This window comes from Pseudomonas sp. 14P_5.3_Bac1, from assembly GCF_025466135.1.
GTDB lineage: Bacteria > Pseudomonadota > Gammaproteobacteria > Pseudomonadales > Pseudomonadaceae > Aquipseudomonas.
The window spans coordinates 1-57,671 of record NZ_JANLOF010000070.1 but is presented as its reverse complement, the minus strand read 5'-3'; the positions used below and the strand labels follow the sequence as shown (position 1 = coordinate 57,671).

Genomic DNA, 57,671 nt, shown 5'->3' with positions numbered 1-57,671 from the left:
GTCTTCGATCAGGGGTTCAATGCGTTTAGGAGTCTTCATCAGCTTTTATTGTGGGTCCTTTATTACCAAACACGCGTATGGCACTCGTTATACGGCAATCGGCTCGCCTCGGGGAGAGGCTAGCGACCTTTGACACTTAAGAATGCATCCAATATGCCAATTTTTCTGCGCAATTCAGCGCTCGATAATCGCGGTCACGCCCTGCCCGCCCGCGGCGCAGATCGAAATCAGCCCACGGCCCTTGCCCGCCGCGTCCAGCAGCTTGGCCAGGTTGGCGACAATGCGCCCGCCAGTGGCCGCAAACGGGTGCCCGGCAGCCAATGAACTGCCCTTGACGTTGAGCCGGCTGCGGTCGATGGCACCCAGCGGCGCGTCCAGCCCCAGGCGGGTTTTGCAATATTCCGGGTCTTCCCAGGCTTTGAGCGTGCACAACACTTGGGCAGCGAACGCTTCGTGAATCTCGTAGTAGTCAAAGTCCTGCAGCGTCAGGCCATTTCTCGCCAGCAAACGGGGCACGGCGTACACCGGCGCCATCAGCAGGCCTTCGGCGCCGTTGACGAAATCCACGGCCGCCGCTTCGCCATCGCGCAGGTACGCCAGGATCGGCAAGCCGCGCTCCTTGGCCCAGGCTTCACTGCCCAGCAGCACCAACGAGGCGCCATCGGTCAGCGGCGTGGAATTGCCGGCCGTGAGCGTGCCCTTCTCGCTGCGCTCGAACACCGGTTTGAGGCTGGCGAGTTTTTCCAGGGTCAGGTCCGGGCGCAGGTTGTTGTCGCGGGTCAGGCCGAGAAAGGGCGTGAGCAAATCGTTGTGCCAGCCTTCGGCGTAGGACGCGGCCATTTTCTGATGGCTTTCAAGGGCCAACTGGTCTTGTTCGGCGCGGGGAATCTGCCAGGTCTGCGCCATCAACTCGCAGTGTTGGCCCATGGACAGCCCCGTGCGCGGTTCGCCGTTGCGCGGCAGTTCCGGCTTGAGGTGATGGGGACGAAGTTGTAACAAGACTTTTAATTTGTCCGCCATGGATTTGCTGCGGTTGGCCTGCAGCAGGATCTTGCGCAGGCCTTCATTGACACCGATCGGCGCGTCGGACGTGGTGTCGACGCCACCAGCGATCCCGCACTCTATCTGCCCCAGGGCGATCTTGTTGGCTACCAGCAACGCCGCCTCAAGCCCGGTGCCGCAGGCCTGTTGAATATCGTAGGCCGGGGTTTGCGGCGAGAGGCGCGAACCCAGTACGCATTCGCGCGTGAGGTTGAAGTCGCGGGAATGCTTGAGCACCGCACCCGCGGCCACTTCGCCAATGCGCAGGCCGTGCAGGTTGTAGCGTTCGATCAGGCCTTCCAGGGCTGCGGTCAACATCGCCTGGTTACTCGCCGTGGCATACGGGCCGTTGGACCGGGCGAAGGGGATGCGATTACCGCCAATGATCGCTACACGGCGCAATTGAGTCATGGAAAGCTCCCTGAAGGTTGTGGGTGGAATCATCCAGCCTAGCCTAGGCTGATCGAACGACTGCCGCACCGGGGTGGTCAACCCTTTGAACCCCAGTCTTCGGAGAGCGTTCCATGTCTGACCGTTATATCGACTTCGCCAACTCAAGCCTCGGCCATCGCCTGGTCGCCGCCATTGGCCTGCCGTCACCGGTACGCCTGGAACGCTGGCAGGCCGGGCGCCTGCGTCCGGTGGAAGGCGCACTGCTGCTGGGCGGCGGCGCACTGGCGGCCAAGGTGCTGCCGTTTGCCAATAAACTCACGGACGCTATTTACAGTTACGGTGCCGCACCGCTGTCCGCGCCAGCCTGGATTCCCGGACACGGCCCCAAGCTCAAGGCCGTGGTGTTCGACGCCAGCGACCTGCAGCACACCGATCAGCTCAAGCAGCTGCGCGAATTCTTTCAGCCGCTGCTGAAAAATCTCGACCACAGCGCGCACCTGGTGATTCTTGGCCGAGCGCCGGAAAGCCTCAGCGATCCGTTTGCCGCCAGTGCACAGCGTGCCCTGGAGGGTTTCAGCCGTTCGCTGGCCAAGGAGCTGCGCAGCGGCGGCGTGTTGCAATTGTTGTATGTGGGCGAAGGTGCAGAGGACCAGTTGGAAGGCGCGTTGCGGTTTTTCCTGTCGCCTAAAAGCGCCTACATCTCTGGCCAGGTGATCCGCCTGCAAGCCTGCGCCACACCGGTCGAGGATTGGACTCGCCCGTTGGCCGGGCGCAAGGCGCTGGTCACCGGTGCCGCGCGTGGGATTGGCGCCTCGATCGCCGAAACCCTGGCGCGCGACGGCGCCGAGGTGATCGTGCTTGATGTGCCGCAGGCCAAGGCCGATCTCGACGCCCTCGCTGCACGCCTGGGCGCCCGCACCGTGGTGCTGGATATTTGCGCCGAAGACGCGGCAACGCAATTGATCGAACACCTGCCGGACGGCATCGACATCGTGGTGCACAACGCCGGCATCACCCGCGACAAAACCCTGGCCAATATGACCCCGGAATACTGGGACGCGGTGCTGGCGGTCAACCTCAACGCGCCGCAGGTGCTGACCAAGGCCCTGCTCGACAGCGGCACCCTGCACGACAACGGGCGCGTGGTGCTGCTGGCGTCCATCAGCGGCATCGCCGGCAACCGCGGGCAAACCAACTACGCCGCGAGCAAGGCCGGGCTGATCGGCCTGGCCCAGGCCTGGGCACCCTTGTTGAGCGAACGCGGGATCAGCATCAATGCCGTGGCGCCTGGCTTCATCGAAACCCAGATGACCGCGCACATTCCCTTCGCCCTGCGCGAAGCCGGGCGGCGCATGAGTTCACTGGGCCAGGGCGGCTTGCCGCAGGACGTGGCCGAGGCAGTGGCCTGGCTCGGCCAACCGGGTTCCGGAGCGGTCAGCGGCCAAGCGCTGCGGGTGTGTGGGCAAAGCCTGTTGGGAGCATAAGCATGGACTGGCAGACCTTAGGCACCACCCCGTTTCTGCCGCCGCTGTACTGGCGTGCAGCGCTCAAGCGCAAGATCACCGGCAGCACCTTGCCCGAACAGGGGCTGCGCTGCCGGGTAAGCGTCAATCCCAAGGCCGTGGCGGCCTATCGCAAGGTCTGCGGCTTTGCCGACAGCCCCATTCTGCCGGCCACTTACCCGCACATCCTGGCGTTCGGTTTGCAGATGCAATTGCTCACCGCAAACAACTTTCCGTTCCCTTTGCTGGGGTTGATTCACCTGAGCAACCGTATTCGCATCCATCGCCCATTGGGCGCGGTCAGCGAGTTGACGGTGGCCGTGCACGCGCAAAACCTCAAGCCGCACGCCAAGGGTGCCACCTTTGAAGTGGTCACCACCGTCGAGGACGCCCTTGGCCTGCTGTGGGAAGCCGAAAGCCAGATGCTCTGCCGGGGCGTGAAGCTCGAAGGCGAGTCGGTGAATGACGTGTTGCCCAGCCCCACGCAGGTCACCGAACTGACTCGCTGGAAAGCTCCCGCCGATATCGGCCGCCGCTATGCCCGGGTGTCAGGCGATTACAACCCGATCCACTTGAGCGCCCTGACCGCCAAGTTATTCGGCTTTCCCCAGGCTATCGCGCATGGGCTATGGAACACGGCATGCACCCTCGCGGCGCTGGGTGAACACTTGCCTGCGGCCAATATTGAAATCGTGGTCGAGTTCAAGAAACCGGTCCGCCTGCCCAGTGAAGTAACGTTGCTGGCCAGTGCGCCAGGTTCCAGCGGTGAGTTGCTGTTAACCGGCGCGGGTAACATTGAACACATGATAGGAAAGTGGCAACCGATTGCCTGAATAACGCTGATTAATTGTATATATACACCTTAAGTTATAGCGGACCTTTAAAGGTCCGCTTTTTTATTCAATCCCTTGATTTATAAAAGATATACCTCCCTTCTCTATACCTTTGGCATTAGTCGCTAAGCACTGTCGGGCGACCCGTATATAAATCGTTAATACCAAGTTGAGCGTTGCGAGAAAGAGTGCCCGGGTCTGTGATAACACCACGGACAAACGTATCGCTATCCCTAGAAGTAACGAGCGTTTGAAACAACCACGGTTGTACAGGTGCAAGGGAACTCAATCATGAAAACTCAAACTCAAGTAGTGCTATGGAAAGCAAGTACCGCGCTGGCCCTGATCATGGCGATGAGCCTCGGTGGCTGCAGCAGCGGTGGCGGTGGACATCACAGCAGCGTGGCCGCGTCGTCGCCTGACGCAGGCGCCGGCACAGGTACCGGAGGCGGTACAGGCGGTGGCTCCGGTGGCGGCACTGGCGGCGGTACTGATGGTGGCACTGGTGGAGGCACCGGCGGCGGTACTGGTGGCGGCACAGATGGCGGCACCGGCGGTGGCACGGGTGGAGGCACCGGCGGCGGAACTGGCGGTGGCACTGATGGCGGAACCGGCGGTGGCACGGGTGGCGGCACCGGCGGTGGCACGGGTGGTGGTACTGGCGGCGGCACTGGAGGCGGCACTGGAGGCGGAACCGGCGGTGGTACTGGCGGCGGCACTGGAGGCGGCACCGGCGGTGGCACTGGTGGTGGCACCGGCTCGATTACAACCCCACTGGTAACAGGCCAGATTGCTGGCACCTTGGGCACCACGGTGGGCAATGTCGGTTCAGCAGTCGGTGAAATTGGCTCGACCCTGAACGGCGTTCCTATCGTCGGCGTCACCGCCGGCGGCCTGGTGACCTCCGCCGGTACTGCGGTGACCAGCATCGGCAGCGGTGTAACGACCGGTCTGGGCTCACTGGGCACTGACAGCAACTCCCTGGGCAAAACGGTTGCCGGTGTGGCCAACGGCGTTGCCGACCTGGGCACCGGTGTTTCAGGCGCTGGCAAATCCCTGGGCACCACACTGGGTGGCATCCCTGTTGTCGGCGGCCTGACCGGTGGTGTGGGCACTGCGGCGGGGGGTCTGGTGAATAACGTCGGTCAAGCGGTCACGATGCTCGGCGACACCCTCAGCACGTCCAGTACCACGGGCCCATTGGGTTCGCTGACTAACACCGTTGGCGGCAAAGTACTGGTGCCGGTGGTGTCCCTGGTGGAAAACACCACCGGCAACCTCGGCAAGGCAACGGGCCTGGGCAACCCGGTCAATGGTGTGCTGGATAAAGTTGGCGCCACGGTCACCGGCCTGGGCGGCCAGGTTGCCAGCGCCGGCGGCACCGGCAACCCGGTCACCACGATCGTCGGCGGTGCGCTGACCGGCGTCGGTGGCGTGCTCGACAAGTCGGGTGGTTATGTCGCCCCAGCCAGTGGCGCTGCGGCGCCTGGCTTGCCGGAGCTGGTGGGTGGCCTGGTGGCCAACGTGGGTAATGGTCTGAATGCCGGCAACACCAACGGCACTGTGAGTGCAGCGGGTGTAACCGGTGGCGCAGTGGGCAACACGGTCGCCTCGCTCGGCACCGTACTGGGCGGCACCGGCGTCGCCAACACCGCCGCCACCGCACCGGTGGCTGGCTTGGCCACTAACGTCGGCGCGGCGCTCAATCCTGTAACGACCGGGGTTAGCACCTTGACGCAAAACATCGGCACCACCACAGGTGTCGGCGCTCCCGTCAACGGCCTGGTGACTCAAGTCGGCGGCGCAGTCAGCGGTATCGGCACCAACCTGACCGCCGCCAATGCCAACCCGATCACTAACGCTGTAGGCACCACCGTCACGGCCGTCGGCAACACCGTAGGCGCAGTGGGCGGCCTGGTCACCGGCGGCACCAGTGGCGCAAGTGGCAGTGGTGGTCTGCTCGGTGGGCTGACCGTAGGCGCTGGCGCCAGCACTTCGGCCAATGGCAGTGCAAGCACTGGCACAAGCGGCGGTCTGGGAGGTTTGCTCAACGGCCTGACCGGCAAAAAATAGAATTGCACCTGGCCGATTAGACGGCCTCCCCTACAGCGCCTACGCTTGGTTGAGACGAGAGACCCTTATAAGTCTCTCGTCTTTTTTATGGGCTGGCGTTAACGACTGCCGCGCCCTCCCGCACCGCGTCCAAGAAACCGGCGGGCCCGAAACGCTGCTGCAGTTTGACCATGGAGTGTCCTATGCGCGTGTTGACGCCGTTGTTATTGCTAACCCTCAGTGCCTACGTCCAGGCCGAGACCCTTCCCAGCTTTCTTAACAGCAACGACACCATTCGCACCCTGCCGGTGCCCAACCTTCCCGCCGATGCCTATCGACCGGTCACACCACAAACCCAGGTGCCGCAAGCGCCTGCGACCCAGAATCAGCCGCTGCAGATGGACACCAAAGTCACCATCCGCAAGCTGCAGATCGAGGGCGGTACGATCTACCCGCTGACGGACACGGCCAAGGCCTACGCATCGCTGATTGGCCATGAGACCAACCTTGCGCAACTGATCGAAGCCACCCGCAGCATCACCCGTCGCTATCAGGACGACGGCTACCTGTTGTCCTACGCGTTCCTGCCGCAACAGTCCTTCGAAAACGGCCTGGTGCGCGTGGTATTGGTGGAGGGTTACATCAAGGATTATCAGCAAAGCGGCGACATCGGCTCGGTGTCGGCCTACGTCGATAAACTGGCAGAAAAACTGTTGGCTGAACGGCCGCTCACGCGCAAGACGTTCGAGCGCTATACCACCCTGATGGGCCGTATCCCCGGCGTAACCCTGCAAGCGCAAGTGCCACCGCCGGGCACCACGGATGGCGCCACGCACATGAAAATCGAAGCCACACGCAAGCCGTTTACTACCAGCATGAGCCTGGTCGACGAAAACCGTGGCGGCACTCAAGCCCTGCTCACCGCCACCAGCAATTCCCAGACGTCCATGGGCGAGCAGCTCAACGTCAGCGGCCTGTTCCCGCCGGGCGACGATAAAGAACACTACTACCGTGTGGGCTACAGCCAGTTCATCAATGCTGAGGGCAGCCAGCTGGTATTGGGCGCCGAGCGCTACCGCGCCGACCCCAATAGCAACATACAGCTGGACGGTGGCTTCGAACTCAAGCCGCATCAGGAGATCGATCGCTACACCATCGGCCTCAGCCACCCGCTGATTGCCTCACCCGCCGAATCCTTGACCCTGGGTACACGCCTGTATGCCGTTGACCAGACCACGCGCTATCAACTGGTGGGCTACCCCAACCGATTCGACATCGAAACCAATCTGCGCGCGCTGGCGTTCGAGGCCGACTGGCGCAAAGCCGACACTCGCCAATTACGCATCCTCAGCGCCGGCCTGTACCAAGGCATCAATGGTCTGGGGGCCACTACCCGCAGCGACCTGGAAGTCACCAAGCCTGACCTGGACTTCTTCCGCCTGCGCCTGTCCGGCGTGCAAAGCGACAAGTTTTTCGATAACTGGCAAGGCGTGCTGTCGGGGGCGTTCTACTGGAGCGACGACACTTTGCCCGACAGTGAACGCGCCACCTTCGGCGGGCAGAATTTCGGCCGCGGCTATCCCGACGACCAAGCCTCGGGCGACAAGGGTTGGGGCGTGGCCTATGAGGTCAACTACAGCTTCAACCGTGCCGGCGATTGGGTAAAGGTCCTGCAACCCTACGTGGTGCTCGACCGCGCCAAAACCTGGTTCAACGAGCTGCCGGTCAAAGGTAACGACATGTCGTCGGCGGCTGTGGGACTGCGCTTTGGCGACAACAAGTACTACAACATCGCCCTTGAAGCCGCCAAGCCGATGTCGGACATCGCCCTGGACAGCTTCAACCGGCGGCCGCGGTATACGCTGAGTTTCAGCTATCAACTTTGAGTGTTTGCGGTAGCCCGCCTGCGTGGCCAGTAGGCGTGTTCGTGGCCAATAGACTTGTCCTTGGCCAGGGGCTTATCTGTGGCGAGCGGGCTTGCCCCGCGTTGGGTCGCGAAGCGGCCCTGACCCAGACGCCGCATTTTCCCAGTCAAAACCGCGTTGGCAGGTTTTGGCGCTGCTTCGCAGCGCAACGCGGGGCAAGCCCGCTCGCCACAGACAAGCACGCTCGCCACAGGCAGGCCTCTGGCCGCAGCAAGCCCGCGCCTACAGTTTGTGTTTGATCAGCGGAAACAGGCTGTTGAGGGTATCGATCAACCGCACCAGATAGATGGGTTTGCGAAACAGGTCCAGCACCTGCAGGCGCAGCATGTCGCTGACGTCATCCATCTCGGCATGGCCCGACATCACGATGACCGGCAGGTGTTGGCGATCGGTATGTTCGCGCAGGCGCCTGATCAGCGAGATCCCGCTTTCTTCAGGCATGCGCAGGTCGGTGATGACCAGCGCGATGTCAGGGTTGAGGGTCAGCTCCTGCAGCGCGAAGGTCACGGAGGTGGCGGTAAAACAAACGAAGCCCTCGTTCTCCAGCGACTCCGCCAGTTCTACGAGGGCATCTTCTTCGTCATCCACCAACAGGATCTGTTGGCGTAAAGGTGCAGATGCAGCATTCATGGGCACTACCTGGCATAGCCGATCAATAACGAGCGTACTCACAAGATGCTGCCTGCGACTTACGTCGTGGTAATGGCGCTCTGAATTTTACCGAAGAAGGTCGTGATCTGAGGCCCCAGTGTCGTGCCTGCGGCGAGTACCACCAGCGCCACAATGGCCACGAGGATGAGGTATTCAATCGCCGTCGCCCCCTCTTTATTGCGCAAGAGCAACTGAAGCTGAACATGCAGTTTCATCAACAGATCAAGGACCATCGTACTTCTCCTCTGGCGACTTAACGCCCTATCAAGGGTTTGCACAATCATTATTTACGTTGTGGTAATGGCGGTCTGGATTTTGCCAAAGAACGTCGTGATCTTCGGTCCTAGCGTAGTACCGGCTGCCAGTATCACCAACGCCACAATTGCCACGAGAATGAGGTATTCAATCGCCGTGGCGCCTTCCTTGCGATGAAAAAGCAGCTGGAGTTGAACGTGAAGTTTAATCAACAGATCAAGGATCATTTGTACTGCTCCTTTGGCGACCAGGCGCCCTATCACGGTGTCCTGCACAGTAATTGCGATGTGCCACCTGAGCATTGTCAACAAACCACGCGCTCACAACTGTAAGAACTGATTAATTACAAAGTAGAGGTCGCCTTACTGACGCCTTAAATCCGTGATTTAAAAGGCTAGTTATGGCGGGGCGAAGAAATCTTTCTGTCAGTAATGGCATTTCGTCCTAGCTGAACTACCTTCAAATAGCGAAATAGTTAGTCCGCTGTTCATAGCAGCCGGTTGCGTGATTAGCCTGTTCGGATAGACGGGCTGTGGTGCAACAGGAAAGGGAGAGCCGTCGTGAACACACGTCTGAGTATGATACTGGCCGGCGTGCTTTTGGTCGGTGCACTGTTTGCCGGTTATTGGGGATTAGTGCTCAGTCGTGAACCTGCCCCGGCGCCGCCACCGCCGCCACAGACCGCGCCGGTCGAAAAAGCCGTCGCCGTGGTGGAAGACCAGACCCGCCAGCCAGTGGTCGTACTGGCCCACGATGTACCGCCCTTTGTCGCCCTGAATGCCGCCGATCTCAGTGTAGAAAAACTGCGCACCGTGCCGGCTGGCAGCATGACCAGTGTCGACCAGGCCATTGGCCGCACGCCCTGGCGCGCATTGCAGGCCGGCACTTGGCTCAACGAAGAAAGCTTCACGCCCGGCGGGCCGCTGGCGCGCATGATTCGCCCTGACGAACGCGCCCTGGCGGTGGCCGTGGATGAAGTGATCGGCGCCGCCGGCCAATTGAGTCCCGGCGACTACGTGGACGTGTTGCTCTACCTGCGCCAGGACACCGCCAACCTCGAACAATCGGCCCAAGTGGTCGTCCCCGCCATGCGCTTGCTCAGCGTCGGCGACCAAATGGGCCTGACCAACGACGGCACTCCCGCCTCCCCGCCGGCGATGACCGCCGAAGAAAAAGCCCAACGCCGTGCACCCTCGCGCACGGTTGTGCTGGCGGTGCCCGAGCAACTGCTGAGCCGGCTGATGCTTGCCTCCCAGGCCGGCACTTTGCGCCTGGCCGTGCGCAGTGCCGACGAACGCTTGCTGAGCCAGTACTGGGCCGGCGAAAGCGACGCACCGGGCAAGCTGCAAAGTGCTAATCGCGACCTTTACCAGTTCACGCAACTGGCCTTTGCCCAAGCCCCGAAAAAAGTCGCCCAGAGCGCTCCGCACCGCACCGGTGTGGAGGTGATCCGCGGCAACCAAGCCACCCAACAAACGCCTGATTGAACAAGGATGCTGTGCATGAGCCGACGTTTCGCACCGGTGTTCACGCTGAAAATTGCCTGTGCCCTGCTGCTGTCGAACCTGTCGGCGGGCGGGGCCGTGGCCGCCACCGGCAACTGCAGTAGCTTGGGCCAATTACCCGCAGCCCTTTCGGTGGGCGAAGGCCTGCAACAGGAGCTGCAGTCACCGGTGGCGATCACGCGCCTGGCCATCGGCGACCCGAAAATCGCCGACGTGCACCTCAACGGCGATCGCGGCTTCCTGCTGACCGGCATCGCCTCCGGCACCACCAGCCTGATGGTCTGGACCGCCTGCTCCAACACGCCGCGCCAGAGCATGGTGTTTGTCAAAGGCAAAGCCACAGCGGCGCTGACCAGCCTGTCACTGGCGCCAGCGGACGACCCCTCGCTGCCCAGCCAAGTGCAGACCGACATCCGCTTTGTCGAGGTCAGCCGCACCAAACTCAAGGAAGCCAGCACCAAGATCCTGGGCATGGGCAAAAACTTCTTCCTCGGCAGCCCCAACCTGTTATTTCCCACGTCCAGCACCTTCAAGCTGCCGGTGAGCGCTGACCAGTTCAACATCGGCTTTGGCGGCGGGCGTGTCTCGGCGATGATCAACGCCCTGGAAAGCAGCGGTTTTGCCTACACCCTGGCACGCCCAAGCCTGGTGGCCATGAGCGGGCAAAGCGCGACCTTCCTCGCCGGTGGCGAGATCCCGATCCCGGTGCCCAGCAGCGGCAGTGACACCATCTCCATCGAGTACAAAGAGTTCGGCATTCGCCTGACCCTGACCCCCACCGTCATCGACCGCAACCGGATTTCCCTCAAGGTGGCACCGGAAGTCAGCGAGCTGGACTACACCAACGCCGTGGTCATTCAAAACATCCAGGTACCGGCGCTGACCATCCGCCGCACCGACACCAGCGTGTCCCTGGCCGATGGCGAGAGTTTCGTGATCAGCGGCCTGATCAGCAGCAACAACACCACCAACATCAGCAAGTTTCCGGGCCTGGGTGACATCCCGATCCTGGGCGCGTTCTTTCGCGATTCCTCGGTCAACCGCCAGGACAAAGAGCTGCTGATGATCGTCACGCCGCACCTGGTTCAGCCGCTAGCCGCCAACGCTCAACTGCCGTCGTTGCCTGGCGAGAACCTGCGCAACTACGACCCGAACTGGTACCGCCTGTACTTCCTGGAAAACGGCAATTTCGACCGCAACAATGGGTTATCACAATGAGCGATAGCCTGAGCCAGACTTTCCTGGCAATCACCCGCAACACCACTGACCTTGAGTGGCTGCAGGGCGCGCTGGCACCGCTTGGCCAAGTGGTCAGTGCCGGCAGCGGCACGCTGGACGAGTTACTGGCGCTGGTCGATGTGACCTTCGCCAACCTGGTGTTTATCGGCCTCGACCGCGAGCATGTGGTGGCCCAGAGCGCGCTGATCGAAGGCGCGCTGGAAGCCAAGCCGATGCTGGCCATCGTCGCCCTCGGTGACGGCATGGACAACCAGTTGGTGCTCAATGCGATGCGCGCCGGGGCGCGGGATTTTGTCGCCTATGGTTCACGCTCAAGCGAAGTGGCCGGGCTGGTGCGCCGCCTGAGTAAACGCCTGCCGCCCGTGACCACCAACACCCAACTGGGCGGCCTCACGGTGCTGTACGGCACTCAAAGCAATGCCGACGGCGCCTTGCTCGCAGGTCACTTGGCGCTGGTTGTACAAAAGAGTGGCCAGCAAACGCTGCTGCTGGACCTGGGCCTGCCACGCGGCGACAGCCTGGCGTTGCTGGGGCTGGAAAGCTCGTTCAATTTTGGCGATGCCCTGCGCCACCTGCGGCGGCTGGACGCGACCTTGATCAACAGCGCCTTCACCTCTGCCGAGGACGGCCTGCGCATCCTGGCCTACGCCCCCAACGATGAGCCGCTGGAACAGACCAGCGCCGCCGAGTTGTACATGCTGCTCAGCGCCCTGCGCCAACACTTCCAGCACATCGTGGTCAACCTCGCCGGCCAGCAGGACAGCGAAGCGCTGCGCACCTTTGTCAGCCACTGCGACAAGCTGTTGTGGTGCACCGATCAAAGCGTGCTCGACTGCCGTCGCAACCTCGCGATACTCAACCAGTGGCGCGAAAAAGGCATGAAACTGGAGCACGCCAAGCTGCTGGTCGATCGCTATATCAAAAGCTGCGCACCCGATTCCGAGGCGCTGGGAAAGAGCTTTGGGCTGGAGGTAATTGCCGTGTTGCCACTGAGCCCGGAGGTACGCCTGAATGCGAAAAACCAGGGGCAAACCTTGTTCGCCCTGGCCCCGCGAGAACCGCTGACCCTTGGCCTGAAAACCCTGGGCGAACGCCTGGCAAAACGCTCGGAAGGCATGAAAAAACCTTCTCAAAACTGGCTTGACCGCCTGCTGGGCACCGGCAAATGAACGGCGAAAAACTCTTCGGCGCCCCCGCTCGCGGCATCGGTGGCAACACCGACCACGATGGGCTCAAGCTGGTGCTGCATCGGTACATCATCGATGCCATCGAAGAGTCGGGCAAGAATCTGCTGGAAGGCTCACGCCCGCTGCTGGCGCAATTTGTCATCGACAAAGTGGCCGAATACATCAACCGCATGCACCTGGCGATCTCGCGCTATGAAATGGAGCGCCTGGCCGAAGAAATCGTCGATGAACTGACCGGTTTCGGCCCACTGGAAGTGCTGCTGCGCGACCCGTCGGTGACGGAAATCCTGGTCAACGGCCCCCACCGGGTGTTTATCGAGCGGGACGGTGTGCTGCATCAAAGTGACCTGCGCTTTATCGACGCGCACCACGTGGAGCGCGTCATGCAGCGCATCCTCGCGCCTCTGGGCCGGCGTCTGGACGAGTCGTCGCCCATGGTGGATGCGCGCCTGCCCGATGGCAGCCGGGTCAATGCGATCATCCCGCCGATTGCCCTGGACGGACCGTGCCTGTCGATTCGAAAGTTTCGCAAGGACATGCTCAAGAGCAGCGATTTGGTGGCCATGCAGACCATCGACCAGAACATCTTCGACTTCTTCCAGGAGGCGGTGGGCAAGCGCTGCAACATCCTGATCAGCGGCGGCACCGGCACCGGTAAAACCACGCTGCTGAATATTCTCAGTCAGTTGATCAACCCGCATGAGCGGCTCGTCACCATCGAAGACGTGGCCGAACTGCAACTGGGTCACCCTCACGTCGTGCGCCTGGAAACCCGACCGCCGAACGCCGAGGGCCATGGTGAGGTGAAAGCCAGCGACCTGATCCGCAACGCCCTGCGGATGCGCCCCGACCGCATCATTCTGGGTGAGATTCGCGGCGTGGAAGTGCTTGATGTACTGACCGCCATGAACACCGGCCACGATGGTTCCATGAGTACCGTACACGCCAACAACGCGGCCGATGCCTTGCTGCGCCTGGAAACCCTGGTGGGTTTGACCGGCCGTGTGGTGGCGGAGAAAACCCTGCGACAAATGATCTGTGCGGCGCTGGATGTGGTGATTCAACTGACCCGCCTGCCGGACGGCCGTCGTTGCGTCAGCGAAGTGGTCGAGGTGGTCGGCATCCGTGAAGACGTGTACGTGACCAACACCCTGTTCCGCCATGACCGGCGCACCGGCTTCGGCTTCCTGCGCGAGGCGGTCAACCCGGCCGGTGAAAAACTGCGCCGCGAATCGTTACTGCCTTGAAGGGGACGCAAGCATGACCGGGGCCATCCTGCTGCTCATCTGCCTGATTCTGATCGGCCTGTCGATTCGTTCCTTCCAGATCGGTTTGCGTCGCGCCCAGACCGAGCGCGTGCTCGGCCGCCTTGCCGAAGGCCAGCCGCAGCTCGTCGAAGAGAACGGCCAGTGGAGCGGCGTGGAGCGCATGTTCCTGCGCGCAGGCCTGGGCAAACCCAGTGACAACCTCGGCCTGTGGCTGGCGATCTGGGCGCTGGGCGCAGTCCTGGGCCTGCTGGTTGCCGGCTGGATCGGTCTGTTGGTGATGGTGGTATCGCCGCTGCTGGTACTGCGCCTGTACATCGCCTGGCGCTATCAACGGCGGATCAAGCGCATGATCGAACAACTGCCGCAATTGCTCGACCACACCGTGCGCAGCCTCAAGGCCGGGCGTACCCTGGCCGACGCGGTGCTGGGCGGCATCGAGATTACCGAAGACCCGCTGCAACACGCCATGGGCCGTATCCGGCGCAACGTGCAGCTGGGCGTGAGCCTGCCGGAGTCGGCCCACGACTTTGCCGAATTTTACGAACGCGATGAGTTTCGCCTGTTCGCGCTGGGTTTGAAGGTCAACCACCGCTATGGCGGCAACGCCAGCGAGCTGTTGGAAAACCTGATCAAGATGATCCGCGAACGTGAGCAAGCCGCCCGCCAGCTGCGCGCCTTGACCGGCGAAACACGCGTCACGGCCTATGTGCTCACGGCCCTGCCGATCTCGATGATCGGCTACTTCCTGGCGGTGAACCCCGCGTACCTGATGACCATGTGGAACGACGGCACCGGGCGCATTCTGTTGTTCGTGGCGCTGGTGATGCAGTTGTTGGGCTGCTTCACCCTGTGGCGCATGTTGCGGAGCGTATGAGATGGCGATTGCACTGCTGATCAGCGCTGTACTGTTTATCGCCGCCCTCGGGTTGGTGCTGGCCAACCTGATAAAACACCGGCGCGGCCAGCGCCTGGTTGCCCAACGGTTGCAGGGCCAGATGGCGCGCGAACACAGGTTCGGCACGCTGATGCGCCAGCTGGGCAGCAGCCCGCTCGCGCAACGCTCGGTGAGCCTGGACAACGAAACCCAGATCCTGCTCAACCGTGTCGGTTGGCGCAAAGCCAACCAGCGCTCGATGTTCGCCGCCTTCCAGGTCGGTACGCCGTTGCTGCTGTTGATCATGACCCTGGTGGTTCAGCAAGTGATGTACCCCGCGACCGGCTCGCCGTGGCTGGCGCCGTTGCTGGCCCTGGGCATCGGTTATCTGTTGCCCAAGCGCATTCTGGCCAGGGCCGCCAAGGCGCGCCAGCAGCGCATCTCCCGCGAGGTATCGACCTTCATTCCGCTGCTGCGCATTCTGTTCGAATCCGGCATGGCGGTTGAACAAGCGCTGCGCGTGCTGAGCATTGAAGCGCAACGCCTGTTGCCGGCGCTGACCCATGAGTTGCGCTTGATCCTGACACGGGTCGACTCGGGCCTTGAGCTGAGCGAGGAGCTGGGCAAGACCGCGCGGCTGCTGGCCGTGGATGAATTCACCGACACCTGCACCATCCTCCAGCAGCTGGTTCAGCAAGGCGGCGGCGCGATGAAATCGCTGCTGTCGCTCAAGCAATTGCTCGACGACCGACGCCTCACGCGGATCCAGGAATTCGTCTCGAAGATGTCGGCAAAAATGTCCGTGGTGATGATGGTGTTTTTGTTTCCCGCCTTGCTGATCGTGCTCGGGGGACCCGCCTTTATCGGCATCACCCGGGCCTTGAGTAACTTATGAGGAGCGCCCGATGAAAGCCTTGATAGCCGGTTTGAGCCTGTTGCTGCTAAGTGGCTGCGCCACCAATGGCCAAACCCCGTGGGGCGCGTTTACCGGCACCGGCAGTTGCCCCAAGCCCAGTTCCGATCAAGAGCTGTCGCTGAACCTGGCAGATGAAATGGCCGGCGACGGCAAGCTGCACGCCAGCCTCGCCAACCTGCAAGGCTTGCCGGCCAATCTGCCGCAGGTGCGCCTGCGCCAGGCCAAGGCCTATCGCCTGCTCGGGCGCAGCGAAGCCGAGCCGTTGTACCGCAGTCTGATCGGCACCTGCATGGCCGCCGAAGGCGAACACGGCCTGGGGCAGGTCGCCTCGGCCAAGGGTGATAACGGGCAAGCGATGGCCCACTTGCAACGCGCCGCTCGGCTGGCGCCCACCGACGAGAAAATCCGCAACGACCTGGGCGTGGTGTACCTCAACCAACTGCGCCTGGAAGACGCGCGCTTTGAATTCATGACCGCCATGGAACTCAAGCAGAGCGACCCGCTGGCGGCGGTCAACCTGGTGACGCTGTTGATTTATCAGGACAACTGGAAGCAGGCCGCGCAACTGGTCAGCCAGATGGGCCTGAGCCCCGAGCAAGTCACTGAAGCCCAGGCCCGCGCCGAGAAACTCAAAGGCTCAAGCACACCCGTCGCCAAAGCCAAGGATCAAGTCGCCGCTGTCAGTGATGCCACAAGCACCCCGAGGAATTGATGATGAAAACACCTTATCTCGCCAGCCTGGCCATGCTCGTGTTGCCCTTCAGCGCCATGGCCATCGAGCCCGGCCCGTCATCGCCCCAGCAAGCCTTGACCGAGCAATGGCTGATGCTGCAGGTCACGGGCAGCGCCGCGTCGCAAACACCTCAGAAGGCCTCGGCGGCCGAACGTGACAAGGCGCACCAGCGCTTGCTGGACAGCTACAAGTATCCGATTCCGGAGTATTTCGAGCAGAAGGTAGGGGGGAAAACTCAAGGGAGTAATTGAGAAAAAACCTGCCAGGTCTCCATCAACGGGTGGGAGCGGGCTTGCCCGCGATTACGGTGTGTCAGCTAATACAGCCGTGACTGATCCACCGCCATCGCGGGCAAGCCCGCTCCCACATTTTGACCGAGTTTAAACGGGCCGATCAGTGCGCCGTCACTCGCTGGCGCAGCGATGAATTATTTGGCGATAACGCCAATGCCAATTGCGTGCGGTTGTGCATGTGCGTCAGGCGCAGCACTTGGGACACGTACAGCTTCACCGTGTTTTCAGTGATGCCCAATTCGCAGGCGATCTGATAGTTGGTCTGCCCCTTGCCCACCAGCCGTGCGACATCCAATTGGCGTGGCGACAACTGGTTGAAGATCGCCGGGATTTCCACCGGCCCGGCATCCTCGGCCGAAGCCTCGTCGCTTTCCCGTCCAGGCCCACTGCTGCGCACTTTATCGAGGTCCTGATACAGGTCGTTGATGGACTCGGAAAGAAACTGCAGTTTCTGGTTCAAGTTACCCAGTTGCAGGTCCTTTTTGCGCTCTTGCAGCGCGGCGTCCTGGCGCTGCAAGCCTTCGAGCAACTCGTGCAGGTTGATGGGCTTCTGGTAGTAGTCCGCGATGCCTGCACGCAGGGCCTTGATCACGTCCTGCTTGTCCGCGCGACCGGTCAACATGATGGCTTCGAACGCGCGCTGCTTACCGGCGATTTTTTGCAGGGCCTGCACCAACTCGATGCCATCCATTTCCGGCATATGCAGGTCGCACAGCACCAGGCCGATCTCGGCATCTTCGCTGAAACGCTTCACGGCCTGTTGGCTGGATTCACAGGGGACGCAGCGGTAACCGCTGCTTTCAAGAAATTCACAGAGTTCTTCCACGATCAGCGGCTGATCGTCGACAACGAGCACTTTTACCGCAGAGGTAAGCTTGTTCACGCGCTACTCCATGCATTTCAAGCCAAAAGATTGACCATCCCTTTACGACACATATCCGGTACATCTCCTCATTAAACGTAGACGCACTTTCTGACTATGTACATAGCGTTAATACCCGCTGACGACTAATGGATCCAAAACCACGCAACGGCAAAACCCACCAGTAAAAACGGGGCGAATGGCTGTTTTTTTGACGCACCGGGCGCCAAGTAACCCATATGATTTTTAAGATATTGATTCATATGCGGCCAAAGCGTTGGCGCAATGATCAGCCAGAGCAAATTGGCGACTGCCGCCCCTACAAACGACCACAGCAAGTACTCTGCATTCGACACCAGCGCCAACGCTGCGAGCAGCTTCACGTCGCCCGCCCCCAGACGACCGAAGGCGTAGCCAGGCAAGGTCAGCAGCAGCGCCAGAAAAAACGCCAACAGCCCCTGCCCGTTCGACGCCCCCAGCCAGGTGGTGCCCGTCCAGAGCAGGTAGACCAACGCCAACAAGGCAACGCCCAGCGTCAGACGATTGGCGAGCAACCGCTGCCGAGCATCCTGCACTGCACACAGCACCAACCACACCATCACCACTGCGCCATGGATCACGTAAAAAACATCCCTTTTTGCCGATTGATTCTATGCTGATATCAAGTAGTAGCCGTCAGGGTAGACGCGGTGATGAAAACAAGCCTCCCGGATAAGCAAAAAGGCGCGGCAGCAATCGAATTCATTGCTGTGTTCGTGATTTTTTTCGCCGTGTTCTACGGCATGGTCAGCTATAGCCTGCCGCTGCTGCTGTTGCAGTCGTTCAACCAGGCAACGGCAGAAGCTGTGCGTCTGAGCGTGGCGCTGGACCCCAACATGCAGGGCTACGCCGCCGCCGTGCAAAGCACCGCCAAAACCGCAGTCGCCAACCGTTTGCTGTGGATCCCGCCCGCCTACAAATTCGACGCTGCCACGCAAGTCACCACCACCTTCAACAGCGGCTTGTTGTTAGTGAAGATCAACTACCCCACGGCCAATCTGCAGGCGGTAATGCCCTTTATTGTCCTGCCCGGCATCGGCACCGTACCGCAGCTGCCGACGACGCTGCAGGCCACCTCGAGCCTGCAGTTTTGACCTCGGGGGAAAAACTCTTCGGGCGCCTGCTCGGTCGAAGCAGCGCGCTGGCCCTGGACACGCCTGCGTCGCCTGTCGCCGGGCTGCACCTGTGGTTGGACGCGCACGGCCGCGTGCTCGAAATCAGCGGTGCACTGCGCTCACACCTGGCGCAATACACTGACTCACCGCCCCTCCAGGACCTGCTGTGTGCCCACAACGCGATGGCGGTTGAAGGCGTTCCTGCCGATTGGCAGCGCCATAGCCTCGACCTGGATTTCCGTGGCGCCGCCGGGCTTGTGCTGCACACGCGAGGCACGATTGAAGCCCAGGATAACGGCTGGCTGCTGCATGCCGTGGACATCGGCGATTTGCTCAACGGCCGGCACCTGGCCGAGCAGCGCGAACAGGATCAGCAATTGGCCAGCCTTGTGAGTGAACACCTGCGGGTGTGCAGCCTCAGCCGGCTGCCCGACGTGTTCAACGAACAGTTGGCCAGCGTCGCGCAGCGCTGGCGCATCCCGTGTGTGGCCCTCGCGCTGCTCGATCAGGAGGACCAGGACTGGGTGATCTACAGCCAGTACGCCAACCATGATGCGCCGCTGTTTTGGCACAACGGGCAGCGCCTCGGCACCTGCCTGGACAGCCTCAACGGCACTGCCCCGCTGAGTTTGCAGGCACCTTATGGACGCGGAGAACACCCGCGTTTGCACAGCGTATTCGGCAATGCCGACGGGTTTCTGGTGCCGTATCGCGATGGCCAGGGCGTGGCCGCGTGGTTGCTGTGCGGGGCCTACAACGGCCAGCCGCACATGCGCGACCGCGACTGGCTGAACCTCGCCGCCGCCATCGCAGCGCCACTGCTCAGCCGCCTGCGCGAGCAACGCCACCACCAACAATTGGAGCGCCTCGAAGCCCTGCAAGGCCTGTTGGGCACCGGGTGGTTCGAGTTGCTGCCCGCCAGCGCCGAGATCCAACTTGCGCCGCAATTGATGCGCAACATCGACTCAGAGCAAGCCGCGACCCGGCAAGCCCTCGACACCTGGCTGGCGCTCATCCACCCCGCCGACCGAGAGGAACTGCACAGCCGCCTGCGCGACCTGCAAGCCCTGGGCAAGCCTTTGCTCGCCAGCGTACGCCTCAACCGTGGCGACAGCGCCCAACCGCCGACCTGGTATCGGGTACAGGGCCAAGTGCTGGGCGTGGGTGAGCAACGCCGCTGGGTCGGGTTCATGCTCGACATCAGCGACATCAAGAACCAGCAGGTGCACGCCGACGCCGCCCATGCTCGCCTGGATAACCTGATTGCCAGCTCACCGGCGGTGATCTACGTGCAACGCTACGTGAACGGCGCGCTGCTGCCGGTGTTTTTCAGTGACAGCCTGCTGCCGTTGCTGGGCCGCACTCTCGCCGAGTGCAGCCACGACAGCCTGGTGCAGTGGGTGCATCCCGACGACCGCGACCTGTACTTCCAGCGCACGCGCCAACTGCTGCGCGAAGGCAGCGTGCGCAGTCGTTACCGTGTGCAGGACAAACAGGGCAATTACCACTGGCTGCTTGATGAAGCCAAATTGCTGCGCGACGACCTGGGCCTGCCGGTGGAAGCGATTGGCCTGTGGCTGGACGTCACCGACGCGACCGTGGCTGCGCAACAGGTCAAAGCCAGCGAGGAGCGTTACCGAATTCTGGTGGAAGACTCCCCGGCGATGATCTGCCGCTACCGCCCGGACCTGACCCTGACCTTCGGCAACACGCCATTGGCCAACTACCTCGAATGCCGTCCCGCACAATTGCGCGGGCTGAACCTGGGCGACTGGCTCTCAGCCGAACAGCGCGAGGCGTTTGTGCAGCGCATCCGGCAGTTGACTCCGGAGTTCCCGGTCAGCACCGCCGAAATCAGCCTGCAACTGCCCGGGCGCGAACATGCCTGGTGGGTCTGGTCGGACCGCGGCGTGTTCGATGAGCACGGCGCCCTGGTCGAGGTGCAGGCCGTGGGCCGCGACAACACCGAAGTGCGTCGCTCGCAGCAGCAACTGACGCAAAGCGCAAAAATGGCCACCCTCGGCGAAATGGCCACGGGCCTTGCCCATGAGATCAACCAGCCGCTGAACGTGATGCGCATGGCCATCGTCAATGTGCTCAAGCGCCTGGGCAGTGGCAACGTGCAGGTCGACTACCTCACCGAAAAACTCCAGCGCATCGACGCCCAGGTTCAACGCGCAGCCCGGGTGGTGGACCATATGCGCGTGTTCGGCCGCCGCTCGGAAGTCGAGCAACAACCATTCGACCCGGCGCAGGCAGTTGAGGGCACGCTCTCGTTGCTCAGCGAAGGCCTGCGCGGCAAAGGCGTGGAAGTCCGCCTGACCCAGGCGGACGTTCCCGTGCAGGTCAAAGGTTACGTCGACCAGCTTGAACAGGTGCTGATCAACCTGATGGTCAACGCCCGCGATGCCCTGCTGGGCCAGCGCGAAAAAAACCCTGAGTTGCGCCCGTGGATCGCCGTGCACACCGAACACGATAGCCGTCACGTGCGCATCTGGGTCGAGGACAATGGCGGGGGCATTGACCCACGCTTGCTGGAGCGGATCTTCGAACCGTTCTTCACCACCAAGCCCATTGGCGTGGGCACCGGGCTGGGCCTGTCGGTGAGCTACGGCATCGTCGAGAACATGGGCGGACGCCTCAGCGTCAGCAATGGCGAACAGGGCGCACGGTTTTGTGTGGAACTGCCCAGGGCCACCGACGCTTAGATCACCAGGTAGGCCTCACCAGTCTGGCCGCAGGTGAGGTTGGCGCCCACGTTCACATTCGTCAGGCTGATGCCCAACATGTTCAACAGGTTGTTGAGGATCGGGTTGAGCAGCGGGCCCAGCAGGCTATCCACCACCGGGGTGACGATGGCGCTGACGCCACCGAGCAGCGACACGACGCTTGCCGCCAGTGCGCCCAGCGGGTTACTACCAACCGGCTGGTACGCCGTAATGCCTACGCCATTAAGCGTGGTCGACAGGCTGCTGACCACATTGGTCGCCGGCGCGGCCGCCTGATAGGTCGGGGTGAGGCCCACGTTAGGCGGCGTGGCGAATGGCGCAGTACTGGAGAACACCAGGGACTGATTGCTCGCCGCGATCGGGCTTAGCACCTTGATCGCGACGCCACCGGCGGCGAACGGTACACGCGTACCGCAGGTGCCGACTCCGAGGATTTCATGGCAGGTCTTGGTGCCGATGTCAATCAGCGCCAAAGGCGCCACGGTCATCGGTAACGTGCTGGAAAACGCATTGGTGATGGCGCCCACATTCAGCGACGCCAGCGAGGTGGTGGTGTAGGCCGTCAGGCTCTTGGTGCCAGCGCTGCCCGTCGGGCAACTGTAGGCGGTGACATAGCTGCTGGCGCCGCCGGCATCCAGCACGATATTGAGCGGCAAGTTGCCCGGCAACGCCAGCAGGTCCAGTTGTTGGCAGCCGGCCCCCAGCAAACACAGCGCCGAGTTGATCGTGCTCACCAGGTTCAGGCTCAACAGGTTGTTGATCACCGGCGTCAACGGTCCCACCAGGTTATTCACGGCCGTGGTGAGCCCCGACAAACTGCTCAGCACCGGCAGGCTGACCGTCACCTCGGTGCGCACCTGGGCGGTACGCACATAAATCGCATTCGGCCCCTGGGGATTGGCCGCGGCCAGCGCCGGGTCACCCATCGCCGAGAGTTGCGGCGGCTCGATCACTTTGACCTGGGTGGTGATGTTGGCCAGCCCCAGCAGGCTGACGGGCAAGATCGCGGCAGCCGCACTCTGGCTGCTGGACAACTGCACCACGCCCTGAATCAGCTGGAACACCTGCAGGTTGGCATTCAGCGCGGCGGCGGTGATGCCCGTCTGCAACTGCAGGATCTGCCCGAGGGTCAGCGGGGCCTGGTTGATGGCGGCGATTTTCAAGCTGCCCAGGGCCGTCAATACATCCGCCGTCGCGCCGTTGGCGGTGAGCACCGTGATCGCGGCCTGGATCAATTGCGAGGCGGTGACATTGGTGTTGAGCAGTTGGGTGTAGTTACCTGCGGTCACGCCCAGGTTGATCGCCAGTTGGTCGAGGTAACTGAGCAGGCTGATATTGGTGTTGAGCAAGCCATTCCAGCCGGCGAGTGTCAGGTTGAGGTTGCCGCCGAGCAAGCCGCTGAACAAGGGGTTCAACAGGCTTGCGCTGGCGCTATTGACGCTGGCCAACGTGCTGTTGATGGTCAGTTGGGCCAAGGATGGCGTGGGCTTGGCCGCCACCGCCGTGGCCGACAAGACAGTGTTGAGGCTGACCGGGTTGCCGGAAAACAGTGCCCACACGCCGCCGGCCACGCTGGTCGTGATGGTTTTGCTGGCCACTACCTGAATGGCTGACGACAACGCGGGGTTAGCGCTGAACGTGCGCTGGCCCGAGGCGCCAGTGGTGACGGAGCCACAGCTGGTCACCAGGGTGTTGCCGTTGCCCACCACGAAATAATTGCGCGCCACGCTTTGCCCGGCGTAGGCCGCCGCACTCAACCCCGCCAGGCAGGTGCCATTGCGGCTGACGGCTTCCAGCGCTGCGGTGTCCGCCACGCCTTGCAACTTGCGCTTTTCCAGGTACAAACGGCCGCTGTCGATCACCAGCAGGGTAAACGCCAACACCACCGCCAATACGCCGGCGGCCATCAAGCCAATGGCGCCGCGCTGCTTGCAATGAAATCGGGGAGACATCGAGCACTCCTGTGCCGGCGAGTCGCCGAGCGCTTACTCTCCTGGGGTGTCTTTGAGTGTAGACAAGGGCTGAGGGCTGTGCTGACTCTAGGCTGCAGGAGATCCGATGTGGGAGCGGGCTTGCCCGCGATAGTGGTGGGTCAGTCACAGCATTATTGGCTGACACTCCGCTATCGCGGGCAAGCCCCCTCCCACAGGGAATTGGGGAAAGGTTTAGTGGGGTGGGTAGTTGGAGAGGATTTTGCTGACGGTGGTGCGGATGGCGTTGTTGCGATCCTGTGGATTTGGACTGCTGGCCATCATCTGCTCGTCACTGCCGCGCCACACCAGCTTGCCGTCCTTGCCGTCCAGCAAGTCGATCTGGATGGTCGCGACTTTGTAGGTGATGCTGCGCGTTTCGTTGTACATCGGCGCGCCCCAATAGCCATTCCATGGGCCACCCCAGGCGCCGCCGTAGTTGGTGGTGACTTGCTGCTGGCGGTCTTCGACGATCAGGTAAGCCTGCACGTTCAGGTCGGCCTTGGTGCCGGCTGCGGCGGGACGCAGGCCGCGTTGGTCAAGTTGTTCGCCGACGGCCTGGCGGATGCGCTGCTCGGTGAGGTCGCTCTTGATCCGTGGATCATCCGGGCGATATTGCAGCGCCGGGTCTTTCCAGGCCCAGTTGCGGTAGGCGCCGAAGTCGCGGCTGGCGTCAAAGTCGTGGTTGACCTGGTTGGACTGGCAACCGCCCAGCAACACGACAACAGCAAGTGCAGCAATGCGACGAAACATGGTTTATCTCCAAAAGACGCTTCAGCCTGAAATGAGAATAGCTGCTAACTGGGTGGATAGGCGCTCATTGCCTTCTGCATCGCTTCACGCAAGGCATCGGCCCGTTGGCTCAGGCTGCCCTGGCTGGCGGTTTCGGCGCTGGTGCTCCACACCGGCTGGCGAGTGCGGGCATCGAACAGGCTGATGCGCGCCACGGCGACCGTCACTTCATAAGTGCGCACCACCGGTACGGTGTTGTACATGCCGTAGCCATTGCCATAGCGGTTATAGCCGCCGTAACCGTAGCCATAGTCGTCCTGGACCTGGCGCAGGCGTTTTTCCAGACGCACATCGGCGCTCACCAGCAGGTCGGGCGCACGGTTGTCATGCAAGGGCCGCAGGCCACGCTGGTCGAGGGCGCCGCTGACCGCCTCGGCAATCTGCGCCGAGTCGGCCCAGGCCGTGCCCGCCGGCAGTTGGCCGTTGAGCCAGCCCCAGCTGCGGTAGGCGCCATAGTCGCGCACCGGGGCCGGGTAGGCGCTGGCATCAAAGGTGTTGGCCGCCTGGGCCGGCGCCGGCGGCATCGGCGCCGAAGCGGCCACGTAGGGATTGGGGCTGGAGCAGGCGCTCAAGCCTACCGACAACAGGATCAAACAGAGACGACGCATTTCGACCTCCGCAGACTGGGCCGCTTAAACCGGACGGCACATCCAGTGCAAATAACGCCCAAGTCCGGCAAAGCTTGGGTGACGACGGTGAGCGAGTTCCATCTCCAACAAATCCTGTAAATCGGCGCGGGCCTGGAATTCCACCGGCATATAGTCGTGGAACACCCGCACGCCACTTTGGCTTTCGACCTGCCAGAGCCCCTCGAGTTGCGCCGCCAACTCACGTGGGTCGAGCGGCTGTTGCGGGGTGAGGCTCTGCTTCTCGCCGGCCATGTCGTTCTTGCGCATTTTGCGAAAGTGACCTTTAAGCAGGTTGCGGTAAATCAGCGCATCGCGGTTATAGAACGCCAGCGACAGCCAGCCGCCCGGCACGGTGAGCTGGTGCAGCACCGGCAGGATCGCATGGGGTTCGGCCAGCCATTCCAGCACGGCGTGGCACAGCACCAGGTCGTAAGGTTGGGTGAGTTGGCCGAGCAGTTCCTGCCAGGGCGCGTGGATAAAGGTTGCGCTCTGGCCGGCGTCGGCAAAGCGTTGGCGTGCGCCTTCGAGCATCGGCTCGGCGGGCTCGGCCAAGGTCACTTGGTGGCCGCGCTCGGCCAGCCACAGCGACATGTGCCCAAGGCCCGCGCCGATATCCAGCACACGCAATGGACGGTCCGGCAGGGCTTCGATCAGGTCGGCCTGGAGCACCGCCAGGCGAATCGCGCCTTTGGCGCCGCCGTAGATTTTCTCGGCAAAACGCGTGGCCAGTTGGTCGAAATGACGATCACTCATGGGCAAACCGCTGTTCGCTGTCGGCCAGTTTGGCGCGCACCACCTCGTTCATGTCCAGGCCCAACTCGCTGCACAGCAACAGCAGGTACAGCACGATATCGCCGACTTCCTGCCCGGCGTGGGCGAGAGTGTCGGCGGGTAGCTGGCGCGATTGGTCTTCGCTCAGCCATTGGAAGATTTCCACCAGCTCGGCCATTTCCACACTGGCGGCCATGGCCAGGTTTTTCGGGCTGTGGAACTGCTTCCAGTCGTTGTTATCGCGGATGCGGTGCAGGCGTTCGGTGAGGTGTTCGAGGTTCATGCGGGGGCTCCTGAAGGTGTATAGCTTCGGGGGGATCAGGGATGAAGGCAAGTGAATCCCGGTGGTGTGCTTCAGGGCGGCATCGCAGGCAAGCCAGCGCCTGCATTTGATAGGTGTTCGCGGGCATGTTGTGGCGAGCGGCTTGTTGTGGCGAGCGGGCTTGCTGTGGTGAGCGGGCTTGCCCCGCGTTGGGCTGCGCAGCAGCCCCAGAAATGTATCGCGTCGTCAGATTTTCAGGGCCGCTTCGCGCCCCAACGCGGGGCAAGCCCGCTCGCCACAATGGGTTGGGGTGGGGTGGGCTGGGCGGGGCTGGCTAATCGACGACGCTGAATTCGAGGCGGGCGGTTTGGCCGGCTTCGTCGAGGACGCTGAGCTGGTAGCGGCCCAGTTGTTCGAAGCTGGCGTTGATGCTGTCCTGGTTGGCGCTGTCGCCCAGTGGCGCGCCGTTGAGGAACCACCAGCGCCGGCCACTGCCGCCCAGGGCAGAGATTTTCAAGTGCAGGGCCTGCTGGCTGGCGGCGGGCAGGCGCAGTTGGTCGCCTTCGCGTACGCCGACGATGGACAGCGGCGACGAGGCGGCCAGCGCTGGCGGCGGGCAGTCGGGGTCGGCGGCCGGGATGCGCGCCTCGCGGCGCTCCACCCTAGGCAGCCAAGGCTCCAGCGGTGCCGGCCACAAGGCGATATTTTTTGACACTGCCCCAGGGCAATGCGCGTCCACCCGCAAGCCTTTGGCATTGACCCACACGCTTTCCATCAATCCCATGCTCAACGGCTGGTCCAACGCCTGCAAGGTCGGCGGCGTGGTGTTGTCCAGCGTCCAGGCAAAGCGCTGGCGGCGGCAATTGGGGTCGCTGCGGCTCATGGGCTGGCCCAGCGGCCAACAGATCGCGGCCACGCCCACATTGGCAGGCACCGGCTTGGCGGGCGCGCTGATCCCGCGCTGGCTGTCGCGGTTGGTCAGCACGTCATGTACCTGCAACATCAACGGCGCCGCCGAGGCCAGCCCGAACTGCCCCGGCACGGGCGTGCCGTCAGGTCGGCCGATCCACACGCCGATCAGGTAGCGCGGCCCCACACCCATCGCCCAGGCATCGCGAAAGCCATAGCTGGTGCCGGTTTTCCAGGCCAGCACCGGGCGCTGCACCAGCTCGGCACGCGGGTCACGGTCGGGCCGCGCCTGGCCGCTGAGGATGCGCCGCACAATCCAGGCGGACCCTGGCGACAGTAAAGGCCGTTCTTTAAGCGTATCGTCCGGCTGTAATCGAATAGCAGCACTCCTGCCGTCGCGGGCAAAGGCGCTGTAACCGCTGACCAAGTCTTCCAGACGGCTGCCCGCCCCGCCCAGAATCAGCGCCAGGTTCGGTTCGGCCAACGCCGGCAATGCCAGCGGCACGCCGCCGATGCGCATCTGCGCAGCAAACCGTTTCGGCCCATAGGCCTCCAGCAGCTGCACCGCCGGCAAATTCAATGAACTGGACAGCGCCGTACTCGCCGGCACTGCGCCGCTGAAACCCATGGAGAAGTTGCCTGGCCGGTAATCGCCATAGCGCCGGGGCACGTCCTGCAGCAGCGATTCGGAGTGGATCAACCCCTCGTCCAGTGCCATGCCATACAGAAAGGGTTTCAAGGTGGAGCCGGGCGAGCGCAGCGCGCTGATCATGTCCACATGGCCAAAGCGCTTGGCGTCATTGATATCCACCGAACCGAGGTAGGCGCGCACGGCCATGGTTTCTTCTTCCACCACCAGAATGGCGGCGGAGGTGTGTTCCGGCAGCCGCGCGCGCCAGCCCAGCAGCAGGTCTTCGAGGCGGCGTTGCAGCGTGGCGTCCAGGGTGGTGCGGATCAGCGGCGGGCTGTCCGGACGGTTGAGGCGGCGGGCCAGCAACGGCGCGAGGCTGGGTTCGAGCCGAGGGGCGAGCAACAGCGGCTCTTCCAGGGCTTCATCAACCGCCGATTGCGGCCATACCTGGAATTCGGCAAGGCGGCGCAGCACTTTGTCGCGGGCCTGCTGGGCACGTTGCGGGTGGCGATCCGGGCGCAGACGGCTCGGCGCCTGAGGCAATACGGCGAGCAACGCGGCTTCAGCATGGGTCAGCTGCGCCGGGGACTTGCCCAAATACGCCCAACTGGCCGCCGCCACGCCCTGCAACGTACCGCCGAAGGGCGCGCGGTTCAGGTACAGATTGAGGATCTCGTCCTTGGACAAATGCCATTCCAACTGCGCAGTGCGCCACAGCTGACGCAGCTTGCCGTGCAAAGTGCGCGAGTGCGGGTCGAGCAGCCTCGCCACCTGCATCGACAAGGTGCTGCCGCCCGACACCACCCGCGCGCCGGTCAGGTTCTGCCACGTAGCCCGCACCAGCGCCAGCGGGTTCACGCCGGGGTGCTCGTAAAACCAGCGATCTTCGTAGGTGAGCAGCGCGTCCAGGTAATATGGCGACACCTCACGGGTCTGCACCGGATACCGCCACACGCCATTGGCATCGGCAAAGCGCCACAACGGCGTGCCATCCTCGGCCAGCACCACCCGGGCCAAATCATCCTTGGGCAGCGGCAACGGCCAAATACGATCCGCCAGCCACAAGAGGGCAATGACTGCCAACACACATCCAAATGCCCAGCCCAGTAAATGTGGGAGCGGGCTTGCTCGCGAAAGCGATTTGTCAGTCAACTCACTCACAACGGCCCCACCCCGCCCACAACAAATCGCAAATTCAACCGCGCAAACCTCTATGCTTCACGGAACTAGCCGCGACCCTTCGCGACCAAAGGCCCAGTGCTGGCAATTTCGTCCACTTATTCATCGAGACACACCTATGCAAGCAGACTTTTTCGGATGGTTGGGTAACACGATTGGCCTGATCATCCACTACATCGTCGAATTCTTCAGTGGGCTGTTCAATATGCTCACCCATGCCGGTGGCGACTTCGTCAATGGCATGTCCCGCGCACTGGGCATGGACACCTCGATCATCAGCATCATCACCCTGATCATCGGCCTGCTCTTCCTGTATTCGGCCGTTCGCGCCTTCATGCGCGCCTCGATCATCCTGGGCGTCATCTGGCTAATGCTCGGCCTCTGGCTACTCAGCTGGGTTGTGCACTAAACCCCAAGCCCCCCCAATCCCCTGTGGGAGCTGGCTTGCCTGCGATAGCGATCTATCAGCCACCAAACGTGCCGGCTGACCCACCGCCATCGCAGGCAAGCCAGCCCCCACATTTGAACCCCATTCCTACCGCCAGGTATCAGCGCCCCTTGATCACCAAATCCGCCGGCGTCTCCCCCACCGCCTGCCAGTTCGGCCGATACATCGACTCCACCTGCGGCGGCGGCACGCGATAAGTCCCCGGCGTCACCGCCCGCGCCAGGTACAACAAGTGCGTGGTGGCACCATAACCCTCCAGGTTCATCGCCGCCACATAGCGGTCATCGCGGAACTCCTGGTGCTTGAGCGACGCGTTCTGCATCGACTCGCGCCACTCCTTCACCTGGCTGCTGGCGTTTTCCAGGCTGGCTGCACTTTGTGCCAGGTTCTGGTTTTCCAGCTCCAGCCCAGCCGGCAACAGGTCAACCACCAACGCGTCCGGCACCCGCTGCTTGGCGCTGACCGCCACATGCACCAGCACCAGGTCGCCACTGTTGACGTTATGCAGGTTCAACGGCTGGCCATTCATGCCCAGGTATTCGCGGCGGATACTCAGGTTGTCGCCGCCCGGTGCCGGTGGCACTTGGGGGTAACCCGAGATCGTCAGTTGCTGGTAAACCGGCGCCTCGCCCTGATTGCTCAGGGTCAGGTCGCTGGACAGCTGCTTGCCATCCAGCGCCAGCGTCGATTGTTGGTTGTTCAACGTTTGCACACCGCCACTGCCGGTCAGCGACACCTGCCAGTTCGACTCCGGCTGTGAGAACCCGAGGCGCCCGGCCAGGAACAGTGCATTACGTTCCTGGGTCGAGAGATAAGGGCTGGCGGCCAACTGGTCCGAGAGCGTAAACAAACGCTCCTCGCGTTTGCCCTTGACCAAGTCGTTTTCTTCAAGCAAAGCCAGGATCATCGCCTGGTCACGCAGCGGGCTGCCGTAGTCGGCCAGCCACTCGTTGGCATCGCGTTGCGCCGCCAGGCCGGCAAGCAAGGCTTGATCGGCACGTGGCTGGTCGCCCATTTTTTGCAGGGCAATGGACAACTGCACCAACGGCAACCCGGAGCGCGCCTCGCTGCGGCGCTCGAAGATACTGCGCAACGCGCCCAACGGCGCTTGCTGACTGCGTGCCAGCACCATGCCGGCGTAGGCCTGCACGGCAAAGCGGGTGTGGTCGGCGTTGTCGCTGTAATCCACCTCGATCAGGTTGCGTTCCTGCACATAACGCAGCAGGCGTTCGCTGGCTTTCTTCAGTGCTTCAGGCGGCACGGCAAAGCCCTGGTCACGGGCGCGCAGCAGGAAGTCGGTGACGTAAGCAGTCAGCCAATATTCCTCTTCGCCGTCGGCGCCCCACAAACCAAAGCTGCCGTTGTAGCGCTGCATGCCCAGCAGGCGCTCGATGCCGAGCTCGATCTTGCGTCTGCGTTCGCTGTCCGACTCGCCCTTGATGCCCAGGCGCTTGAGCAGGGCAGCGTCGGCATACAGCGACGGATACAGGCCGCTGGCGGTCTGCTCCAGGCAGCCATAAGGGTACGCCTTGAGCGCACTGATCTGCGCGCCGAGGTTCAGCGGCGGCCGGCTCGACAGGCTCAACAGCGCTTCGCGCCCCGAGGCATCGAACTGATCCAGACTGCCGACCGGCAAGCTCCACGGCTGATCCTTGAGCACTGCGCGGTAATGCTTGAGCAGCGCCGGGTAGGCCGGGCGCACACCCAGGGTCCACTCGCGGCTGAACGGCGGCAGGTTTTCCCCCGGCAGGTCCAGGCCGTTTACCGTGACCTTGACCTTGCCCTGCCCTAACCCGCCCCAGGCTTTGACCGGGATGCGCAAGGTGGTGCGCTGGCCTTGCTTGAGTTCAACAGACTGCGCGCCGCTGTTGACCAACTCCAGCTGGCCTTCGGTGCTCAATTGCACATCGAGTTTCTGCGCGTTGCCCGACAGGTTGGACAGGTCCAGCGCTAACGTCGTCTGGTCACCACCGGCGAGAAAGCGCGGCGCCGACAGCTCGGCAATCAGCGGCGCGGCAATCACCGTCTTGCCTTCGGCCATGCCATACCGATCATCGCTCCACGCTTGGGCCATCAGGCGCAATTCGCCATTGAAGTCGGGGATATTGACGCTGACTTCGCCCTCGCCCTGTTCATTCAAGGTCACGGGCGCGCTCTGCAACGCCACAATGGTCACGCTGGTGTCCGGGCGTTTGCCGCCCTTGGCCAGCGCCGCATCACCACCGAAGGCCAGGCTGGCCAAACGACCCTGGCCGGCCTCGATCAACTGGCCGTAGATGTCGAACTGGTCCACGCCATAAGCCTTGCGACCAAACAGGCTGGAGTACGGGTCCGGTGTCGGGTATTCGGTGATATTGAGGATGCCCACGTCCACGGCTGCCAGCAGCACATGCACCTGTTTGGGCACGCTGCCGTCGGCGTTCTTGGCGGCGATCTTCACCGTCAGCGGTTGTTTGGGGCGCATTTTTTCCGGCGCGGTGAGGGTCAGGCCGAGTTTGCGCTGGGTGCGATCCAATGGCAGGTGCAGCAAGCCCACGGCCCGTTTAGGCGTGATATTGGCTTTGCGCTCACCCGGGCGAATTACCAGCGCGCTGACGTACAGGTCATGGCGTGACCATTTCGGGTCAAGCTTCACGGCGAAGCTTTTGCCTTCGGCCGGCACATCGATTTCCTGCCACCACAGCGGCCCTTCACTGGATTCCACCAGCAGGTAGCCTTTACCGGCCGCCGGTGGCGTGACGGTGACATTGGCGGTATCGCCATCGCCATACGCCGGTTTATCCAGCGCCAATTTGACTTGGTCCGGGCGCACGGCGCCGCCTTCGGTGTTGTCCTGGGCCTGGTAGCCGGCCCAGAAACGCAGGCTGCTGACCAGCCCGGTTTGCGGGTCTTCGACCTCGACACGGTACGGGCCCCACTCGACCTGGAAGCTGACCTTGGCGGTGTCGCCCGCCTTGATGTTCAGGGTCTGTTCGTCGAGGTTGAGGAATTTCTCGTTGAAGTGGTAACTCCAGCCGTCGCTTTCCGAGTAGTTCCAGTAGTAGTCGCGGCGCTCACGCACCAGGCGCACCTTGAGGTTTTGCGCGGCGAGTTTCTGCCCGTCCTGGTTGGCCAGCAGCACTTCGAATTCTGCTGGGCCATCGCCGTTGGTTTCCCTGCCGTCGAACAAGCCACGCAGCCCCGGCAGTTGCTCGGCCGGCCAGATCGGCTGCACCAGACGCCGAGTGATCGGGCGCCCACCTGACTCTTGAAGGCTGGCCTGCACGATTAATTGCAGGGGTGATTTGGCCTCGGCCCATTTGCTTTCCAGCGTCAGGTCTTCCTGACCCTTGGCGTCGAGCACGCTTTCGTCCAGCTCGAAATCCTGACTCAGTTCTTCTTCGGTGACCGAGCCGAACTGGTAGCCCGGCAGCGATTTGACCGCCTCGCGCAACGGGCGCACATACACTTGCCCGCTGACGCGGTTGCCCGATGCCGGTGCGCCGTAGAGGTAGCGACCATTGACGTGAATCACCGGGTTATCCGCCGGGCTCAAGGCTGTGTCACTGCCCTTGAGTTCCAGCGCCAGGCGCTCGGGCAAGAAGTCCTCGACGAGAAACTCATACAGCTGCGGCTTGCCGTCGCCGAGGTCGAACACCAGTTGCCAGCGCCCGGTCGGCGCTTCACCGGCCAATTGCAGCTGGTACTGATAGAGGCCCGACGCATCGGCATCCCACACGAACTTGCGGCTGACCTGCTCATCCGGCCGGCGCACCTCCACGCTCACCGGTTGCGGCTTGACGGCATTGCCATCCTTGTCGCGCAACAAGGCGTTGAGCAGCACGGTTTCACCGGGGCGATACAGGTCACGTGGGCCGAACACAAAAAACTGCAGCGGGTGCGCCGGCTGGCCGCCGATATCGAACTCGGCCAGGTCCAGCGCGGCGCTGTCCAGGCGCAGCAGGCTGGTTTGTTCGCCAAGCTTGGCCAGCAACACCTGGGCTTTTTTCGGCAACGGCAACTCGGCATGGCCACCCTTTTCGGTCTTGCCCTGGCCCAGCACACGGCCTTCGGCATCCAGCACTTCGAGGTCCACGCCCTCCAGCGCCTTGCCGCCTTCGAGCGCCTGGGTAAACACATCCAGGCGATTGGCATAGCGGTGCACCGACAGGCCGATATCACTCAAGGTGAACAGCGTGGCCGGTTGCGAATAGTTGTAGGTGCCCGAGGCGCGCATCACCGCCAGGTACACGCCCGGCTGCTGCAATTGCTTGAGGCCGGCGATCGGTAGCAACAGGGTTTCGCGCGTATTGCGCGCCGGGTTCAGGTCGAAGCGGCCGCCGTAGACCAGGTCGGCCATGGGCAGCAGTTCGCGCGATTCATAACTCTGCAGACTGGTGTTACGCCCCCACTGCGCGAGGAACGAGGGCAGCGATTCGGGTTTGATGCGGAAGAATTCGACGTCGATCTTGTCGACATTCAGCGCGATCACCGGCAGGCCTTCAGCCAGACGGGTCGGCAGCAAGGTGCCGCGGCTGGCAAAGCCGACAGTGGCTTGCAGGTCACGGGTTTCCAGGCGCGCGGTGTACTCGGCAGCGAGCTTGTTGTCGTTGACCGCCTTCACGCCAGCGTCAACCGTCAGCACCAGTTTGCGCTGCGGCTCCAAGTGACGCAGGCGCAACTCCATCAGGTTATCGGACAGCTCCCAGGCGCCATCGACCTTGCCGGACTTGCTGTCCACCAAGTGGACTTTGTCGGCGAATTTCTGCTCGGGGTCCAACGGGATGGAAAAGCTCACTGACAGCGTGCTGGCCCCGTCCAACTGGACTTCGGACACGTCCACCACGCTCAACTCACGGCCGGCATAGCGCTGTTTCAGCGCTGCCACATCCACCGCCGCTTTCGCCGGTTTGGGTGCAACCGTCGCCGCCGCAGGAGCGGTCGGGGCAGCCGGTTTATCGGAGGAATCGCAGGCGCTCAGCAGGGCCAGCGCGCAGGCCAGGAACAGTCCTTTGTTAAGCATGGGGCACTCGTCGTGAGAGGGGTCCGAGGGGTGAACTATATATCAGCCTGCGAGGGGCCGATGAGGTGCTGGTCACATTGACCGACGGAGGGTGCTTTGGTTCTTGATCCTCGCTTATCCCAGCCAAATCCCACAGCTACTGGAGATCAAAATGTGGGAGCTGGGTTGCCTGCGATAGCGGTGTGTCAGCCAGCACTATTTTGACTGACAGTCCGCCATCGCTGGCAAGCCAGCTCCCACATTGGTTCTATGGTGCGGCTGGGGGCCAGTTACAATGCCGTTCCCCCAAAGGAGCCTCCATGACTTCCCTGCTCACCGACTGGCGCCACCGCCCCACCCACCGTCGCGTCTGGGCGCTGGCCGCGCCGATGATCCTGTCAAATATTTCGGTGCCGCTGGTGGCCTTGGTCGACAGCATGGTCATCGGCCATCTGCCCCACGCCCACCAGTTGGGCGCCGTGGCCGTCGGTGCCAGCCTGTACACCTTCCTCGCCTGGGCCATGGGTTTTTTGCGCATGGGCTCCACCGGGTTCGCCGCCCAAGCCGCCGGGCGCAATGACGGCGCGGCGCTGCGGCAAATCCTGCTGCAAGGCCTGCTGCTGGCACTGGGGTTGGCGATGTTGCTGGGCACCGTCGGCATTCCGCTGAGCCACCTGGCGTTGGAGTGGATGCAACCCTCTCCCGAACTCAATCAGCTGACCCGCGAGTTTTTCCACACGCGCCTGTTCGGCCTGCCCGCCGCCCTGGCCAGCTACGCCTTGGTCGGCTGGTTCCTGGGCACGCAAAACGCCCGCGCGCCGCTGGCGATTCTGTTGACCACCAACCTGGTCAACATCGCCTTGAACCTGTGGTTCGTCCTTGGCCTGGAGTGGGGCGTGGTCGGCTCCGCACGTGCGTCGGTCATCGCCGAATGGACCGGCGCCCTGCTCGGCCTGGCCCTGACGCAAAACGCCTTGCGCGCCTACCCCGGGCATATCGCCTGGGCCGCGCTCAAAGCCTGGCAAAGCTGGCGCCCGTTGCTGGCGGTGAACCGCGACATTTTCATCCGCAGCCTCGCCCTGCAATCGGTGTTTTTCATGATCACGGTGCAAGGCGCACGATTGGGCGACGCCACCGTGGCAGCCAACGCGCTGCTGCTCAATGGCCTGCTGCTGACGGCGCATGCCCTGGACGGTCTGGCCCACGCGGTCGAAGCCCTGTGCGGGCATGCCATCGGCGCCCATGATCGGCAGGCGCTGCGCCGTTCGCTGGTGGTTGCCTGCGGCTGGTCACTGATCGCCAGTGTCGGGTTCGCGCTGCTGTTCACCTTTGCCGGCCATCTGTTTATCGCCATGCAAACCGACATCCCCAGCGTGCGCGAAACCGCCGACATTTACCTGCCGTATCTGGCCGTGCTGCCGTTGATTGCGGTGTGGAGCTACTTGCTCGACGGCCTGTTTATCGGCGCCACCCGCGCGCGGGAAATGCGCAACGGCATGCTGCTCACCGTGGCGATGCTGCTGCCCTTCGCCTGGGCACTGCAGCCGTACGGCAACCACGGCCTGTGGCTTACCTTCCTGCTGTTCATGGCCCTGCGCAGCCTTACTTTGTGGGCGATTGCCTGGCGCTTGAATCGGCAGAATCAGTGGCTTGGATAAAGGCCGTGACGCGGTCCAGTACCGGCGCCAGCCAGCGTAAAGGCCGAGCGATACACGCCACCAGTGTCGCGTGGCTGGTCTTGGTGAAGTAAAACGCTTCAACCGGTACATCCGCTGCGCGCAGTTTTTTCGCCAACCCACCGGTATTGCGCGTGGGGTTGACCAGCGTGTCGCTCACCGACGCGATCAACAGACTCGGCGGCGCAGCGTGGCTGACATGGTTGATCGGCTGGGAATCCGGCGGCGAGTCAGGAAAGAAAAACACCGGCTTCACGTCAGGGTTTTCAATCGGCAGGAAGTCGTACGGCCCGGCCAGGCCGATCCAGCCTTTGAGCATTGCGGGCGACAGGTTCACTTCTTTAAGCCAGCGCGGATCCAGCGCCAGCATCGACGCGTTGTAGGCGCCGGAGCTGTGCCCCATCAGGTACAACTGCCTGGGGTCGGCGCCGTAGTCGGCGATGTGTTGATAGGTCCAGACGACGGCCTGGGCGTTGTCCTGCAAAAACGAGGGGTAGCGCACTTGCGGGTAGAGCCGGTAGTCGGCGATCACCACCACAATGCCGCGCGAAGCCAGGGCTTCGCCGACAAAACCGTAGTCATCCTTGGCGCCGCTGTTCCAGCTGCCACCGTAGAAAAACACCACGACCGGGGTATTGGGCAATGCCTTGATCGGACGGTAGACATCGAGTGTTTGGCGCGGGTCATCGCCGTAGGCAATGGAGGAGGTTTTGGTGAACGTGTCGGAAGGCGTGAGTGCGTTGAGCACTTTGATGGGCGAGCAGGCCGCCAGGAATGCGGCGAATGCCAGGGTGAAGGCTTGCAGCCATTTGCTCGACATCGTTCAGACCTCACACAGAAGGTACTGCCAAATGAAGATCCAAATGTGGGAGCAGCTTGCTCGCGAAAGCGGTGGGTCAGTTAACACATGTGTGACTGATGTACCGCCTTCGCGAGCAAGCCCGCTCCCACATTAGATTGCTATCAGCTTAGATCACGACGACAGGTACGAAGAACGCGTCAAACCAAGACGCAACGCGTCGAGGAATTGCGTACGCTCCGACGCACTGATCTTCGCGCTCGCGCACTTGTCACGGTAGTGCGTCATCAACTCCTCCGGCGACAAGTGCACATAGCGCAGCATGTCTTCGATGGTGTCGTGGGTCTCGATCCCGGCGCTGTACACCGAACCGTCTTCACGCTGGTAGATGTTCACCGAGTCGGTGTCGCCGAACAGGTTGTGCATGTCGCCCAGGATTTCCTGGTAAGCGCCCACCAGGAAAATGCCCAGCAAGTAGTCTTCACCTTCGTTCAAGGCGTGCACCGGCAGGCTGGTTTCGATGCTTTGCTCGTCGACGTATTGCTTGATCTTGCCGTCGGAGTCGCAGGTCAGGTCTTGCAGCACGGCGCGGCGCAGCGGCTCTTCGTCGAGACGGTGCAGCGGCAGAATCGGCAGGACCTGGCCAATCGCCCAGGTGTCCGGCAGGCTCTGGAACACCGAGAAGTTGCAGATGTACTTGTCGGCGAGCTTGTCGTTGAGTTCGTCGAGCACTTGGCGGTGCGAACGCTGGCGGGCTTTCAAGGAGTTGTGCAGGCGACGGCACACGGCGAAGTAGCACTGTTCGGCCAGGGCTTTTTCGGCCAGGGTCAGTTTGCCGTCGGCGTACTGGGTGGCCACGTCGCTCATGTAGTGCGTAGCGCGCCAGTAAGTTTCGGTGACCATCTCAATGTCGGTCGGGCCCAGCAGGTCCACCAGCCACTGCACGGTTTCCGGCAGGTTTTCCTTGTTCTCGATCAGCGGGATTTCGTCGTTGTGTTTCTCAACGTCAGTGACCTGCACCACCAGCATGGCGTGGTGCGCGGTCAGGGAACGGCCGCTTTCGGAGAAGATATGCGGGTGCGGCAGGCTCTGCGCGTCGCAGAATTCCTTGAGCATGCCCACGACCACGCCGGCGTAGTCATCCATGTCGTAGTTGATCGAGCTGGCGTTACGCGAGTGCGTACCGTCGTAGTCCACGCCCAGGCCGCCGCCGACGTCGATGTGGTCCACCGGCAAGCCGAGGTTGCGCAGTTCGCCGTAGTAACGAATGGCTTCCTTGAACCCGTGCTGGTAGTCGGCCAGGTTGGCGATCTGCGAACCCATGTGAAAGTGCAGCAGGCGGATGCCCTGATCCAGGCCGGCAGCGCGGAAGCGTTCGACCACCGACAGCAATTGCGCGGCCGACAAACCGAACTTGGACTTTTCGCCACCGGTGTCTGCCCATTTGCTCGACGCCAGGGACGACAACCGCACGCGCAGGCCAACCTGAGGCTTGACCTTGAGGTTGGCCGCCTCTTCGATCACCAGCGCCACTTCGGATTCTTTCTCGATCACGATGAACACGTTGTGGCCCAGCTTCTGGCCCATCAGCGCGAGGCGGATGAACTCACGGTCTTTGTAACCGTTGCAGACGATGGTGCCGCCTTTCGGTGCCAGGGCCAGCACGGCCAACAGCTCAGGCTTGGAGCCGGCTTCCAGGCCGATGGACACGTTCTGGGTGGCGATGATGTTCTCGATCACCGCTTCCTGCTGGTTCACCTTGATCGGGTACAGCGCGGTGTACTTGCTCTGGTATTCCAGGCGCTCGATGTTCGCGTCGAACGCTCCGGTCAGCTGGCGCACGCGGTCTTGCAGGATGTCGGGGAAGCGCACCAGCAGCGGCAAGGACAGGCCGCTTTTGCGCAGCTCGTCAACTTGTTCGTACAGATCGACAGGCGTGCTGTTCGGGCCGTTCGGACGGACTTCAACGCGACCGGCTTCATTGATCGCGAAATACCCGGCCCCCCAATGGCGAATCCCGTAAACACTGCGGCTGTCCGCAACTGTCCATTGGCTGCCATCGTCTTTGCGTGTGCGTCGTACGGACATCGAAGTCCCCTATATAAAGTCGAAGATCACCACACCCTTCTTGTAAGGCTGGCGAAGTCTAAAGAATGAAAATGACGATTTGCCTGTAAGGAAGGTAGACCCCACTCGCAGGACAGAGTTTAGACACCGGTCAGGAACAGGCTCTGTGAAAACCATGGAGACGACAGTTCGCGTTCAGCAAACCGGCGATCGGGGTGGGTTTCACAGAGGCTGCTAGCCGCCGGACTTCTTCGCCTTGTAACCCAGCTTGATCAGCTCGGCCAACAGCAACTCGACGTGATCGCCCTGGATCTCGATAACGCCGTCTTTCAACGCGCCACCGGTGCCACAGCGCTTTTTCAGCGTGGTAGCCAGTTCCTTCAGGGCATCTTCGGCCAGCGGCACGCCGGTGATGGTGGTCACCGTCTTGCCGCCACGGCCTTTGCTCTCGCGTCGCACGCGCGCAATACCGTCGCCTTCAGGGATCAGGGTCTGTTTGCAGGTGCACGAATCCACGGGCTGACGACAGTCCGGGCAGTGTCGACCTGCGTCGGTGGAAAATACCAGGCCACCAAGGGCGGCGAAGGATGCGGCTTTTTTGGCCACCGGCAATCCTCTTGGGAGGACAAAGACTGATCGGCGCTCCCCAGGAGCATAACCGACCGCGAAGCCCCACTCAGGCAGGGGCAGCGCTACCGAACCTTAAAGGTGGTTCGGGTGAAAAGTCGCGCAGTGTAACGGCAAAAAGCCGACTTGCTAAGAGCCTAATAGCGCCAATTTATGCAACTTTAGCGACGCAAGGCCAGATAGCGCCGCAAGCCCTCTTGAGCGTCCGGGCAGTAAGGCTTTTGTTCGGCTTCCTGCAGGACAATTTCAATGGGCAAAAACCGCGCTTCCATCACCTCTTCCGGCTGCAGGCGCAACGGGCCATCCCAGACAGCGGAGTAGGATTTGCACCACAGCCGGCTGTCGCCATCCTCAAAGTAGAAATGGTCATGCTCGACCAGCTCCACGCCCGCAACGCCAAGCTCTTCTTCCAGCTCACGGGCCGCCGAATCGGCGTAGCTCTCGCCGGCCGCCACCATGCCGCCCGCCGCAGTGTCCCAGAAACCCGGGTACATGGCTTTGCTCAGGGTGCGCCGATGCACACACAACTCACCGGCAGCGTTGAACAGGAAGATAAAGGTGCAACGGCCGATCAGGCCACGTTGGCGCAGGTCGGATCGCACCAGGGTACCGAGCAGGTTGTCCTGCTCGTCGACCCAGTCGATCAGTTCAGCGTCGGAGGCCGCGCGATGCGCGGCCTCCTTTTGAGAAGCGTCCATCATCACCCCTGGTTGAGGAGCTGACGCAAATCTATAACCGCAGCGTTTGCCCGGGAAATATAGTTGGCCATGACCAGCGAGTGGTTGGCGAGGACGCCAAAGCCACTGCCGTTCAGAATCATAGGGCTCCACACCGGCTCCTGCGAGGCCTCCAGCTCACGAATGATCTGGCGCACGCTGACGGTGGCGTTTTTCTTGGCCAGCACGTCGGCAAAGTCCACTTCAATGGCGCGCAGCAAGTGGGACAAGGCCCAGGCCTGGCCGCGGGCCTCGTAGAACACGTTGTCGATCTGCATCCATGGGGTTTCCACCACTTCTTCGTCGACCTGCGGCACTTCACCCGGCGCCAGGGCTTCGGTTTTCAGTGCGGTGTTCAGTTTCACCCGGCCAACGCTGGCCGACAGGCGTTGCGACAGCGAACCCAAGCGGGTCGCGACGTCACCCAGCCAGTTGTTCAGGTTGTCGGCACGCGCATAGAACAGCGCGCCGCGCTGGTTCGGGTCCGACAGGCGCGCTTCATAGCGGCTCAGGGAGTTGATGCCTTCCTGGTACTCCGACTCGCTGGAGGGCAGCACCCAGCTCTTGTTATCGAAGTTGAAACGCGGCTCGGCCTTGGCCAAGTCAGCGTCTTCGGCCGACTGCGACTGGGAACGGGCGAAGTCTTTACGCAGGGCACGGGTCAGGTCACGCACTTGCACCAGCACGCCATATTCCCAGCTCGGCATGTTGTCCATCCACAGGCCCGGCGGGAAACGGTCGTTGGAAATGTAGCCACCGGGCTTGTTCAGCAAGGTGCCAACCACGGTCTTGAGGGTTTCGACGGTGGTGTAGCCCACCACCATCTGCTTGCCTTCCTTCTCGGCGGCAAGCTGGGCATTTTGCTGGACCGGGAACAGCGCCGGCTCTTCGCTCCAGTACCAACCCAGGGCGCCGGTCACCAACAGGTACAAACCCAGCACGCTGAGCAAGGCTTTGCTCATCAGCAGGTTGCGAAAGTAACTACGGTTGGCCGACTTGGGCTCAGGGGCGGGGCCTTTGGCACTGCCTGCGCGGTTTTTCCAGTCCAGCATGGCGATATCCTTTCAATCACTTGAGTTCATGCACGTCATTTGTCCGGGTGCGTTCAAACACTCCGACCACAACCCTACCCCATCGTGCCCATCGGCGCGGGGCTTTTAACCGAAAGTGGCGCGCAGGGGATGTTCGACTATAAATGAAGCACGCTTTTTACGCAGCGCGACCATCAGGTCAAAAACTGAATGGCCCAGACCGCTACTTAATTGACGCAAGACACTCATGTGAGAGAAAAGAGGTGCTAGCATAGAGCCATCAGTCGACCTCTGCATGCACCCTAACTAGTAGTCAGGATATGACCGAGCCAGAAGACCCCAGCCGTGAGCGTCTCAAGCACCATTTTGCCCAGCGGGTAATTCATCAGGCACGTCAAATTCTTGAGATCTGGCAACGCCTGCAACGCAGCGAATGGTCGAACACCGATTTGTCCGAACTCAGCGAAGCCAACCTGCGCCTGCTGCGCTTTGCCGAGCGTTTCGAGCAGCCGGAACACGGCCAGCTGGCGCGGCAAATTGGCGAGTCCCTCAAGGCGGTGGATGAAAATCGCGGCCGCCTGAGCAGCCAGGTGATCACCGAACTCAACCGCCTGATGCAGCGCCTGTCCCGCACCGGCCTGCGCCAGGGCGACCAGCTGGAACAAACCTTCCTGCCCCCCATGCGCAAGCCGATCTACGTGATGCTGGCCGATCACGACCGCGCCGAGCGCCTGGCCAAGCAGCTTGAATTTTTTGGCATGAGCGCCCAGTCGCTGGACAGCGTGGCAGCCTTTCGCGCGTCGCTGGCCGAGCGCCTGCCGTCGGCCATCGTGATGGATGTGGATTTCTGCGGTGCCGGCCTGGGCCTCAAGCTCGCCGCCGAAGCCCAGGAAGGCCTGGAGCAAAAGCTGCCGCTGCTGTTTTTCAGCCTGCACGAAACCGACACCCCGACGCGCCTGGCCGCCGTGCGCGCCGGCGGCCAGGAATTTCTCACTGGCACGCTTGAGGCTTCAAGCCTTTTGGAAAAGATCGAGGTGCTGACCTGCGTCGCGCAGTACGAGCCCTATAAGGTGCTGATCATCGACGACTCACGCGCTCAGGCGCTGCACACCGAGCGCCTGCTCAACAGCGCCGGCATCGTCACGCGCACCTTGATCGAGCCGATCCAGGCGATGGCCGAACTGGCGGACTTCCAGCCGGATTTGATCATCCTCGACATGTACATGCCCGCCTGTACCGGTACCGAACTGGCCAAGGTGATCCGCCACAATGACCGTTACGTCAGCGTGCCGATCATCTACCTGTCGGCCGAAGACGACCTGGACAAGCAACTGGACGCCATGAGCGAAGGCGGCGACGACTTCCTCACCAAGCCGATCAAGCCGCGCCACCTGATCACCACCGTGCGCAACCGCGCCGCCCGCGCGCGCAACCTCAAGGCGCGGATGGTGCGTGACAGCCTGACCGGGCTGTACAACCACACCCATATTCTGCAACTGCTGGAAGACTGCAGCTTCCGCGCGCGCCGCGAGAACAAGCCGCTGAGCTTTGCCATGCTCGACATTGACCACTTCAAGCGGGTCAACGACAGCCACGGCCACCCGATGGGCGACCGCGTGATCAAGAGCCTGGCGCTGTTTCTCAAACAGCGCTTGCGCAAGACCGACTACATCGGCCGCTACGGCGGTGAAGAATTTGCCATCGTGATGCCCGACACCGACCTGGAATCGGCCTGCAAGGTGCTGGACGAAATCCGTGGGCGGTTTGCCGAAATTCACTACCCGGCCCAGCCGCAGGATTTGTGGTGCACCTTCAGCGCCGGGCTGGTGGAGCTGTGCGACGGTTCCGACAGCTTGATGATGGCCGCTCAGGCAGACGAGGCGCTTTACCGCGCCAAGGACACCGGACGCAACCGCGTACACGCTGCGCGCACATCAAAGCAAAGTGCCATCTTTTCACCGGAATCCACCGATTCCGTCATAACTCTGTAATGGAAACGCAATAACTTCAGGCACTTATCTTTTGCTGTCGGTTGAAACCACGCATGCGCCTGAAGCTGCTGACCAATTTGAATACCCTTCTGCTGGTGGCCGTGTGCCTGGCCCTTGGCGCGACGCTATGGTGGTCGCAACGGGCACTGGAACGGCCTTATTTGCTGATGGAGCGCTACCTTGGCCTGTCGCAGACATTTCAGAATCAGGCCGCGCGCAATATCGACGACTACCTGGCCAGCGGCGACGCGTTGCGTTTGAGCAGTGCCGGCCAGAGCCTGGAAAACCTCCTGCAGCACCTCGACGAACTGCCAGCGGACCTGGCGCAGAACCTGCGCCCCAGCCTGGTCGAGCTGGACACGTTCAGCAAAACCGACCTGCTGGCTGCCGGCAAACTGGCCGGCGACCCGCAAGCCCTGCTGCTGCAAGCCGAACGTGAGCTGGGCGCGAACCTGGAACAATTGAGCCAGTACGCCACGGGCGTCACTTCACCCGACGCTGCACGCTACTTGCCGCCGCTGCTGGCCGCGTCCCAGCACCTGGGCAAACTGTCTCTGGCCCGCGACAAGCTGGTGAGCAGCGGGCGCGCAGAGCTGGCCGATGAGGTGGAGCGCGAAGTTGCCAGCATCCGCACGCAGGCCGACCTGTTGGCGCAGTTACCGCTGCTGGGCGTAAAGGCCAGCGCCGCGTCCAGCGCGGATGATTTCTCCGCCATGCTGGGCCTGGAAAGCACCGAAAAAGCCGAAGCGCAAGACACCGGCGTGGACCTCAAACGTGAACTCAACAGCCTGCTGACCCGCTACCCTGCCGAGCTCAAACGCACTCGCGATCAGATCCAGCTGCGCACTGCACTGGCCGACAGCACGCATCTGAAAATTGCTGCCGTGCAGCAAGCCATCGCCGGCCTGGAACCTGTTGTTCGCGCGCAACACGCCAGAATCCAGGGCGAAGTGCGCCTGATGCAAGGTGTGATGATCGGGCTGATTTTGCTCATCGCACTGCTGATCGACACGCTGCAACGACGGCTGGCAAGGGTACTGACCAACCTCGCACCGGCCTTGTCCACCTGGGCCGAAGGCGACTTCAGCCAGTCGATTGCCTTGGGCAAGACCAACCGCGAACTGCACGACATCGAGGCCTCGCTTAACCGCTTGCGCGCTTACCTGGTGGACTTGGTGGGCACCATTCGCGGCAATGCCGAAGAAGTCGCCGGCAGCAGCCGCGCCCTCGCCGAACTGAGCAGCGGGCTGCACGACGGCGCCGAGCGTCAGGCTGGCGATACGGCGCAGATCCGTGATTCGCTGGGTGAACTGGAGGCGACCATCCAGCAAGTCGCCGGTGATGCCAGCCAGGCGGCCGGCGCCAGCCGCAGTGCGGGCCAGGCCGTGGAACAGGGCCAGCGGGTGATCGGCCTGAGCCTGACCGGGCTGCACGCCCTGGTGGGCGAGGTTCAGCAAAACGCGCAGATGATCGAAAAACTCGCCGAAGAATCCGCCACCATCGGCGGCGTGCTGACGGTGATTCGCGCGATTGCCGACCAGACCAACTTGCTCGCGCTCAATGCCGCCATCGAGGCTGCACGGGCCGGTGAGGCCGGACGCGGGTTTGCCGTGGTTGCCGATGAGGTGCGCTCGCTGGCGCAACGCACCGCCGGCGCCACGGCCGAAATCCAGAGCCTGATCGCCGGCCTGCAAACCGCCGCCCACCAGTCGGTGCAAGGCATGCGCACTCAGGTCGAACACGCCGAGGCCACCGCCCAGCAAGCCCAGGCAGCGGATGGCGCGCTGGATGAAATCGTCGGGGCAATCCAGACCATTTCCGACACGTCGGTGCGCATCGCCGATGTGACCGCGCAGCAGAGTGGCGCCGTCAGTGAGATTCGCGACAACAGCGAGCGGATTCACCAGTTGGGTGAGGATAATCTGCTGCGCATCGGCCAGGGCCGCCGCCAGGGCGAACACCTGCTGGTGCTGGGTGGGCAGCTCAATACGGCGGTTCAGGCGTTCCGGGTTTGAGCCCATCTCCTGCCATATGGAGAGCAAAAAGTGGGAGGGGGCTTGCCCCCGATGACAGTGTGTCACTCACTGCATGTGTTGCCTGATGCAGCGCATCGGGGGCAAGCCCCCTCCCACATTTGACATCCACAGTATTCAAGACAGTGTTGCCAATGACTGGATACTGCACCCCAGTCACAAATTTTGCGCAATCATCGCTAATCGTGCTGCCTACTGCATAGAACTGGACAGTCACAAAGGCTTTGCGGCATAGTCGCCGGGTTCTGACGTACCCACATCAATAACAAGGAACAGCCGATGGCGACCTTACTGGTTCTTCACGGACCCAACCTGAACCTGCTCGGCACCCGCGAACCGGGCGTCTACGGGGCAGTCACCCTCGATCAGATCAACCTCGATCTTGAACGACGGGCGCGTGAGGCCGGCCACCATTTGCTCTACCTGCAAAGCAATGCCGAGTACGAATTGATTGATCGCATCCATGCCGCGCGCGGCGAAGGCGTGGACTTTATCCTGATCAATCCCGCCGCTTTTACGCACACGAGTGTTGCATTACGTGACGCGCTGCTGGCGGTGAGCATCCCATTCATCGAAGTGCATTTGTCCAACGTGCACAAACGCGAAGCTTTCCGCCATCACTCCTACTTCTCCGACGTAGCGGTAGGCGTGATCTGCGGCCTTGGCGCCAGCGGTTACCGACTGGCCCTGGAGGCCGCCCTGGAACACATTGAACAACCGGCCAAGCGCCCCTGACCGACCCTTGGGAGTTGATGATTCATGGATATCCGTAAAGTTAAGAAACTGATCGAACTGCTGGAAGAATCCGGTATCGACGAGCTGGAAATCAAGGAAGGCGAAGAGTCCGTACGGATCAGCCGTCACAGCAAGACCCCGGCTCAACAGTTCTACGCACCTCAGATGCAAGCACCGGCTCCGGCCGCTGCTGCGCCAGCCGCCGCACCTGCTGCCGCTGCTCCAGCTGCACCTGCCGCGCCTGTACTGAACGGCTTCGTGGTCAAGTCGCCAATGGTCGGTACGTTCTACCGCACCCCGGCACCGACCTCGCCAGCCTTCGTTGAAGTCGGCGCAACCGTGAAAGTGGGCGACACCATCTGCATCGTTGAAGCGATGAAGATGATGAACCACATCACCGCTGAAAAAGCCGGCGTCATCGAATCCATCCTGGTAGAAAACGGTCAGCCGGTTGAGTACGACCAGCCGCTGTTCACCATCGTTTGAACCGCGGAGCGCCTTCGATGTTGAAACCTGCGAAGAAACTGCAAAAAGTCCTGATCGCCAACCGCGGCGAGATCGCGCTGCGTATCCTGCGCGCCTGTAAGGAAGAGGGCATCAAGACCGTCGCTGTTTACTCGACGGCCGATACCGAATTGATGCACGTGAAACTGGCGGACGAGAGCATCTGCATCGGCCCGCCACTGGCGACCAACTCGTACCTGAAAGTCTCCAACATCATCGCGGCCGCTGAAGTGACCGGCGCTGATGGCATCCACCCAGGCTACGGCTTCCTTGCGGAAAACGCCGACTTCGCCGAACAAGTGGAAAAATCCGGGTTTGCCTTCATCGGCCCGAAAGCCGAAACCATTCGCCTGATGGGCGACAAGGTATCGGCCAAGGACGCCATGATCGCTGCCGGCGTGCCAACCGTTCCAGGCTCCGATGGCCCACTGCCTGAAGACGAGGCAACCGCGCTGCGCATTGGTCGCGAAGTCGGTTACCCGGTGATCATCAAGGCCGCCGGTGGCGGTGGTGGTCGCGGCATGCGCGTGGTGCACAAGGAAGAAGACCTGATCGAAGCCGCCAAGCAGACCCGCTCCGAAGCGGCTGCCTGGTTCGGCAACCCGATGGTCTACCTGGAGAAGTACCTGACCAACCCACGTCACGTGGAAGTGCAGGTACTGTCTGACGGCCAGGGTCACGCCATCCACCTGGGCGACCGCGATTGCTCGCTGCAGCGCCGCCACCAGAAGGTACTGGAAGAAGCGCCGGCACCCGGCCTGGATGAAACCGCGCGCCAGGAAGTACTGGCTCGTTGCGTCAAGGCGTGCATCGACATCAACTACCGTGGCGCCGGTACGTTCGAGTTCCTCTACGAGAACGGCCGCTTCTACTTCATCGAGATGAACACTCGTGTGCAGGTAGAGCACCCGGTGTCGGAGATGGTCACCGGTATCGACATCGTCAAGGAGATGCTGAGCATCGCCGCTGGCAACACGCTGTCGTTTACCCAGGACGACGTGAAGATCCACGGCCATTCCCTGGAGTGCCGGATCAACGCCGAAGACCCGAAAACCTTTATCCCAAGTCCAGGCCTGGTCAAGCATTTCCATGCTCCGGGCGGCAACGGCGTTCGCGTCGATTCGCACCTGTACAGCGGCTACAAGGTTCCGTCCAACTACGACTCGCTGATCGGCAAGCTGATCACCTGGGGCGCCACTCGCGACGAGGCCATGGCCCGCATGCGTAACGCCCTGGACGAAATCGTGGTAGACGGCATCAAGACCAACATCCCGCTGCATCGGGACCTGGTGCGTGATGAAGGCTTCTGCGAAGGTGGTGTGAACATTCACTACCTGGAACACAAACTGGCCAACCAGTAAGTGCTCCACCCAACAAAGCCGCCTTCGGGCGGCTTTGTTGTTTCTGAGCCCTCTATTCTGAAGATGTCCATCGTTCAAATGTGGGAGGGGGCTTGCTCCCGATAGCGGTGGATCAGTTACAGATACTGAGACTGACACGCCGCAATCGGGGGCAAGCCCCCTCCCACATTCGGTCCGTGTTCATTCAGCACAGTCGTCTTCTGCTGTTCGCTCGCGTAAACTTGCGCGCTTTCGCGACCCCGCCGTCGCACACTCATTTTTTTCAAAGGTGCCCGCCATGCCTTGGCTGCAAGTCCGTCTCGCCATCAGCCCAGAACAAGCCGAAACCTACGAAGACGCTTTTCTTGAAGTCGGCGCCGTCTCGGTGACGTTCATGGACGCCGAAGACCAACCGATCTTCGAACCCGAACTCAACACCACGCCGCTGTGGTCGCACACCCACTTGCTGGCCCTGTTCGAAGACGGCACCGATGCCGCCGCCGTGCTGGCCCATATGGAGTTGCTCACCGGCAGCCCGCTGCCTGAGCACCACAGCGAAGTGATCGAAGACCAGGACTGGGAACGCAGCTGGATGGACAACTTCCAGCCGATGCGCTTTGGCCAGCGTCTGTGGATCGTACCGAGCTGGCATGCCGCACCTGAGCCAGATGCCGTCAACCTGCTGCTCGACCCGGGCCTGGCGTTCGGCACCGGCACCCACCCGACCACCGCCCTGTGCCTGGAATGGCTGGACGGCCAGGACCTGACCGACTGCAACGTGCTGGACTTCGGCTGCGGCTCGGGGATCCTGGCAATTGCCGCCCTGCTGCTGGGCGCCAAGGAAGCCGTCGGCACCGACATCGACGTACAAGCCCTGGAAGCCTCCCGCGATAACGCCGGGCGCAACAACATTCCTGAGGGCAAATTCCCCCTCTACCTGCCGGAGCAATTGCCCCAGGTGCAGGCCGATGTGCTGGTGGCGAATATCCTCGCCGGCCCTTTGGTTTCCCTGGCTCCGCAACTGTCGAGCCTGGTCAAGCCAGGGGGGCGCCTGGCGCTGTCGGGCATTCTTGCCGAACAAGGTGAAGACGTGGCTGCGGCCTACGCCGCGGATTTCGATCTGGATCCGATCGCCAACCGTGATGGCTGGGTACGCATCAGCGGTCGTCGGCGCTAGAATGAGCGCTTGCCTGAATCGGATGGCCGCATGACCGACAGTTTCGTCACCCAGTGCCCGCATTGCCAAGCGCGCTTTCGCGTCAGCCACGCTCAATTGAGTGTGGCCCGTGGCGTGGTTCGCTGCGGCTCGTGCCTGCAAGTGTTCAATGCCGCGCGCCAATTGCTGGAGCAGCGCGCCAGCACCTCGGCGCCGGAACCCGAGCAGCCAGGCGTCGCCGAACACGCCGTTGAGCCAGTGCCCCAGGCACCGCGGGCCATCAGCCAGAAACAGTGGACCGCCGAAGAGCTGGACCTGGACAACCTGGACCTGGACGAAGAACTGGCCAAGCTTGAACGCCGCGAGATTCAACACACGCAACCGCCCGGCGCGGAGCGTCGCCAGGCGAGCAGCGAGCGCCGGCAAAAGGAAGATGCCCTCAGCGCCAGCCGCGACACCGTCAAGGCCGAAGAAGAAAAATGGGCCGCCAGCCTGTTCAGCGAGCCGCCAGAAGAGCGCACCCAACCAAGCGAAGACGCGCCTGAACCGGCCAGGACGCCTGCGACCAAGCAGCGCACCGAGCCATCGATGTCGTTCAACATCGACGATATCGACGATGAGCCCCCGCTGCGTTCTCCACCTGACGACGACGATGACGACCTCGACCCGCCGTTCACACCTCTGACGGCGGCGGCGGATGCGCCGGAACCCGAAGACCGCCCGCAACCGCGGCGCAAGCGTGCGCGCACGGAAACCAGCGTTCACGACGATGTACTCCAGGACCTGGAAGACGACCCGCTGCACCTGTATGCGCAGAAACGTCCGACGAGCTGGGGCCGTCGCCTCATCTGGATACTCCTGGTGCTGCTGGCCGCCGCGGGTCTGGCGGGCCAGTACATCGCCTATCAATTCGACGACCTGGCTCGCCAGGACGCCTATCGCCCGTGGTTCCAGCAACTGTGTCCAACCCTCGGTTGCACCGTGCCATCACGGGTCGATATTGCCCACATCAAGAGCAGCAACCTGGTGGTGCGCAGCAATCCCGAGTTCGCCGGGGCGCTGGTGGTGGACGCAATCATCTATAACCGCGCGACGTTCTCACAGCCCTTCCCGCTGCTGGAGCTGCGCTTTGCCGATTTGAACGGCGGCTTGATTGCCAGTCGTCGCTTCAAACCGGCTGAATACCTCAGTGGTGAGCTGGCCGGGGTGAGCGAAATGCCTTCGCAGACACCCATCCATATTTCCCTGGATATCCTCGACCCAGGCAATAAAGCCGTGAATTACAGCCTGAGTTTCCACTCGCCCGAGTGAGGCGCCGCGCACGCCGAGGTTTGACGGCAGATAATTGACTGGGCGCTGCGCAACCAAACCGACCGCGATAAAGAAATAACTGTTCAGATTTTATCCAATTCAGCCTTTATCCAGTCATCGAGAGCGGGTATCATGCCAACCCTTTTTCGAACTCTAATGATCCGGCCCCACAACAGGGAAGTCCTATGTCGGCGGTACGCATCGGCCCATACACATTGCAAAACGGCTTGATCCTCGCCCCGATGGCGGGCGTCACCGACCAGCCCTTTCGTCAGCTGTGCAAGCGTTTGGGCGCGGGTCTAGTAGTCTCTGAAATGGTCACCAGCGACATGAGCTTGTGGAACACCCGCAAATCGCGGATGCGCATGATCCACGAAGGTGATCCCGAGCCGCGCTCGGTACAGATCGCCGGTGGCGATGCACAGATGCTCGCGGACGCGGCCCGGGCCAACGTGGAGTTGGGCGCACAAATCATCGACATCAACATGGGCTGCCCGGCCAAGAAGGTCTGCAACAAGGCCGCCGGTTCCGCGCTGTTGAAAGATGAGCAATTGGTAGCCGAGATCCTGCAGGCCGTTGTCGCCGCAGTGGATGTGCCGGTCACCCTGAAGATTCGTACCGGCTGGGACCGGGACAACAAGAACGGCCTGACGGTGGCGAAGATCGCCGAACAGGCAGGCATTACAGCGCTGGCGGTGCATGGCCGCACCCGCGCCGACCTTTACACCGGTGAAGCCGAGTACGACACCATTGCCGCGATCAAGCAGGCGGTGTCGATCCCGGTCTTTGCCAATGGCGACATCGACTCAGCCGAGAAAGCCCGGCGCGTGCTGCACGCAACCGGTGCCGATGGCTTGTTGATTGGCCGGGCCGCCCAGGGGCGGCCATGGATTTTTCGTGAGATCGAGCACTTTCTGCGTACTGGCGAAGTCATGCCGGCACCGGAGCTGATCGAGGTGGAACGTATTCTGCTAGAGCATCTGGCCGCCCTGCACGCCTTCTATGGAGACGTGATGGGAGTACGCATTGCTCGCAAGCATGTCGGCTGGTATCTCGCAACCTTGCCGGGCGCCAGGGAGTTTCGCGCCCACTTCAATCGTTTGGATGATACGGAAGCACAGTGCGCCAACGTTCGTGAGTTCTTCAGCGAGCGTTACAAGAGCCTGGGGACAGGGGACGGAGAGGGGGTGGCCGCATGACGATGATGACCGAGACTTTAGTGAGTGGAACAACACCCGTGAGCGACAACGTCAATTTGAAACAGCACCTCAACACGCCGAGCGAAGAAGGCCAGACCCTTCGCGGGAGTGTCGAGAAGGCGCTGCACAATTATTTCGCCCACCTAGAGGGCGCTTCCGTCACGGACGTGTACAACCTGGTGCTCTCCGAAGTCGAGGCGCCCTTGCTCGAAAGCGTGATGAACTACGTCAAGGGCAACCAGACCAAAGCCAGTGAGCTGCTGGGCCTCAACCGTGGCACCTTGCGCAAAAAGCTCAAGCAGTACGATTTGCTGTAAGCATTCAATCAAACCAGAAAGGCGCCCGCGTAAAAACGGACGCCTTTTTTGCTGACTCCTTTGCTTTTGATGGAAATTGAAATGACCGACCAGACTACCCGCCTGCCGATCCGCCGCGCCTTGATCAGTGTTTCCGACAAGACCGGGATCCTCGAATTTGCCCGGGAGCTGGAAGCCCTGGGTGTGGAAATCCTCTCCACGGGCGGGACCTTCAAACTGCTGCAGGACAACGGCGTGGCCGCAGTAGAAGTCGCGGACTACACCGGTTTCGCAGAAATGATGGACGGTCGGGTCAAGACCCTGCACCCGAAAATCCACGGCGGGATCCTCGGTCGTCGCGGTATCGACGACGCCATCATGACCGAGCACGGCATCAAGCCGATCGACCTGGTGGCCGTTAACCTTTATCCGTTCGAAGCCACCATCAACAAGCCAGGTTGCGACCTGCCGACCGCCATCGAAAACATCGATATCGGCGGCCCGACCATGGTTCGCTCGGCAGCCAAGAACCACAAAGACGTGGCCATCGTGGTTAACGCCAGCGACTACGCCAACGTGCTTGAAAGCCTCAAAGCCGGCGGCCTGACGTACGCCCAGCGTTTCGACCTGATGCTCAAGGCGTTCGAACACACCGCCGCCTACGACGGCATGATCGCCAACTACATGGGCACCGTGAACCAGGCCTCCGAGACCCTGAGCACAGAGGGCCGCAGCCAGTTCCCGCGCACCTTCAACAGCCAGTTCATCAAGGCCCAGGAAATGCGCTACGGCGAGAACCCGCACCAGAGCGCGGCGTTCTACGTTGAGGCCAAACCTGCTGAAGTCGGCATCGCCACCGCGACCCAACTGCAAGGCAAAGAGCTGTCCTACAACAACGTGGCCGACACCGACGCCGCGCTGGAATGCGTGAAGAGCTTCGTCAAGCCGGCCTGCGTGATCGTCAAGCACGCCAACCCGTGCGGCGTCGCCGTAAGCCCGGACGCTGAAGGCGGTATCCGCCAGGCGTACGAACTGGCCTACGCCACCGACACCGAATCTGCCTTCGGCGGCATCATCGCCTTCAACCGCGAGCTGGATGCTGAAACCGCAAAAGCCATCGTCGAGCGTCAGTTCGTTGAAGTGATCATCGCCCCGTCCGTGAGCGAAGAAGCCCGCGCCATCGTCGCTGCCAAAGCCAACGTGCGCCTGCTGGCCTGTGGCGAGTGGTCGGCTGACCGTGCTGCTGCCTGGGACTACAAACGCGTCAACGGCGGCTTGCTGGTACAGAGCCGCGACATCGGCATGATCGGCAGCGCCGACCTCAAAGTGGTGACCAAGCGCGCCCCGACCGAGCAGGAAATCAACGACCTGATCTTTGCCTGGAAAGTCGCCAAGTACGTTAAATCCAACGCCATTGTCTACGCCAAGAACCGCCAGACCATCGGTGTCGGCGCCGGCCAGATGAGCCGCGTGAACTCGGCGCGTATCGCTGCGATCAAGGCTGAGCACGCTGGTTTGCAGGTAGCCGGTTCGGTGATGGCTTCCGACGCGTTCTTCCCGTTCCGTGACGGCCTGGACAATGCGGCCAAGGCTGGCGTGACGGCGGTGATTCAACCGGGCGGCTCGATGCGTGACGCCGAAGTGATCGCCGCCGCCGATGAAGCTGGCATCGCCATGGTCTTCACCGGCATGCGCCACTTCCGCCACTAATCCAACTCGATCGAAATGTGGGAGCGGGCCTTTTGTGGTGAGCGGGCTTGTCCCGCGTTGGGCTGCGCAGCAGCCCCATCAAGAAGAACACGGTGCATCAGGCAATCTGCGGTGTTTGGTTTTGGGGCCGCTTTGCAGCCCAACGCGGGACAAGCCCGCTCGCCACATCAGCTCGGCTACACATTTAAGCGCTCGTGCAGCGCCTACAGAATTTGAGGTTTTGAAATGAATGTTTTGATCATTGGCAGCGGTGGCCGTGAACACGCCCTGGCTTGGAAAGTTGCCCAGGACCCGCGCGTCCAGAAAGTATTCGTCGCACCCGGCAACGCCGGCACCGCCATTGAAGCCAAGTGCGAAAACGTCGCCATCGACGTGTTGGCCCTTGAGCAGCTGGCTGATTTCGCCGAGAAGAACGTGTCCCTGACCATCGTCGGTCCGGAAGTGCCATTGGTGGCCGGCGTCGTCGACCTGTTCCGCAGCCGCGGCCTGGACTGCTTCGGCCCGACCGCCGGCGCAGCCCAACTGGAAGGCTCGAAAGCCTTCACCAAGGACTTTTTGGCACGCCACAAGATTCCGACTGCCGACTACCAGAACTTCACCGAGATCGAGCCGGCCCTGGCTTACCTGCGTGAAAAAGGTGCACCGATCGTCATCAAGGCCGACGGCCTGGCCGCCGGTAAAGGCGTGATCGTGGCGATGACCCTGCAAGAAGCCGAAGATGCAGTGCGCGACATGCTCGCCGGCAACGCATTTGGTGACGCTGGTTCGCGCGTGGTCATCGAGGAGTTCCTCGACGGCGAAGAAGCCAGCTTTATCGTGATGGTCGACGGCAAGAACGTACTGCCGATGGCCACCAGCCAGGACCACAAACGCGTCGGCGACGGCGATAGCGGCCCGAACACCGGCGGCATGGGTGCTTACTCCCCTGCCCCAGTGGTCACCGCCGATGTACACAAGCGCGTGATGGACCTGGTGATCTGGCCGACCGTGCGCGGCATGGCCGACGAAGGCAATGTATACACCGGCTTCCTGTACGCCGGCCTGATGATCGACAAAGCCGGTAACCCGAAAGTCATCGAGTTCAACTGCCGTTTTGGTGATCCGGAAACCCAACCGGTGATGCTGCGTCTGCAGTCGAGCCTGGTGCTGCTGGTGGAAGCTGCGCTGGCTCAGGCGCTGGACAAGGTTGAAGCGCAATGGGACCCGCGTCCGAGCGTCGGCATTGTGCTGGCGGCCGGTGGTTACCCTGGCGACTACGCCAAGGGCGACGTGATTGAAGGCCTCGACGCAGCTGCTACGCTGGAAGGCAAGGTGTTCCATGCGGGCACCGCGCTCAAGGACGGCAAGGTTGTAACCGCAGGTGGCCGTGTATTGTGCGCCACCGCAATGGGTGCCAGTGTCGACGCCGCGCAGCAACAGGCGTACAAGCTGGCCGCGAAAATCGACTGGAAAGGTTGCTTCTACCGCACGGACATCGGCTACCGCGCCATTGCCCGTGAACGTGGCGAGAACCAATAAGCAGCTGCCCTCCAGTCGCTATCCGTTCGGTTAGGCAAGGGCCTTTGGCCCTTGCCGTACCCACGTCGCCCCGCGCATAGTTAACCCGTGCAATCAACCTACGAAGGGATTTCGCCGTGCGCTGGCTCAGGATCGCCATAGGTTTCACAGTCAGTCTGCTGACCCTGCTCTGCTTGTTCCCGGCCCAGGCCGCCGCGCAAGGCAGTGGATGGGCAGTATTGCTTGATGAACAGGCCGACCTGCAACTGAGCGATATCCGCTCCGCCCGTTACACCAATCAATTTAGCCCCATCGAACTGGACCGGATTACCGCCGCCGAGCCGGACGGTGCGTTGTGGGTACGTTTCAAGCTGCAACCTGGCAAGCACGAGCAAGTGCTGCGGGTATTTGCTCCCGACCTGTCCCACCTGAGCCTCTATGTACTGGACGGCGACACCCTGGTGGAACAACAAAGTACCGGCACCCGCCAGCCGCAGGCAGAACGCCCGCTGCCCAGCAGCGATTTCATGCTGCCGATGCCCCAGAGCCAGAAACCCCTTGAGGTGTACCTGCGCCTGGTGTCGGAACACGAACTGCGCCCCTATATCACCCTGGAACCGGCCGTACTGGCTGCCGCCGACCAGAACCAGACGCTGATCTACGGCCTGTTGTTCGGCTGCCTGCTGATGCTGATCCTGCACAACCTCACACGCTTCGCCTACCACCGCTCGCGCAGCAGCCTGTGGCTGGCGGCCTGCGAGTTGCTCTTGATGTTGAGCCTGGCACTGTTGCTCAACCTGGTGGGGCCGTGGCTGCCGAACTGGCACGCTGTCCAGACCCCGGGCGCCTACCTCGCCCTGCTGCTGACCGCGCCGTGCGGGCTGATGTTCGCCTATCGGTTCTTCATGCCGCTGGGCCCGCACCTGCTGAACAAACTGTTGATGGCCGACATCCTGCTGATCGTGCTGTGCGGCCTGCTGCTGTTGTTCGTCAACACCTTGCCGCTGAACATCATCACTTACGCCCTGGTGGCCCTGGCCGGTCTGAGCATGCTGTTTGTCTCGGCCTACCACTGGCAGAAAGGCTACCGGCCGGCACGTTTGTTCGTGGCGGGCATGGTGGTGTTCAACATCGGCACACTGATAATCCTGCCAGCCCTGCTCGGCCTGACGCTGGTGGCACCGCAAGGCTTGATCGTCACGCTGCTCGGTTTTATCTGCCTCAGCGGCCTGCTGATGAGCCTGGCCCTGGGCGAACGCCAGCGCGCAATTGTCGAAGCGCGCTTCAGCCTCAGCCGCGACCTGGCGGCCAGCAATGCCGAGATCGCCGCCAAAGCCGAGTTTCTGGCGAAGATCAGCCACGAAATCCGCACCCCCATGAACGGCGTGCTGGGCATGACCGAGCTGCTGCTGGGCACGCCGCTGTCGGTCAAGCAGCGTGACTACGTGCAGACCATCCACAGCGCCGGGAACGAACTGCTGACGTTGATCAACGAGATTCTCGACATCTCCAAGCTGGAGTCCGGGCAGATCGAGCTGGACGACGTGCAGTTCGATCTCAACGCATTGATCGAAGACTGCCTGAGTATCTTCCGCGCCAAGGCCGAGCAACAGAACGTCGAACTGATCAGCTTTATCCAGCCTCAGGTGCCACGCGTGATCAGCGGTGACCCGACGCGTCTGCGCCAGGCGTTGTTGAGCCTGCTGGAAAATGCCCTGCAAAAGACCGACGAAGGTGAAGTGCTGATCGTCGTTGCACTCGACGAACGCAGCACCAAGCCGCGCCTGCGCATTGCCGTGCAAGACAGCGGCCTGCCGATGGAAGCCGCCGAGCGCGACGCGTTGCTGCACAGCGAACTGCACAGCAAGAACTTCCTCTCGGCCACGCGCTTGAGCGGCCACCTGGGCCTGGTGATCGCGCGACAACTGATCCTGTTGATGAATGGCGAGTTCGGCATCAAGAGCGGCAGCCATCAGGGCAGCACCTTGTGGTTGACCCTGCCGCTGGACCCGGAACGCCTGGAACACCCGACCTCCGACCTCGACGGCCCGCTCAAAGGCGCACGGGTGCTGGTGGTCGACGACAACGACACCTGCCGCAAAGTGCTGGTGCAGCAATGCACGGCCTGGGGCTTGAACGTCAGCGCCGTGCCGTCCGGCAAAGAAGCCCTGGCGTTGCTGCGCACCAAGGCGCACCTGCGCGACTACTTCGACGTGGTCCTGCTGGACCAGAACATGCCCGGCATGACCGGTATGCAACTGGCCGCCAAGATCAAGGAAGACCCGAGCCTGAACCACGACATCCTGTTGATCATGCTCACCGGTATCAGCAACGCGCCGAGCAAGATCATCGCGCGCAACTGCGGGATCAAGCGCATCCTCGCCAAGCCGGTCGCCGGCTACACGCTCAAGACCACGCTGGCCGATGAACTGACTCAGCGCAGCAAAGGCGTGGTGCAGCCGCGCGCGGCCATCAGCGCGCCGGCAGCGGTGACCGTGCCGGCCGACTTCCGCATCCTGGTGGCCGAAGACAACAGCATCTCCACCAAAGTGATCCGCGGCATGCTCGGCAAGCTCAACCTCAACCCGGATACCGCCAGCAATGGCGAAGAAGCCCTCGAGGCGATGAAGGCTCAGCGTTACGACCTGGTGCTGATGGACTGTGAAATGCCGATCCTCGATGGTTTTTCCGCCACCCAGCAATTGCGCGCGTGGGAAGTCAGCCACCAACGCATTCGAACGCCGGTGGTCGCACTGACCGCGCATATCCTTTCGGAACATAAAGAGCGCGCGCGCCAGGCCGGGATGGATGGGCATATGGCCAAACCGGTGGAGTTGTCGCAGTTGCGCGAGCTGGTGGAGTTCTGGGTGGCGCAGCGTCAGCAACGACCGGAACACGCGCCTTCCTGACCGTGAAATGCAGTCTCCTGTGGGAGCTGGCTTGCCGGCGATGGCGGTGTGTCAATCACACACTTTTTGTCATAAAAAAACCCACTCTCT

Annotated in this window: 47 protein-coding genes (1 of these 47 running past the window's edge); 28 read left to right on the top strand and 19 right to left on the bottom strand. The window is 62.2% G+C overall.

Features of this window, described 5'->3' with window-relative positions:
- Positions 1–39: the 5' portion of a PA4780 family RIO1-like protein kinase gene (locus NTD89_RS18640; RefSeq protein WP_106577732.1), read on the bottom strand. 858 nt of this gene lie to the left of the window's left edge; the window shows 39 of its 897 coding nt (coding positions 1–39); its start codon is at positions 37–39; the stop codon falls past the left edge of the window.
- Between the two features lie 135 nt (positions 40–174).
- Positions 175–1,452, bottom strand: coding sequence for an acetyl-CoA C-acetyltransferase (locus NTD89_RS18635; RefSeq protein ID WP_106577731.1), 1,278 nt, complete (start codon positions 1,450–1,452; stop codon positions 175–177).
- A 113-nt stretch (positions 1,453–1,565) separates the two neighbouring features.
- Here NTD89_RS18635 and NTD89_RS18630 point away from each other — a divergent pair, with 113 nt between their 5' ends.
- The 4 genes from NTD89_RS18630 to NTD89_RS18615 all read left to right on the top strand — a co-directional run bounded on the left by NTD89_RS18630 (position 1,566) and on the right by NTD89_RS18615 (position 7,707).
- On the top strand, positions 1,566–2,918 hold the full coding sequence (locus NTD89_RS18630) for a 3-oxoacyl-ACP reductase (RefSeq protein WP_262208970.1): 1,353 nt from the start codon (positions 1,566–1,568) through the stop codon (positions 2,916–2,918).
- 2 nt (positions 2,919–2,920) lie between these two features.
- Complete coding sequence (locus NTD89_RS18625) at positions 2,921–3,769, top strand: MaoC family dehydratase (protein WP_262208968.1); 849 nt, start codon at positions 2,921–2,923, stop codon at positions 3,767–3,769.
- A gap of 291 nt (positions 3,770–4,060) precedes the next feature.
- Positions 4,061–5,842 carry a collagen-like triple helix repeat-containing protein gene (locus NTD89_RS18620; protein WP_262208966.1) on the top strand — a complete coding sequence of 594 codons (1,782 nt, stop codon included), beginning with the start codon at positions 4,061–4,063 and terminating at the stop codon, positions 5,840–5,842.
- 182 nt (positions 5,843–6,024) lie between these two features.
- Entirely contained in the window at positions 6,025–7,707 is a 1,683-nt protein-coding gene (locus tag NTD89_RS18615; RefSeq protein ID WP_262208965.1) for a ShlB/FhaC/HecB family hemolysin secretion/activation protein, read from the top strand.
- Positions 7,708–7,968: 261 nt separating this feature from the next.
- On the opposite strand, the gene NTD89_RS18610 is transcribed toward NTD89_RS18615, so the two are convergent.
- From NTD89_RS18610 to NTD89_RS18600, 3 genes are read right to left on the bottom strand one after another with little or no spacing between them, the layout of a single operon-like run.
- Positions 7,969–8,376 (bottom strand): response regulator, encoded by a 408-nt coding sequence (locus NTD89_RS18610; protein WP_145160348.1) that lies wholly within the window; start codon positions 8,374–8,376, stop codon positions 7,969–7,971.
- 59 nt (positions 8,377–8,435) lie between these two features.
- On the bottom strand, positions 8,436–8,630 hold the full coding sequence (locus NTD89_RS18605; protein WP_145160347.1) for a Flp family type IVb pilin: 195 nt from the start codon (positions 8,628–8,630) through the stop codon (positions 8,436–8,438).
- A gap of 54 nt (positions 8,631–8,684) precedes the next feature.
- The gene (locus NTD89_RS18600) at positions 8,685–8,879 is read right to left on the bottom strand and encodes a Flp family type IVb pilin (RefSeq protein ID WP_119737765.1); all 195 of its coding nucleotides are present in this window, start codon (positions 8,877–8,879) and stop codon (positions 8,685–8,687) included.
- A 333-nt stretch (positions 8,880–9,212) separates the two neighbouring features.
- On the opposite strand from NTD89_RS18600, the gene cpaB reads away from it, so the two are divergent.
- Genes cpaB through NTD89_RS18560 form a run of 8 tightly spaced genes read left to right on the top strand, consistent with a single transcriptional unit; the run spans position 9,213 to position 16,625 of the window.
- Positions 9,213–10,139, top strand: coding sequence for a Flp pilus assembly protein CpaB (gene cpaB / locus NTD89_RS18595; RefSeq protein ID WP_106577724.1), 927 nt, complete (start codon positions 9,213–9,215; stop codon positions 10,137–10,139).
- 15 nt (positions 10,140–10,154) lie between these two features.
- The gene (locus tag NTD89_RS18590; RefSeq protein WP_262208962.1) at positions 10,155–11,375 is read left to right on the top strand and encodes a type II and III secretion system protein family protein; all 1,221 of its coding nucleotides are present in this window, start codon (positions 10,155–10,157) and stop codon (positions 11,373–11,375) included.
- Positions 11,372–12,565, top strand: coding sequence for a CpaE family protein (locus NTD89_RS18585; RefSeq protein ID WP_262208960.1), 1,194 nt, complete (start codon positions 11,372–11,374; stop codon positions 12,563–12,565). Before NTD89_RS18590 ends, NTD89_RS18585 begins: the two co-directional genes overlap by 4 nt.
- Positions 12,562–13,830, top strand: coding sequence for a CpaF family protein (locus NTD89_RS18580; RefSeq protein WP_262208959.1), 1,269 nt, complete (start codon positions 12,562–12,564; stop codon positions 13,828–13,830). The genes NTD89_RS18585 and NTD89_RS18580 overlap by 4 nt, the downstream gene beginning before the upstream one ends.
- A 13-nt stretch (positions 13,831–13,843) precedes the next feature.
- Positions 13,844–14,725 (top strand): type II secretion system F family protein, encoded by an 882-nt coding sequence (locus NTD89_RS18575; protein WP_262208958.1) that lies wholly within the window; start codon positions 13,844–13,846, stop codon positions 14,723–14,725.
- Position 14,726: 1 nt separating this feature from the next.
- Entirely contained in the window at positions 14,727–15,620 is an 894-nt protein-coding gene (locus tag NTD89_RS18570) for a type II secretion system F family protein (RefSeq protein WP_145160337.1), read from the top strand.
- A 10-nt stretch (positions 15,621–15,630) separates the two neighbouring features.
- Complete coding sequence (locus tag NTD89_RS18565) at positions 15,631–16,353, top strand: tetratricopeptide repeat protein (protein WP_262208957.1); 723 nt, start codon at positions 15,631–15,633, stop codon at positions 16,351–16,353.
- A 2-nt stretch (positions 16,354–16,355) separates the two neighbouring features.
- Positions 16,356–16,625 (top strand): DUF3613 domain-containing protein, encoded by a 270-nt coding sequence (locus tag NTD89_RS18560; RefSeq protein WP_262208955.1) that lies wholly within the window; start codon positions 16,356–16,358, stop codon positions 16,623–16,625.
- Positions 16,626–16,767: 142 nt separating this feature from the next.
- On the opposite strand, the gene NTD89_RS18555 is transcribed toward NTD89_RS18560, so the two are convergent.
- Together NTD89_RS18555 and NTD89_RS18550 are read right to left on the bottom strand one after the other, a co-directional pair.
- Positions 16,768–17,550, bottom strand: a complete 783-nt coding sequence (locus NTD89_RS18555) for a response regulator transcription factor (RefSeq protein ID WP_242199087.1) — start codon at positions 17,548–17,550, stop codon at positions 16,768–16,770.
- Positions 17,551–17,675: 125 nt separating this feature from the next.
- On the bottom strand, positions 17,676–18,128 hold the full coding sequence (locus tag NTD89_RS18550) for a prepilin peptidase (RefSeq protein WP_262208952.1): 453 nt from the start codon (positions 18,126–18,128) through the stop codon (positions 17,676–17,678).
- Positions 18,129–18,221: 93 nt separating this feature from the next.
- Between NTD89_RS18550 and NTD89_RS18545 the strand changes: the two genes are divergently transcribed.
- Together NTD89_RS18545 and NTD89_RS18540 are read left to right on the top strand one after the other, a co-directional pair.
- On the top strand, positions 18,222–18,662 hold the full coding sequence (locus NTD89_RS18545; protein ID WP_145160327.1) for a TadE/TadG family type IV pilus assembly protein: 441 nt from the start codon (positions 18,222–18,224) through the stop codon (positions 18,660–18,662).
- On the top strand, positions 18,659–21,391 hold the full coding sequence (locus NTD89_RS18540) for a PAS domain-containing sensor histidine kinase (RefSeq protein ID WP_262208951.1): 2,733 nt from the start codon (positions 18,659–18,661) through the stop codon (positions 21,389–21,391). Before NTD89_RS18545 ends, NTD89_RS18540 begins: the two co-directional genes overlap by 4 nt.
- On the opposite strand, the gene NTD89_RS18535 is transcribed toward NTD89_RS18540, so the two are convergent.
- The 6 genes from NTD89_RS18535 to pbpC all read right to left on the bottom strand — a co-directional run bounded on the left by NTD89_RS18535 (position 21,388) and on the right by pbpC (position 28,483).
- Positions 21,388–23,364 (bottom strand): pilus assembly protein TadG-related protein, encoded by a 1,977-nt coding sequence (locus NTD89_RS18535; protein WP_262208949.1) that lies wholly within the window; start codon positions 23,362–23,364, stop codon positions 21,388–21,390. The two genes, NTD89_RS18540 and NTD89_RS18535, sit on opposite strands and share 4 nt — an antisense overlap.
- Positions 23,365–23,577: 213 nt before the next feature.
- Positions 23,578–24,135 carry a DUF4136 domain-containing protein gene (locus NTD89_RS18530; protein ID WP_145160321.1) on the bottom strand — a complete coding sequence of 186 codons (558 nt, stop codon included), beginning with the start codon at positions 24,133–24,135 and terminating at the stop codon, positions 23,578–23,580.
- A gap of 44 nt (positions 24,136–24,179) precedes the next feature.
- The gene (locus NTD89_RS18525; protein ID WP_106577710.1) at positions 24,180–24,782 is read right to left on the bottom strand and encodes a DUF4136 domain-containing protein; all 603 of its coding nucleotides are present in this window, start codon (positions 24,780–24,782) and stop codon (positions 24,180–24,182) included.
- 24 nt (positions 24,783–24,806) lie between these two features.
- Entirely contained in the window at positions 24,807–25,556 is a 750-nt protein-coding gene (locus NTD89_RS18520; RefSeq protein WP_145160319.1) for a methyltransferase, read from the bottom strand.
- Positions 25,549–25,857, bottom strand: a complete 309-nt coding sequence (locus NTD89_RS18515) for a MazG-like family protein (protein WP_262208947.1) — start codon at positions 25,855–25,857, stop codon at positions 25,549–25,551. The genes NTD89_RS18520 and NTD89_RS18515 overlap by 8 nt, the downstream gene beginning before the upstream one ends.
- A gap of 313 nt (positions 25,858–26,170) precedes the next feature.
- Positions 26,171–28,483 carry a peptidoglycan glycosyltransferase PbpC gene (gene pbpC, locus NTD89_RS18510; RefSeq protein WP_262208990.1) on the bottom strand — a complete coding sequence of 771 codons (2,313 nt, stop codon included), beginning with the start codon at positions 28,481–28,483 and terminating at the stop codon, positions 26,171–26,173.
- A 190-nt stretch (positions 28,484–28,673) separates the two neighbouring features.
- On the opposite strand from pbpC, the gene NTD89_RS18505 reads away from it, so the two are divergent.
- Positions 28,674–28,964: a hypothetical protein gene (locus tag NTD89_RS18505; protein WP_145160315.1), complete on the top strand. Its 291-nt coding sequence runs from the start codon at positions 28,674–28,676 to the stop codon at positions 28,962–28,964.
- A 139-nt stretch (positions 28,965–29,103) separates the two neighbouring features.
- Here NTD89_RS18505 and NTD89_RS18500 read toward each other — a convergent pair whose 3' ends face one another.
- Positions 29,104–34,005: an alpha-2-macroglobulin family protein gene (locus tag NTD89_RS18500; protein WP_262208945.1), complete on the bottom strand. Its 4,902-nt coding sequence runs from the start codon at positions 34,003–34,005 to the stop codon at positions 29,104–29,106.
- 299 nt (positions 34,006–34,304) lie between these two features.
- Between NTD89_RS18500 and NTD89_RS18495 the strand changes: the two genes are divergently transcribed.
- Positions 34,305–35,642, top strand: a complete 1,338-nt coding sequence (locus tag NTD89_RS18495; RefSeq protein ID WP_262208944.1) for an MATE family efflux transporter — start codon at positions 34,305–34,307, stop codon at positions 35,640–35,642.
- Here NTD89_RS18495 and NTD89_RS18490 read toward each other — a convergent pair.
- From NTD89_RS18490 to NTD89_RS18470, 5 genes are all read right to left on the bottom strand, one after another.
- Positions 35,587–36,480 carry an alpha/beta hydrolase gene (locus NTD89_RS18490; protein WP_262208942.1) on the bottom strand — a complete coding sequence of 298 codons (894 nt, stop codon included), beginning with the start codon at positions 36,478–36,480 and terminating at the stop codon, positions 35,587–35,589. The two genes, NTD89_RS18495 and NTD89_RS18490, sit on opposite strands and share 56 nt — an antisense overlap.
- Before the next feature lie 153 nt (positions 36,481–36,633).
- Positions 36,634–38,547 (bottom strand): arginine decarboxylase, encoded by a 1,914-nt coding sequence (gene speA / locus NTD89_RS18485; RefSeq protein WP_145160307.1) that lies wholly within the window; start codon positions 38,545–38,547, stop codon positions 36,634–36,636.
- 213 nt (positions 38,548–38,760) lie between these two features.
- Complete coding sequence (locus NTD89_RS18480) at positions 38,761–39,132, bottom strand: translation initiation factor Sui1 (protein WP_005784408.1); 372 nt, start codon at positions 39,130–39,132, stop codon at positions 38,761–38,763.
- Positions 39,133–39,314: 182 nt separating this feature from the next.
- Complete coding sequence (locus NTD89_RS18475; protein WP_145160305.1) at positions 39,315–39,851, bottom strand: NUDIX hydrolase; 537 nt, start codon at positions 39,849–39,851, stop codon at positions 39,315–39,317.
- A gap of 2 nt (positions 39,852–39,853) precedes the next feature.
- Complete coding sequence (locus tag NTD89_RS18470; protein WP_145160303.1) at positions 39,854–40,921, bottom strand: DUF2333 family protein; 1,068 nt, start codon at positions 40,919–40,921, stop codon at positions 39,854–39,856.
- Positions 40,922–41,220: 299 nt separating this feature from the next.
- Here NTD89_RS18470 and NTD89_RS18465 point away from each other — a divergent pair, with 299 nt between their 5' ends.
- The 12 genes from NTD89_RS18465 (at position 41,221) to NTD89_RS18410 (ending at position 57,581) form a co-directional block, all read left to right on the top strand.
- Positions 41,221–42,891 carry a PleD family two-component system response regulator gene (locus NTD89_RS18465; protein WP_262208939.1) on the top strand — a complete coding sequence of 557 codons (1,671 nt, stop codon included), beginning with the start codon at positions 41,221–41,223 and terminating at the stop codon, positions 42,889–42,891.
- A gap of 1,466 nt (positions 42,892–44,357) precedes the next feature.
- The gene (locus tag NTD89_RS29560) at positions 44,358–44,906 is read left to right on the top strand and encodes a methyl-accepting chemotaxis protein (protein WP_370004716.1); all 549 of its coding nucleotides are present in this window, start codon (positions 44,358–44,360) and stop codon (positions 44,904–44,906) included.
- Between the two features lie 297 nt (positions 44,907–45,203).
- Positions 45,204–45,659 (top strand): type II 3-dehydroquinate dehydratase, encoded by a 456-nt coding sequence (gene aroQ, locus NTD89_RS18455; RefSeq protein WP_016972516.1) that lies wholly within the window; start codon positions 45,204–45,206, stop codon positions 45,657–45,659.
- 24 nt (positions 45,660–45,683) lie between these two features.
- Complete coding sequence (gene accB, locus NTD89_RS18450; protein ID WP_017738537.1) at positions 45,684–46,145, top strand: acetyl-CoA carboxylase biotin carboxyl carrier protein; 462 nt, start codon at positions 45,684–45,686, stop codon at positions 46,143–46,145.
- A 17-nt stretch (positions 46,146–46,162) separates the two neighbouring features.
- Positions 46,163–47,524: an acetyl-CoA carboxylase biotin carboxylase subunit gene (gene accC, locus NTD89_RS18445; RefSeq protein WP_145160297.1), complete on the top strand. Its 1,362-nt coding sequence runs from the start codon at positions 46,163–46,165 to the stop codon at positions 47,522–47,524.
- A gap of 277 nt (positions 47,525–47,801) precedes the next feature.
- Entirely contained in the window at positions 47,802–48,680 is an 879-nt protein-coding gene (prmA, locus tag NTD89_RS18440; RefSeq protein ID WP_145160295.1) for a 50S ribosomal protein L11 methyltransferase, read from the top strand.
- Positions 48,681–48,710: 30 nt separating this feature from the next.
- Positions 48,711–49,970, top strand: a complete 1,260-nt coding sequence (locus NTD89_RS18435) for a DUF3426 domain-containing protein (protein ID WP_145160293.1) — start codon at positions 48,711–48,713, stop codon at positions 49,968–49,970.
- A 185-nt stretch (positions 49,971–50,155) separates the two neighbouring features.
- Complete coding sequence (gene dusB, locus NTD89_RS18430; protein ID WP_119737806.1) at positions 50,156–51,169, top strand: tRNA dihydrouridine synthase DusB; 1,014 nt, start codon at positions 50,156–50,158, stop codon at positions 51,167–51,169.
- Positions 51,166–51,486 (top strand): DNA-binding transcriptional regulator Fis, encoded by a 321-nt coding sequence (gene fis / locus NTD89_RS18425; protein WP_002555375.1) that lies wholly within the window; start codon positions 51,166–51,168, stop codon positions 51,484–51,486. The genes dusB and fis overlap by 4 nt, the downstream gene beginning before the upstream one ends.
- 81 nt (positions 51,487–51,567) lie before the next feature.
- The gene (gene purH, locus NTD89_RS18420; protein ID WP_262208935.1) at positions 51,568–53,175 is read left to right on the top strand and encodes a bifunctional phosphoribosylaminoimidazolecarboxamide formyltransferase/IMP cyclohydrolase; all 1,608 of its coding nucleotides are present in this window, start codon (positions 51,568–51,570) and stop codon (positions 53,173–53,175) included.
- Between the two features lie 225 nt (positions 53,176–53,400).
- The gene (gene purD / locus NTD89_RS18415) at positions 53,401–54,693 is read left to right on the top strand and encodes a phosphoribosylamine--glycine ligase (protein WP_262208934.1); all 1,293 of its coding nucleotides are present in this window, start codon (positions 53,401–53,403) and stop codon (positions 54,691–54,693) included.
- A 116-nt stretch (positions 54,694–54,809) separates the two neighbouring features.
- Positions 54,810–57,581, top strand: a complete 2,772-nt coding sequence (locus NTD89_RS18410) for a hybrid sensor histidine kinase/response regulator (RefSeq protein WP_145160286.1) — start codon at positions 54,810–54,812, stop codon at positions 57,579–57,581.
- The last annotated feature ends 90 nt before the right edge of the window (positions 57,582–57,671 follow it).

What these genes read in the sequence shown, in the direction of transcription:
- speA (WP_145160307.1), bottom strand. Translation starts at nt 38,547, where the DNA reads ATGTCCGTACGACGCACACGCAAAGACGATGGCAGCCAATGGACAGTT.
- NTD89_RS18550 (WP_262208952.1), bottom strand. Translation starts at nt 18,128, where the DNA reads ATGGTGTGGTTGGTGCTGTGTGCAGTGCAGGATGCTCGGCAGCGGTTG.
- NTD89_RS18570 (WP_145160337.1), top strand. Translation starts at nt 14,727, where the DNA reads ATGGCGATTGCACTGCTGATCAGCGCTGTACTGTTTATCGCCGCCCTC.
- NTD89_RS18500 (WP_262208945.1), bottom strand. Translation starts at nt 34,005, where the DNA reads ATGCTTAACAAAGGACTGTTCCTGGCCTGCGCGCTGGCCCTGCTGAGC.
- NTD89_RS18435 (WP_145160293.1), top strand. Translation starts at nt 48,711, where the DNA reads ATGACCGACAGTTTCGTCACCCAGTGCCCGCATTGCCAAGCGCGCTTT.
- NTD89_RS18620 (WP_262208966.1), top strand. Translation starts at nt 4,061, where the DNA reads ATGAAAACTCAAACTCAAGTAGTGCTATGGAAAGCAAGTACCGCGCTG.
- NTD89_RS18545 (WP_145160327.1), top strand. Translation starts at nt 18,222, where the DNA reads ATGAAAACAAGCCTCCCGGATAAGCAAAAAGGCGCGGCAGCAATCGAA.
- NTD89_RS18600 (WP_119737765.1), bottom strand. Translation starts at nt 8,879, where the DNA reads ATGATCCTTGATCTGTTGATTAAACTTCACGTTCAACTCCAGCTGCTT.
- NTD89_RS18605 (WP_145160347.1), bottom strand. Translation starts at nt 8,630, where the DNA reads ATGGTCCTTGATCTGTTGATGAAACTGCATGTTCAGCTTCAGTTGCTC.
- NTD89_RS29560 (WP_370004716.1), top strand. Translation starts at nt 44,358, where the DNA reads ATGATCGAAAAACTCGCCGAAGAATCCGCCACCATCGGCGGCGTGCTG.
- NTD89_RS18475 (WP_145160305.1), bottom strand. Translation starts at nt 39,851, where the DNA reads ATGGACGCTTCTCAAAAGGAGGCCGCGCATCGCGCGGCCTCCGACGCT.
- aroQ (WP_016972516.1), top strand. Translation starts at nt 45,204, where the DNA reads ATGGCGACCTTACTGGTTCTTCACGGACCCAACCTGAACCTGCTCGGC.
- NTD89_RS18530 (WP_145160321.1), bottom strand. Translation starts at nt 24,135, where the DNA reads ATGTTTCGTCGCATTGCTGCACTTGCTGTTGTCGTGTTGCTGGGCGGT.
- NTD89_RS18585 (WP_262208960.1), top strand. Translation starts at nt 11,372, where the DNA reads ATGAGCGATAGCCTGAGCCAGACTTTCCTGGCAATCACCCGCAACACC.
- NTD89_RS18575 (WP_262208958.1), top strand. Translation starts at nt 13,844, where the DNA reads ATGACCGGGGCCATCCTGCTGCTCATCTGCCTGATTCTGATCGGCCTG.
- accC (WP_145160297.1), top strand. Translation starts at nt 46,163, where the DNA reads ATGTTGAAACCTGCGAAGAAACTGCAAAAAGTCCTGATCGCCAACCGC.
- fis (WP_002555375.1), top strand. Translation starts at nt 51,166, where the DNA reads ATGACGATGATGACCGAGACTTTAGTGAGTGGAACAACACCCGTGAGC.
- NTD89_RS18635 (WP_106577731.1), bottom strand. Translation starts at nt 1,452, where the DNA reads ATGACTCAATTGCGCCGTGTAGCGATCATTGGCGGTAATCGCATCCCC.
- NTD89_RS18590 (WP_262208962.1), top strand. Translation starts at nt 10,155, where the DNA reads ATGAGCCGACGTTTCGCACCGGTGTTCACGCTGAAAATTGCCTGTGCC.
- NTD89_RS18490 (WP_262208942.1), bottom strand. Translation starts at nt 36,480, where the DNA reads ATGTCGAGCAAATGGCTGCAAGCCTTCACCCTGGCATTCGCCGCATTC.
- NTD89_RS18625 (WP_262208968.1), top strand. Translation starts at nt 2,921, where the DNA reads ATGGACTGGCAGACCTTAGGCACCACCCCGTTTCTGCCGCCGCTGTAC.
- purD (WP_262208934.1), top strand. Translation starts at nt 53,401, where the DNA reads ATGAATGTTTTGATCATTGGCAGCGGTGGCCGTGAACACGCCCTGGCT.
- NTD89_RS18560 (WP_262208955.1), top strand. Translation starts at nt 16,356, where the DNA reads ATGAAAACACCTTATCTCGCCAGCCTGGCCATGCTCGTGTTGCCCTTC.
- NTD89_RS18565 (WP_262208957.1), top strand. Translation starts at nt 15,631, where the DNA reads ATGAAAGCCTTGATAGCCGGTTTGAGCCTGTTGCTGCTAAGTGGCTGC.
- NTD89_RS18515 (WP_262208947.1), bottom strand. Translation starts at nt 25,857, where the DNA reads ATGAACCTCGAACACCTCACCGAACGCCTGCACCGCATCCGCGATAAC.
- purH (WP_262208935.1), top strand. Translation starts at nt 51,568, where the DNA reads ATGACCGACCAGACTACCCGCCTGCCGATCCGCCGCGCCTTGATCAGT.
- NTD89_RS18630 (WP_262208970.1), top strand. Translation starts at nt 1,566, where the DNA reads ATGTCTGACCGTTATATCGACTTCGCCAACTCAAGCCTCGGCCATCGC.
- NTD89_RS18495 (WP_262208944.1), top strand. Translation starts at nt 34,305, where the DNA reads ATGACTTCCCTGCTCACCGACTGGCGCCACCGCCCCACCCACCGTCGC.
- NTD89_RS18470 (WP_145160303.1), bottom strand. Translation starts at nt 40,921, where the DNA reads ATGCTGGACTGGAAAAACCGCGCAGGCAGTGCCAAAGGCCCCGCCCCT.
- NTD89_RS18465 (WP_262208939.1), top strand. Translation starts at nt 41,221, where the DNA reads ATGACCGAGCCAGAAGACCCCAGCCGTGAGCGTCTCAAGCACCATTTT.
- NTD89_RS18610 (WP_145160348.1), bottom strand. Translation starts at nt 8,376, where the DNA reads ATGAATGCTGCATCTGCACCTTTACGCCAACAGATCCTGTTGGTGGAT.
- NTD89_RS18520 (WP_145160319.1), bottom strand. Translation starts at nt 25,556, where the DNA reads ATGAGTGATCGTCATTTCGACCAACTGGCCACGCGTTTTGCCGAGAAA.
- NTD89_RS18505 (WP_145160315.1), top strand. Translation starts at nt 28,674, where the DNA reads ATGCAAGCAGACTTTTTCGGATGGTTGGGTAACACGATTGGCCTGATC.
- NTD89_RS18535 (WP_262208949.1), bottom strand. Translation starts at nt 23,364, where the DNA reads ATGTCTCCCCGATTTCATTGCAAGCAGCGCGGCGCCATTGGCTTGATG.
- accB (WP_017738537.1), top strand. Translation starts at nt 45,684, where the DNA reads ATGGATATCCGTAAAGTTAAGAAACTGATCGAACTGCTGGAAGAATCC.
- NTD89_RS18525 (WP_106577710.1), bottom strand. Translation starts at nt 24,782, where the DNA reads ATGCGTCGTCTCTGTTTGATCCTGTTGTCGGTAGGCTTGAGCGCCTGC.
- NTD89_RS18615 (WP_262208965.1), top strand. Translation starts at nt 6,025, where the DNA reads ATGCGCGTGTTGACGCCGTTGTTATTGCTAACCCTCAGTGCCTACGTC.
- prmA (WP_145160295.1), top strand. Translation starts at nt 47,802, where the DNA reads ATGCCTTGGCTGCAAGTCCGTCTCGCCATCAGCCCAGAACAAGCCGAA.
- NTD89_RS18580 (WP_262208959.1), top strand. Translation starts at nt 12,562, where the DNA reads ATGAACGGCGAAAAACTCTTCGGCGCCCCCGCTCGCGGCATCGGTGGC.
- dusB (WP_119737806.1), top strand. Translation starts at nt 50,156, where the DNA reads ATGTCGGCGGTACGCATCGGCCCATACACATTGCAAAACGGCTTGATC.